This window comes from Microbulbifer sp. 2205BS26-8, assembly GCF_030731025.1.
In the GTDB taxonomy this organism is placed as follows: Bacteria; Pseudomonadota; Gammaproteobacteria; order Pseudomonadales; family Cellvibrionaceae; genus Microbulbifer; species Microbulbifer spongiae.
In genome coordinates this window covers 1-57,671 of the sequence record NZ_JAVAMR010000018.1, presented here as the reverse complement: position 1 = coordinate 57,671, position 57,671 = coordinate 1, and the positions used below count along the sequence as shown (strand labels likewise).

At 54.5% G+C, this 57,671-nt stretch carries 44 protein-coding genes (1 of these 44 running past the window's edge); 28 read left to right on the top strand and 16 right to left on the bottom strand.

Annotated features, from left to right (window positions below; genetic code table 11):
* Positions 1 to 1,279, top strand: partial view of an amidohydrolase family protein gene (locus tag Q5Y71_RS08430; protein WP_306041599.1) — the 3' portion only. The gene continues 86 nt to the left of window position 1, outside the view; 1,279 of the gene's 1,365 nt are visible here — the last part of the coding sequence; the start codon falls outside the window, past its left edge; the stop codon is at positions 1,277 to 1,279.
* Between the two features lie 116 nt (positions 1,280 to 1,395).
* Here the strand turns inward: Q5Y71_RS08430 and Q5Y71_RS08425 are convergent, their stop codons facing one another.
* Complete coding sequence (locus tag Q5Y71_RS08425) at positions 1,396 to 2,112, bottom strand: SIMPL domain-containing protein (protein WP_306041597.1); 717 nt, start codon at positions 2,110 to 2,112, stop codon at positions 1,396 to 1,398.
* Positions 2,113 to 2,304: 192 nt separating this feature from the next.
* The gene (locus Q5Y71_RS08420) at positions 2,305 to 3,405 is read right to left on the bottom strand and encodes a hypothetical protein (protein ID WP_306041596.1); all 1,101 of its coding nucleotides are present in this window, start codon (positions 3,403 to 3,405) and stop codon (positions 2,305 to 2,307) included.
* A 140-nt stretch (positions 3,406 to 3,545) separates the two neighbouring features.
* Between Q5Y71_RS08420 and gloA the strand changes: the two genes are divergently transcribed.
* The 8 genes from gloA to Q5Y71_RS08380 all read left to right on the top strand — a co-directional run bounded on the left by gloA (position 3,546) and on the right by Q5Y71_RS08380 (position 12,820).
* Positions 3,546 to 3,986, top strand: a complete 441-nt coding sequence (gene gloA / locus Q5Y71_RS08415) for a lactoylglutathione lyase (protein WP_306041594.1) — start codon at positions 3,546 to 3,548, stop codon at positions 3,984 to 3,986.
* A 67-nt stretch (positions 3,987 to 4,053) separates the two neighbouring features.
* Positions 4,054 to 5,160 (top strand): hypothetical protein, encoded by a 1,107-nt coding sequence (locus tag Q5Y71_RS08410; protein WP_306041593.1) that lies wholly within the window; start codon positions 4,054 to 4,056, stop codon positions 5,158 to 5,160.
* A 2-nt stretch (positions 5,161 to 5,162) separates the two neighbouring features.
* Positions 5,163 to 5,828, top strand: a complete 666-nt coding sequence (locus tag Q5Y71_RS08405) for a GntR family transcriptional regulator (RefSeq protein ID WP_306041592.1) — start codon at positions 5,163 to 5,165, stop codon at positions 5,826 to 5,828.
* Between the two features lie 363 nt (positions 5,829 to 6,191).
* Complete coding sequence (locus Q5Y71_RS08400) at positions 6,192 to 7,541, top strand: aspartate aminotransferase family protein (RefSeq protein ID WP_306041590.1); 1,350 nt, start codon at positions 6,192 to 6,194, stop codon at positions 7,539 to 7,541.
* A gap of 103 nt (positions 7,542 to 7,644) precedes the next feature.
* The gene (locus Q5Y71_RS08395) at positions 7,645 to 9,030 is read left to right on the top strand and encodes a glutamine synthetase family protein (RefSeq protein ID WP_306041588.1); all 1,386 of its coding nucleotides are present in this window, start codon (positions 7,645 to 7,647) and stop codon (positions 9,028 to 9,030) included.
* 588 nt (positions 9,031 to 9,618) lie between these two features.
* Positions 9,619 to 10,962 (top strand): glycosyltransferase family 4 protein, encoded by a 1,344-nt coding sequence (locus Q5Y71_RS08390; RefSeq protein WP_306041587.1) that lies wholly within the window; start codon positions 9,619 to 9,621, stop codon positions 10,960 to 10,962.
* Positions 10,962 to 11,708 carry a class I SAM-dependent methyltransferase gene (locus Q5Y71_RS08385; RefSeq protein WP_306041586.1) on the top strand — a complete coding sequence of 249 codons (747 nt, stop codon included), beginning with the start codon at positions 10,962 to 10,964 and terminating at the stop codon, positions 11,706 to 11,708. Before Q5Y71_RS08390 ends, Q5Y71_RS08385 begins: the two co-directional genes overlap by 1 nt.
* On the top strand, positions 11,705 to 12,820 hold the full coding sequence (locus Q5Y71_RS08380; protein ID WP_306041585.1) for a prenyltransferase/squalene oxidase repeat-containing protein: 1,116 nt from the start codon (positions 11,705 to 11,707) through the stop codon (positions 12,818 to 12,820). The genes Q5Y71_RS08385 and Q5Y71_RS08380 overlap by 4 nt, the downstream gene beginning before the upstream one ends.
* Here Q5Y71_RS08380 and Q5Y71_RS08375 read toward each other — a convergent pair.
* Positions 12,749 to 13,366 carry a class I SAM-dependent methyltransferase gene (locus Q5Y71_RS08375; RefSeq protein ID WP_301418813.1) on the bottom strand — a complete coding sequence of 206 codons (618 nt, stop codon included), beginning with the start codon at positions 13,364 to 13,366 and terminating at the stop codon, positions 12,749 to 12,751. The genes Q5Y71_RS08380 and Q5Y71_RS08375 overlap by 72 nt on opposite strands.
* Positions 13,367 to 13,482: 116 nt before the next feature.
* On the opposite strand from Q5Y71_RS08375, the gene Q5Y71_RS08370 reads away from it, so the two are divergent.
* On the top strand, positions 13,483 to 14,205 hold the full coding sequence (locus Q5Y71_RS08370; protein ID WP_306041584.1) for a DapH/DapD/GlmU-related protein: 723 nt from the start codon (positions 13,483 to 13,485) through the stop codon (positions 14,203 to 14,205).
* A gap of 26 nt (positions 14,206 to 14,231) precedes the next feature.
* The gene (locus Q5Y71_RS08365; RefSeq protein ID WP_306041583.1) at positions 14,232 to 14,747 is read left to right on the top strand and encodes a shikimate kinase; all 516 of its coding nucleotides are present in this window, start codon (positions 14,232 to 14,234) and stop codon (positions 14,745 to 14,747) included.
* Positions 14,748 to 14,842: 95 nt separating this feature from the next.
* Here the strand turns inward: Q5Y71_RS08365 and Q5Y71_RS08360 are convergent, their stop codons facing one another.
* Positions 14,843 to 15,313, bottom strand: coding sequence for an Lrp/AsnC family transcriptional regulator (locus Q5Y71_RS08360; RefSeq protein ID WP_306041582.1), 471 nt, complete (start codon positions 15,311 to 15,313; stop codon positions 14,843 to 14,845).
* A gap of 276 nt (positions 15,314 to 15,589) precedes the next feature.
* Here Q5Y71_RS08360 and Q5Y71_RS08355 point away from each other — a divergent pair, with 276 nt between their 5' ends.
* Positions 15,590 to 19,150 (top strand): indolepyruvate ferredoxin oxidoreductase family protein, encoded by a 3,561-nt coding sequence (locus Q5Y71_RS08355; RefSeq protein ID WP_306041581.1) that lies wholly within the window; start codon positions 15,590 to 15,592, stop codon positions 19,148 to 19,150.
* 197 nt (positions 19,151 to 19,347) lie between these two features.
* Here Q5Y71_RS08355 and Q5Y71_RS08350 read toward each other — a convergent pair whose 3' ends face one another.
* Positions 19,348 to 20,238 carry a TraB/GumN family protein gene (locus tag Q5Y71_RS08350; RefSeq protein WP_306041580.1) on the bottom strand — a complete coding sequence of 297 codons (891 nt, stop codon included), beginning with the start codon at positions 20,236 to 20,238 and terminating at the stop codon, positions 19,348 to 19,350.
* A gap of 223 nt (positions 20,239 to 20,461) precedes the next feature.
* Complete coding sequence (locus tag Q5Y71_RS08345; RefSeq protein WP_306041579.1) at positions 20,462 to 20,812, bottom strand: hypothetical protein; 351 nt, start codon at positions 20,810 to 20,812, stop codon at positions 20,462 to 20,464.
* A 645-nt stretch (positions 20,813 to 21,457) separates the two neighbouring features.
* Here Q5Y71_RS08345 and Q5Y71_RS08340 point away from each other — a divergent pair.
* Both Q5Y71_RS08340 and Q5Y71_RS08335 read left to right on the top strand, forming a co-directional pair.
* The gene (locus tag Q5Y71_RS08340; RefSeq protein ID WP_306041578.1) at positions 21,458 to 30,481 is read left to right on the top strand and encodes an RHS repeat-associated core domain-containing protein; all 9,024 of its coding nucleotides are present in this window, start codon (positions 21,458 to 21,460) and stop codon (positions 30,479 to 30,481) included.
* A 71-nt stretch (positions 30,482 to 30,552) separates the two neighbouring features.
* The gene (locus tag Q5Y71_RS08335; RefSeq protein ID WP_306041577.1) at positions 30,553 to 30,936 is read left to right on the top strand and encodes a hypothetical protein; all 384 of its coding nucleotides are present in this window, start codon (positions 30,553 to 30,555) and stop codon (positions 30,934 to 30,936) included.
* Positions 30,937 to 31,020: 84 nt separating this feature from the next.
* On the opposite strand, the gene Q5Y71_RS08330 is transcribed toward Q5Y71_RS08335, so the two are convergent.
* The 4 genes from Q5Y71_RS08330 to Q5Y71_RS08315 form a co-directional block, all read right to left on the bottom strand.
* Positions 31,021 to 31,266 carry a SymE family type I addiction module toxin gene (locus tag Q5Y71_RS08330; protein ID WP_306041576.1) on the bottom strand — a complete coding sequence of 82 codons (246 nt, stop codon included), beginning with the start codon at positions 31,264 to 31,266 and terminating at the stop codon, positions 31,021 to 31,023.
* Between the two features lie 77 nt (positions 31,267 to 31,343).
* Positions 31,344 to 31,610 (bottom strand): helix-turn-helix domain-containing protein, encoded by a 267-nt coding sequence (locus tag Q5Y71_RS08325; protein ID WP_306041574.1) that lies wholly within the window; start codon positions 31,608 to 31,610, stop codon positions 31,344 to 31,346.
* 332 nt (positions 31,611 to 31,942) lie between these two features.
* The gene (locus Q5Y71_RS08320; RefSeq protein ID WP_306041571.1) at positions 31,943 to 33,085 is read right to left on the bottom strand and encodes an RNA polymerase sigma factor RpoD/SigA; all 1,143 of its coding nucleotides are present in this window, start codon (positions 33,083 to 33,085) and stop codon (positions 31,943 to 31,945) included.
* A 427-nt stretch (positions 33,086 to 33,512) separates the two neighbouring features.
* Complete coding sequence (locus tag Q5Y71_RS08315) at positions 33,513 to 33,728, bottom strand: hypothetical protein (RefSeq protein WP_306041570.1); 216 nt, start codon at positions 33,726 to 33,728, stop codon at positions 33,513 to 33,515.
* Between the two features lie 246 nt (positions 33,729 to 33,974).
* Here Q5Y71_RS08315 and Q5Y71_RS08310 point away from each other — a divergent pair, with 246 nt between their 5' ends.
* On the top strand, positions 33,975 to 34,307 hold the full coding sequence (locus Q5Y71_RS08310) for a hypothetical protein (protein WP_306041568.1): 333 nt from the start codon (positions 33,975 to 33,977) through the stop codon (positions 34,305 to 34,307).
* 58 nt (positions 34,308 to 34,365) lie between these two features.
* Here the strand turns inward: Q5Y71_RS08310 and Q5Y71_RS08305 are convergent, their stop codons facing one another.
* The 4 genes from Q5Y71_RS08305 to Q5Y71_RS08290 all read right to left on the bottom strand — a co-directional run bounded on the left by Q5Y71_RS08305 (position 34,366) and on the right by Q5Y71_RS08290 (position 37,950).
* Complete coding sequence (locus Q5Y71_RS08305; RefSeq protein WP_306041566.1) at positions 34,366 to 35,124, bottom strand: YciK family oxidoreductase; 759 nt, start codon at positions 35,122 to 35,124, stop codon at positions 34,366 to 34,368.
* A gap of 47 nt (positions 35,125 to 35,171) precedes the next feature.
* Positions 35,172 to 35,837, bottom strand: coding sequence for an HAD family hydrolase (locus Q5Y71_RS08300; protein ID WP_306041564.1), 666 nt, complete (start codon positions 35,835 to 35,837; stop codon positions 35,172 to 35,174).
* Positions 35,838 to 35,850: 13 nt separating this feature from the next.
* A complete protein-coding gene (gene ubiG / locus Q5Y71_RS08295; protein ID WP_306041563.1) occupies positions 35,851 to 36,552 on the bottom strand; it encodes a bifunctional 2-polyprenyl-6-hydroxyphenol methylase/3-demethylubiquinol 3-O-methyltransferase UbiG in 702 nt (233 codons plus the stop codon).
* A gap of 72 nt (positions 36,553 to 36,624) precedes the next feature.
* On the bottom strand, positions 36,625 to 37,950 hold the full coding sequence (locus tag Q5Y71_RS08290) for a TRZ/ATZ family hydrolase (protein WP_306041561.1): 1,326 nt from the start codon (positions 37,948 to 37,950) through the stop codon (positions 36,625 to 36,627).
* Positions 37,951 to 38,134: 184 nt separating this feature from the next.
* On the opposite strand from Q5Y71_RS08290, the gene gyrA reads away from it, so the two are divergent.
* The 11 genes from gyrA to Q5Y71_RS08235 all read left to right on the top strand — a co-directional run bounded on the left by gyrA (position 38,135) and on the right by Q5Y71_RS08235 (position 51,350).
* A complete protein-coding gene (gene gyrA / locus Q5Y71_RS08285) occupies positions 38,135 to 40,699 on the top strand; it encodes a DNA gyrase subunit A (protein ID WP_306041558.1) in 2,565 nt (854 codons plus the stop codon).
* Between the two features lie 168 nt (positions 40,700 to 40,867).
* Positions 40,868 to 41,947 carry a 3-phosphoserine/phosphohydroxythreonine transaminase gene (gene serC, locus Q5Y71_RS08280; RefSeq protein ID WP_306041556.1) on the top strand — a complete coding sequence of 360 codons (1,080 nt, stop codon included), beginning with the start codon at positions 40,868 to 40,870 and terminating at the stop codon, positions 41,945 to 41,947.
* A gap of 141 nt (positions 41,948 to 42,088) precedes the next feature.
* Positions 42,089 to 43,192, top strand: coding sequence for a prephenate dehydratase (pheA, locus tag Q5Y71_RS08275; RefSeq protein WP_306041554.1), 1,104 nt, complete (start codon positions 42,089 to 42,091; stop codon positions 43,190 to 43,192).
* Positions 43,192 to 45,423: a bifunctional prephenate dehydrogenase/3-phosphoshikimate 1-carboxyvinyltransferase gene (locus tag Q5Y71_RS08270; RefSeq protein WP_306041553.1), complete on the top strand. Its 2,232-nt coding sequence runs from the start codon at positions 43,192 to 43,194 to the stop codon at positions 45,421 to 45,423. Before pheA ends, Q5Y71_RS08270 begins: the two co-directional genes overlap by 1 nt.
* Positions 45,424 to 45,500: 77 nt before the next feature.
* Positions 45,501 to 46,199 (top strand): (d)CMP kinase, encoded by a 699-nt coding sequence (gene cmk, locus Q5Y71_RS08265; protein ID WP_306041551.1) that lies wholly within the window; start codon positions 45,501 to 45,503, stop codon positions 46,197 to 46,199.
* Positions 46,200 to 46,374: 175 nt separating this feature from the next.
* On the top strand, positions 46,375 to 48,054 hold the full coding sequence (gene rpsA / locus Q5Y71_RS08260) for a 30S ribosomal protein S1 (RefSeq protein WP_306041549.1): 1,680 nt from the start codon (positions 46,375 to 46,377) through the stop codon (positions 48,052 to 48,054).
* Between the two features lie 146 nt (positions 48,055 to 48,200).
* Positions 48,201 to 48,509, top strand: coding sequence for an integration host factor subunit beta (ihfB, locus tag Q5Y71_RS08255; RefSeq protein WP_306041548.1), 309 nt, complete (start codon positions 48,201 to 48,203; stop codon positions 48,507 to 48,509).
* 111 nt (positions 48,510 to 48,620) lie between these two features.
* The gene (locus tag Q5Y71_RS08250; RefSeq protein WP_301418854.1) at positions 48,621 to 48,929 is read left to right on the top strand and encodes a lipopolysaccharide assembly protein LapA domain-containing protein; all 309 of its coding nucleotides are present in this window, start codon (positions 48,621 to 48,623) and stop codon (positions 48,927 to 48,929) included.
* A 1-nt stretch (position 48,930) separates the two neighbouring features.
* Complete coding sequence (gene lapB / locus Q5Y71_RS08245; protein ID WP_301418856.1) at positions 48,931 to 50,121, top strand: lipopolysaccharide assembly protein LapB; 1,191 nt, start codon at positions 48,931 to 48,933, stop codon at positions 50,119 to 50,121.
* 70 nt (positions 50,122 to 50,191) lie between these two features.
* On the top strand, positions 50,192 to 50,902 hold the full coding sequence (gene pyrF / locus Q5Y71_RS08240) for an orotidine-5'-phosphate decarboxylase (protein WP_306041545.1): 711 nt from the start codon (positions 50,192 to 50,194) through the stop codon (positions 50,900 to 50,902).
* A gap of 139 nt (positions 50,903 to 51,041) precedes the next feature.
* On the top strand, positions 51,042 to 51,350 hold the full coding sequence (locus Q5Y71_RS08235) for a helix-hairpin-helix domain-containing protein (RefSeq protein WP_306041543.1): 309 nt from the start codon (positions 51,042 to 51,044) through the stop codon (positions 51,348 to 51,350).
* A gap of 260 nt (positions 51,351 to 51,610) precedes the next feature.
* Here the strand turns inward: Q5Y71_RS08235 and Q5Y71_RS08230 are convergent, their stop codons facing one another.
* Positions 51,611 to 52,036 carry a PaaI family thioesterase gene (locus Q5Y71_RS08230; protein ID WP_306041542.1) on the bottom strand — a complete coding sequence of 142 codons (426 nt, stop codon included), beginning with the start codon at positions 52,034 to 52,036 and terminating at the stop codon, positions 51,611 to 51,613.
* A gap of 611 nt (positions 52,037 to 52,647) precedes the next feature.
* On the opposite strand from Q5Y71_RS08230, the gene ggt reads away from it, so the two are divergent.
* The gene (ggt, locus tag Q5Y71_RS08225) at positions 52,648 to 54,363 is read left to right on the top strand and encodes a gamma-glutamyltransferase (protein ID WP_306041541.1); all 1,716 of its coding nucleotides are present in this window, start codon (positions 52,648 to 52,650) and stop codon (positions 54,361 to 54,363) included.
* 198 nt (positions 54,364 to 54,561) lie between these two features.
* Here ggt and Q5Y71_RS08220 read toward each other — a convergent pair whose 3' ends face one another.
* Positions 54,562 to 57,045 (bottom strand): TonB-dependent receptor, encoded by a 2,484-nt coding sequence (locus tag Q5Y71_RS08220; protein WP_306041539.1) that lies wholly within the window; start codon positions 57,043 to 57,045, stop codon positions 54,562 to 54,564.
* A gap of 496 nt (positions 57,046 to 57,541) precedes the next feature.
* On the opposite strand from Q5Y71_RS08220, the gene Q5Y71_RS08215 reads away from it, so the two are divergent.
* Positions 57,542 to 57,671, top strand: a 130-nt coding sequence (locus tag Q5Y71_RS08215; RefSeq protein WP_306041607.1) for a helix-turn-helix domain-containing protein, incomplete at its 3' end; no start/stop codon positions are given.

Below are 57,671 nucleotides of genomic sequence, written 5' to 3'. Positions count from 1 at the left end.
GGCGCAGGCGCAGGGCACGGCTATTTACGCGGGTAAGCTGTTTGACAGCAGTAGCGGAAAACTCTTGGAAAACCGCACTGTGCACATCGTGGATGGCCGGGTCGAGTCAGTGCAAAAAGGGTTTGCCAAACGGGACCGGGAAATCCTGGTGGACCTGCGCGATTTTACGGTATTGCCCGGCCTCATGGATATGCACAGCCATCTCACCTATGAGTTTGGCCCGCAAGCCTATATGGAGTCCTATACATGGAATCCCGCGGATTTCACTTTGCGCGGGGTGGATGCCGCCAGGCGTACGCTGCTTGCGGGCTTTACCACCGTGCGCAATCTCGGGGACCAGGATAATGTCACTGTGAGTCTGCGCAAGGCCATAGACGCAGGTATCGTCGAGGGACCGCGAATTTATACTGCGGGCAAATCCATCGCGACCACCGGTGGCCATGCCGATCCCACCAATGGCCGCCGCTGGGATCTGATGGGTAATCCCGGCCCGGTAGAGGGTGTGATCAACGGGCCGGCCAGTGCGCGAGAGGCTGTTCGCCAGCGCTACAAGGAGGGTGTCGACCTGATTAAGATTACTGCCACCGGTGGCGTGTTGAGTGTGGCAAAAAGTGGGCAGAATCCTCAGTTCATGATGGATGAGCTGGAGGCGATTGTCGCCACCGCCCGGGATTACGGCTTGACTGTGGCGGTCCATGCCCATGGCAAAGAGGGTATGATCCGCGCAATTCGCGCCGGCGTAGATTCCATCGAACATGGCACCTATATGGACGATGAGGTGATTAATCTGATGCGCCGTAACAATACCTGGTTTGTGCCGACACTGATGGCCGGGGAGTGGGTAACGGAAAAATCCGCCATTGAGGGATTTTTACCGGATATTGTGCGCCCAAAAGCGGCCACTATCGGCCCGTTGATGCTGGGAACGTTTTCCAGAGCGTACAAGCGTGGCGTCAAAATTGCTTTTGGGACCGACACCGGGGTGACCCGCCACGGGGACAATGCGCGGGAATTTGTCCTGATGGTGCAAGGGGGTATGGCCCCTGCCGATGCCATTCGCTCGGCCACCTGGCATGCCGCGCAGCTACTGCAGGTGCAGGATGAACTGGGCAGTATCAGCGAGGGCAAGATGGCAGATATTATTGCGGTGGCGGGAAACCCTCTTGAGGATATTTCCGAATTGCAGCGGGTGCAGTTTGTGATGAAAGGCGGAAAGATCTACAAAGAGCCCATCCAGCCAGCCGCGGATATTTTTGTAGAGCCGGGAGAGCCAGGTTGATGGGGCTGCAATGAAACCGCAGCTGTGCCGGCGGTAGCCCAATGGCGCGTGCCGGTATAACCGGGGAAAAGGTCAACTCCCGAATTCTGCGTTGGAGGATGCAGGGCCCAAAGAGATCAGTCCTGCAACTCAAATACCAGGTCCAGGTTCACCGTCACCGTTATTTCCCCGGGGGCAACAGGCGTCGTTGCACGGTCTTTCTCGGCGGTCATCTGGTTGCGGCTGAGCATCACCGGATGGGGCAGATCGCCGGTGCCTTTTTCAGAAATACTCACGATCCGGCGCACCTTCATGCCGAGGGCTTTTGCATAGATGGTTGCCCGTTCCTGTGCATCCAGAAGAGCTTTTTCACGGGCCTTGGCCTGTACCGGTGCCGGCTCGCCGATCTCGAAGCTGGGGCCGTTCACCTGGTTGGCACCGGCGTCCGCCAGGTCGTCCAGCAGGTCTCCCAATTCGTCCAGCTTGCGCACCTTGATGCTGACCGTATTGCGCGCAGTATAGCCAACGAGTTGCGGTTTTCGATTCTGTTGATACTGGTAACGGGGCCATAGGCTGATGCCGCTGGTCTGGATGTCTTTTTTGGCAATACCGGCTTTTTTGATGGCCGCCATCAAGGCTTCCATTTGTTCGGCGTTATCGCCCATGGCTTTTTTACTGTCCCCGGCCTCGGTGACGACACCCACAGAGATGCTCGCTATGTCGGGTGCCTGGCTGACCTCACCGTGTGCGGCAATTGTGACCAGAGTACCCCGCTCGGCAGGTGCGCTACCGCTGCCGCAAGCGGTGACAAGCAGGGCAAGTAGTGTGATTGTGGAGAGTGGTATTAACTTCATGATTTTTCCTTGTCCATCGCAATGGGTTATGGGAAACCCCGGAGTATTGGCGGGATCTTAGCAGCGTTATGCTTAACGGCAGCTGAGCGTGCTCTGCAGCATAACCTATTCACTGCCAGCCCTGTAGATATCATTGGCGGTGATTGGTCTGGGAAAATCCGTCCGACGGCAAGCGCTACTGGATGGATAACCTCAACCACTGAAAACCTGTTGATATGTCTCATTCTCGTCGTGGTAGATGGCAAACCCCAGCCGCAGCAGTTGCTGGCGCCGGTCGCACAGCACGGCGCGGGCTCTGAGTGCTTTATGCAGTCGCTGCGCATTCTCCACACTGCGGCAGTCAAAGGTAAAGAAGTGTCCATGGCCTTGCTCAAGGTCGTGATAAATCAGATTCTCCCGGTTGAGCAGGGGGTGTCCTGCGCTGTCCATGCTGTGCAGAAAGCGACCCTGGGCAGCCAGGACATAGCGGTGAATTTTCCCGACTGTAATACCTTCACGCCGTAACAGGTCGAAAATGGCCAGTCCTTTGTACAGGCAGGAGTAATCCATGGTCGCCCCGGCAAAACGCAGCCAGTTGTTCCCAAAGTTGACGCCCTCTGAGCGGTTTTGTAATTCAGCCATGTCTGCAAACCAGCCGGTGTTGAGCGGGCGCAGGGTACAGTGTGCGGGGATACTCATAAAGCAGAGGCCTTCACCGGCGCCGAGGTATTTATAGGAGCCGGCGAGGAAGAAGACCTTGTCGGCGACATCGCGCAAATTGACCGGGCGCGCGAAGAAGGCGTGATAGCCGTCGATAACAAACTGGGTACCGGCTGGCTTGTCCCCGGCGATGCGCAATAATTCGGGGAACATCACACCCGAATCGAAAAAGACCAGACTGGCATAGGCAAGCTGGTAGTCTGCGGTCTGCAACGCCCGCTCGAAACGTTCGGCCAGTGTGTCGTAGGGTACTTTTGGAATCCTGCTGACTTCGATGTTGGGCAGCTCTTCCAATCGCGCCAATTGGCGTGCAAAACTGTAGAATTCGCCGTCGGTGGTCAGTATACGCAGGGGCTGGTGTTGATCGAAGGCACTGATCAGGCGGTAAACCAGTTCATGGGTATTGGGGGCAATGGCAATTTGGTCGGCGTCGGGTAGTTGCAGGGTGTGTGCAACGGCGTTTTGCCAGGCGGGTATTTTTTCTCCGAAGATAGTGTCCCACTTGTCATCGGCCAAGCGCGCCGCGTCGCGCCAGTATTCCTGTACCGCCTCGAGGGTAATATCCGGCCAGTAGTGATGGGAGTGACAGGCCATATGTAACACCGAGGGTGCGCAAAGGTCGGATGCCTGTAAAAATTTGCGATAGAATTTTTTATACATTTGCATTTGACGTTGTGAAGTTGAATCATCTCTTATATCGCGATTGTAGATCTGAGTAAAAAAAGGAGTAGCGGGTGAACTACCTACATACGATGGTGCGTGTGTCCGATCTGGATGTGTCTTTGAAATTTTACTGTGAAATACTGGGTTTGCAGGTGGTGAACCGCACGGATTATGATCAGGGCCGCTTTACGCTGGTGTTTTTGGCCGCGCCGGGGGATCTGGAGACTGCCCGTGAGAAGAGGGCGCCGGTACTTGAGTTGACTTATAACTGGGACCCGGAGTCCTATCCCGGAGGGCGCAATTTTGGTCATCTGGCTTATGGCGTGGATGACATCTACGGGGTTTGTCAGCGTCTGATGGAAGCGGGTGTGACCATTAACCGGCCTCCCCGCGATGGGTATATGGCATTTGTTCGGTCACCGGACGGTATCTCCATTGAACTTCTGCAAAACGGTGAACCACTCACTCCCCGGGAGCCCTGGCAGTCGATGGAAAATACCGGCGAATGGTAGCCTGGTCTGGCGTTTTATTGAAAACCCGGTGAAGTACGGATCTTAGGAAAAATACAAGAGAAGTGTTGTGAAGCGTACCCGTTGCATTTTGCTCGCCGGCGCTACTGCGGCCCGCCGCATTCGCCAGGAAGGCTTGCACCAGAATCAGTTCTCTACTCTGGTCGGAGCCTCCGGTGGTCCCAAATGGTTGGCGATCAGCCAGTTGGATCGGGTGTTGATGGGAGAATTTTTCAAGGGGCGGCGTGAATCGATAGTGACTCTTGGGTCCTCGATCGGCAGTTTTCGCAACCTATGCTATGCAATGCGGGACCCATTGGCGGCATTGGAGCGGCTGGAACACGCGTATATCCACCAAAACTACACTTCCTCAAAGCCGGCCCCTAGGGAAATTACCGCCACAGGAGAATGGGTTCTGCAGAGTGTATTGGGCGAGCGGGGCGCCTGTGAGGTGGCGGGGAATCCGCTGTGGCACAGCCATTTTGTCACGGTGCGAGGCCGGGGGCCTCTCGGGAGTGAAAAACGCGCTCTCCTGGCCCCGGCTCTGATTGCTTCGGCTTTGGCCAATGCAGTGTCCAGATACAGCCTGAGCGCCTTTTGGGAGCGGGTGATATTCCATTCCGGTACCAGCGCCGCAGTGGAATTTGACAGCCTGAGCACAGTAAATACGGCCTTGTCCGCCCGCAATGTCTGTACCGCAGTGCTCGCCAGCGGTGCTATTCCCCTGGTGATGCAGGGTGTACAAAACCCCGATGGAGCGCCTTTGGGCAATTACCGAGATGGCGGCATCACCGATTACCACTTCGATCTGCGCTTTCGCCATCCGCACGGGTTGGTCCTCTATCCACATTTTTTCCCCTATATGGTGCCGGGCTGGTTTGACAAGGGGCTCTTCTGGCGGCGCGTGCGCGGTGATGCCATGGCATCCACGCTGCTGATTGCGCCATCTCCCGCATTTGTGACCGCACTGCCCGGAGGGAAGATTCCAGATCGCAGCGACTTTTACAAGCTGAACCCCAGAGAGCGCATCCGATACTGGAACCGGGTGGTAGACCTGAGCCGGGGGGTTGCCGATGACTTTTACACTATCTGGCAGAGTGGTCGGGCGGCGGATTACCTGATTGAGGTCGGTTGTGATGAGACGCCCCATAAGTTGCCGCAGCTTGGGGCTGCGTGACTATGACGCGGGCATTTCACCCCACGCAAGAAGCCTTCCGCACCACACAGGAGCGGGTTTATTTTCAGGTGCGCGACGCAATTCTGCGTGGCAAATTTCTGCCCGGTCACGCAATCACGATTCGCGGATTGGCGGCGCAACTGAATTGCAGCCCCATGCCTGTGCGGGAAGCGCTGAGACGCCTCACTTCCGAGCGGGCGCTGGAGGTATCGGATACCCGCCGCGTGACCGTTCCCACTATGACCCCGGAAAAGCTCGCAGAGATCTGTGCGGCCAGGGTAACGTTGGAGTGCCAGGCTGCCGAGCAGGCCCTGCCTTTTGTGGGGGAGGAGGCGCTGGAGTCTCTGTGTGAGCTGGACACCCGGGTCAACGTTGCGCTGGAGGAAAAAGATATAGAGCAGTATGTGACTGCCAATCTCGATTTCCACTTTACCCTCTACCGTTTGGGGCGCCCTCATATCATCCTTTCTTTGATCGAAAGTCTGTGGCTGCAAACAGCCCCTCTGCAACACCTGGTGTTCCAGCGCTTTGGCGTGCAGGAATTACCGGACCGTCACAAGGATCTGCTGGTGGCGCTTGCCAAGGGGGATGCGGATCAGGTGCGCAGGGCCATCCGCCAGGATATTGAGGAGGGACTCGGCTCTATCCCTGCGGAGGAATTGCTCTAGCGGGCCCCACCCAGCCCCGGCGCTTAAGGCGCCTTCTGGCGTATCTTGCCCCTAAGGATTTATCGCCGGCTATTATCTGGATTGTGACTAATTGGTCATGCCCTATTCAACCTTTTCAAAGCCCCAGGTGAGTTCCGGCAATTTTGCGGCACCACTGATATTTCGATAGATCTTGCGCTTTTGTGATGCTCGCCACTAAAATGTGATCACAAAATTTGAGCGCAACCAGACACCCTGTTGCGGCCTGTTTACCTGGGTCATACAGGGTGGATGGCAGGCTACGGGATTACTCTTTATCCAGTGGTGCGGGTCCCTGACCCCGCGAGGTGGGGTGAATTCCGGTGTAAAAGACAGGAGAGCATTATGAATAAGACCGAGCTGCAACAACAGGATCGCAGGCATCTGTTGCACCCTTTCACCGACTTCCATGATCTGGGCCAGCAGGGCACCCGGGTGATTACCCGTGCCGAAGGCGCTTATATTATCGATATCGATGGTCACCGCATGCTGGATGGCATGTCCGGCCTCTGGTGCTGCAACCTGGGCTACAGCCGCAGGGAAATCAGTGATGCTATTTACCAGCAGCTGAACACCTTGCCGTTTTACAACAGCTTTTTCCAGTGTACCACTGTGCCCTCTATCGAACTGGCCAATGTCCTGGCGGAAGTGACCCCGGCGACTATAAACAACGTGTTCTTTACCGGTTCGGGCTCCGAGGCGAATGACACCAATCTGCGTATTATCCGCCGCTTCTGGGACCTGCAGGACCGGCCGGAGAAACGCATCGTGATCTCCCGCAAGAATGGCTATCACGGCTCCACTATCGCTGGCGCCAGTCTCGGTGGTATGAGTGGGATGCGCAAGCAGTTCCAGCCGCTGGATTACATCGAGCATGTGCAGCAACCTTACTGGTTCGCCGAGGGCGGGGATATGTCACCCGAGGAGTTTGGCATTTACGCCGCCCGCTCCCTGGATGAAAAAATCCAGGAACTGGGCCCGGAGAATGTTGCGGCCTTTATTGCCGAACCGATCCAGGGAGCCGGCGGCGTGGTCATCCCGCCGGAAACCTATTGGCCGGAGGTGAGGAAGGTGCTGGGCCAGTACGATATCCTGCTGGTGATGGACGAGGTAATTTTTGGCTTTGGCCGCACCGGAGCCTGGTTCGGAGCCGATTACTACGGCATGAAACCGGACCTGATGACGTTTGCCAAGGCGGTGACCAATGGTTACTTTCCCCTGGGCGGTACCCTGGTGAGTGACCGGGTCGCTGAAGTGATCAAAAGCAAAGGGGGGGAATTTACCCATGGCTACACCTACTCCGCGCACCCCGCAGCCTGTATGGCGGGCCTGGCGACAATCAATATCCTGCGCAATGAGAAGATTATTGACACGGTGCGCGACGTGACCGGTCCCTACCTGGCCAAACGCTGGGCAGAGCTGGCGGATCATCCGATTGTGGGCGAGACCCGCAGCCTGGGTATGGTTGGCGCCCTGGAGCTGGTGAAGGACAAACCCAGCCGCGCCCGTTTCGATGAGGATTGCACCGCCGGCGGTGTGTGTCGCGACCTGAGCATTAAAAATGGCCTGGTGATGCGCGCCACCGGCGATACCATGATTATCGCGCCGCCGTTGATCATCACCACCGAGCAGGTGGATGAGTTGGTGGAAAAGGCTCGGCGCACTCTGAACGACACTGCCGCGGCACTGGCGTAAACTCGCCGCAGTGTCTCTCTATGGCTGCCCTCCTGCCCGCTGCTAGCGGCAGGGGAGGCTCTGGGCCGTTACTGCGGTTTGAATGGATTATCTCAGGCAATATATGTCTCAAGAAAAGAAACTCGCTGGCCGATCGGATTTGCTGGCGCAATCACACAGGTTCCTGGCTGAGCATACGGATTTAAAGTGGATTGAAGGCTTTATATTCGATATCAATGGTGTGCCCCGCGGTAAGTGGCTGCCCGCCGAGTCAGCGCAGAAGCTATTCAAGGGGGGCCTGCAGATGCCCCGCAGCGCCGTCAGTCTGGATATCTGGGGACGGGATATCGAGAATAGCCCGCTGGTGTTTGCCAGTGGCGACAGCGATGGTGTCTGTCTCCCGGTATCCCCGGTCAGCCTGGCACCCTGGCACAGGGAGCCGACCGCCCAGCTGCATATGCAATTGCACGAAGCGGATGGTTCCGCACTCTACGCCGATCCGCGCACCCAGTTGCAACGGGTAGTGGACAGGTTAAAAGGACTCGGATACAGCGCGGTTTGTGCCACTGAACTGGAATTCTATCTGTTGCATGACGAACCGGACCATCTGGCGCATCCGCGCCCGGTCAGCGATAACGACGCGGAGCTGGTGCCATCCACAGACGTATACGATCTGTCGGAACTGAACGCCCAGCGGCATTTCTTCGCCGATGTCCGCGCAGCCTGTGAAGAGCAGGGTATTCCGGCGGATTCCGTACTATCGGAATGCGCTCCCGGTCAATTTGAAATTGACCTCAGGCACAGTGCCGACCCCCTTGCTGTTGCGGACCAGACCCTGCTGTTCAAGCGTCTGTTAAAAGGCGTGGCCTCTAGCCACGGCCTTCGTGTCAGCACCATGGCGAAGCCGTTTGGCAACCGGGCCGGGAACGGTATGCATGTGCATCTGAGCCTGATTGACAGTGCTGGAAGGAATGTTTTCAACAACGGCAGCGAACAGGGTTCGGCCCTGTTGCACCAGGCAGTTGCAGGCATGCTGGCGAGCGCAAATGATGCGATGGCATTCTTTGCCCCGCACAGCAATTCCTATCGCCGTTTCCAGGAGAGTTCCCATGCACCACTGAACCTGTGCTGGGGTTATGATAACCGCACCACCACCCTGCGCATTCCAGCCAGTCAACCGGAGGCCCGCCGCATTGAGCACCGTATCGCCGGCGCCGATGTGAATCCCTATCTGGTTCTGGCGGCGATTCTCACCGGTGTATGTCACGGGCTGGAAAACCAGTTGGAACCACCGGCTCCGGTTACGGGGGATGCCTACCAGGTTGAGAGTGAGCAGCTGATCAATACCTGGGGTGGCGCCTTGCAGCGTTTTGGGCAGAGTGACCTGTGGCGTGAGTATCTCGACCCGCGCTTTGCTGCACTGTTTGTGCTGCTAAAGCGGCAGGAGCAGGCTGAGATAGGCACACGGGTTACCGATGTGGAATACCAGAGCTACTTGTATCGCGTATAAGTCAAGGCGAAATTGCTGGGGGTTGCAGGGGGGATGCATAGCCTCTCGATCCAATGGCTTTTGCGACATAGGCACGGCGGGATGGAATCCTCTACTATACCTAAATTTAAGTGCGTAATGCGCTTGTAACTCTCCTCCTGAAAGTGTGTTCGAAATATCTGGCCCGCTATTTGGCGGGCATTTTTTATTCTGCCTGCGGGTAAAATCCCACTTGTGTATGCCGGTGCCAGTTGCCGGTTTGCGCGCTGGTGAAGTGGTCAGGGAAGAGATTATGAAAGTTATACATGAGATTAAAAGCTGTCTGTAACTATATGTATTTATTGGTTTTATAGAACTATGAATTGTTGGTTTTGCAAAGGGGCAATGACTGACTTGTACGCGTTATTATCTGTCTCGGGATAATGCTTTCTGGACAGCATGGCCATTAGCGTGGACTGTTTCAGCCTAGCGGTCATTTCCGCGTCAGTGTATTCTTTCGGTTTCACTGCGCGGACCCGACTCAACCAGCGTGCATTGATGTGCTGCGTGTAAAGACAGTGTTTACCGGTCGCTGCGTGTGGGTCTCCGAACAATGCGAATAGGGAATTTATGACCGCCTTGGGTAAGTGTACAGACGGTCCTCTGGCCGGCGGGGCCCGGCCACTCAACATATGTCTCCTGGGTTATCGCAGTCATCCACACAGTGGTGGCCAGGGCATTTATCTCCGTTACCTGAGTAAGGCACTGGTGGATGCCGGACATGTTGTGGATGTTATTTCGGGTCAGCCCTATCCGCAGCTGGATGAAAGGGTAAAGCTGATTGAAATGCCCGGGCTCAACCTGTATGAAGCTGAGAACCCTATCCGCGCTCTCAGGGCAAAGCACTTGTTGTCCTGGACGGATTTCTTCGAGTGGTTGAGCAAGCTCACCGGTGGATTCGCCGAGCCCTATACCTTTGGCCGCCGGGTGGCCAAGTACCTGCGCAGGCACGGCCGCCACTACGACATAGTGCACGATAACCAGTCGCTCAGTTATGGGCTGCTGGAAATTGAAAAAAGCGGCCTGCCTGTCGTAGCCACCATTCACCACCCCATTGCACGCGACCGACAGCTGGCGCTGGATGCGGCGCCGGACTGGCGTTTCAGGTTATTAGTACACCGCTGGCATCACTTTCTGAATATGCAGACCAAAGTTGCACGCAAATTGCATCATATTGTGACCGTATCGCGCCAGTCACAACGGGATATTGTCGAGCTGTTTGGTGTGGCACCCGAGCAGGTACAGCTGGTTTACAATGGCATCGATACGGAGATATTCAAACCCGACCTGCAGGTGCAGCGCCTGCCGTTGCGTATTATGACGACGGCGTCGGCAGATCAGCCGCTCAAGGGGCTGCGGGTGTTATTGCAGGCCCTGGCCGCGCTGCGCAAACAGTTCGCCGATGTGGAACTGCTGGTGGTGGGTGCAATGCAGGCGGGCGGTGCCACCGAGCAGCTGCTGCAACGTCTGCAATTGCGCGATTCGGTACAATTTGTTTCCGGCATTTCCAGTGAGGAACTGGTGAATTATTACCGCAGTGCCGCGGTTGTGGCCTGCCCGTCCCTCTATGAAGGGTTTGGGCTACCTGCGGGAGAGGCGATGGCCTGTGGCACACCGGTGGTTTCGAGTGATGGGGGTGCGCTTCCGGAGGTGGTTGGCGATGCCGGACTCCTGGTGCCGGCCGGCGACAGCCAAGCGTTGGCGGAGGCGCTTGACAGGGTGCTGTCCAGTGAAACGCTGCGGGCTGAACTGGGCGCGCGGGGCCGGGCCCGCATTGAGAACAGCTTCTCCTGGGACCTGGCTGCAGCGAACCTGGTGACCTATTACCGCAAAATACTGGGTGAACCCCCCGTGTCGCAGAGCAGTGGGTGCGATTTGGCCTCAAATACTATCCGCGGTGTGGAGGCTGCCTGATGATCACAGTGGCTCCGCAACACTTGAACCTCCATCCCGGTCAGAAGGTGCTGGATCTCGGTTGTGGAGAAGGGCGCCACTGCATTCACCTGATGATCACCGATGCGGTGGATGTCTATGGCATCGACCTCTGCTTTGACGATGTGCGCACTGCCAGCGCGCGCGCTAGACCGTTTAGTAGCCCCGAGTACGCAAACGGGCGCCTGCTGTTCGGTGTTGCCAACGGTCTGCAATTGCCTTTTGCGAACGCTTGCTTTGATGTGGTGATCTGTTCTGAGGTGTTGGAGCATATCGGGGAATACCGGGCGCTTCTGGCGGAAATCGATCGGGTGCTGAAGCCCTCGGGAATTTTCGCCGCCACTGTACCGGCTTATTTTCCCGAATGGCTCTGCTGGCAGCTCAGCGATGCTTACCACCAGGTGGAAGGGGGTCATATCCGCATTTTCCGCGAGCGTGAACTGCGCGAGAGTATCGAGGCCCTGGGGCACTGTTATTTTGCTCGCCACAAAGCCCATGCCCTGCACGTCCCTTATTGGTGGCTGAAGTGCCTGTTCTGGAACAAGCCGGATTCCCGCCTGGTGGCCACTTACCACCGACTGCTGGTGTGGGATTTAATGAAACAGCCGATGCTCACCCGTGTTGTGGAAAAACTGTTGAACCCGGTGCTTGGCAAAAGCCTCGCGCTCTATTTTGTCAAAGCCCACCGGGCGGTACAGCAGTTGCCGGCGGGAGAAAAGAGCCCGTGAGTGAGCTGGAGGCTTTACCGCTTGAGACTGCAGGGCTATTCCCGAACGGCTTTGTAAGGGACAGTGCAGCCTATATCCGCTCTCAGCAGCAGCCCGACGGTGCTATTCCCTGGTTTCAGGGCGGTCACGCCGACCCCTGGGACCATGTGGAGGCGGCCATGGGACTGGCGATTGCCGGTGAGCTGGCGGCTGCAGAGAAAGCTTACCAGTGGCTGGTGGATACGCAGTTGGAGGACGGCAGCTGGTGGGCGGCCTACAAGGATGGCGCAGTAGAGAATCGCGAGCGCCGCGAGAGCAATTTTGTTGCCTATGTTGCCACTGGTATCTGGCATTACTATTTGATCAGTGGTGATAGCCAGTGCCTGTCCCGTTTTTGGCCGATGGTGGAGCGTGCCATTGAGTTTGTACTGGGCCTGCAAACCAAACACGGTGAAATTCACTGGGCGGTGGATGCTGAGGGCAGACCCAAAGAGGATGCCCTCATCACCGGCTGCTCTTCCATCTACAAGAGCCTTGAGTGCGCGATCAATATCGCCCGCCGACTGGGGGTTTCACGCCCTCATTGGGAGTCGGGTCGTTTCGCCCTGAGCAAGGCCCTGCGTACCAGACCTGAGCGATTCGACCGCACCTGGGCTTCCAAGGCGCGCTTTTCCATGGATTGGTTTTACCCGGTATTGTGCGGTGCTGTCTCCGGCGACGCGGCTCGCGTGCGCCTGCAGCAGCGCTGGGATGAGTTTGTGGTGGCCGGGCTGGGTTGCCGCTGCGTCAATGACGAGCCATGGGTGACAGTGGCTGAATCCTGCGAATTGGCCATGGCGCTACTGGCCACCGGCCAGCGCGCCCGTGCCGAAGCAGTATTTCGCGGGCTGCACCGCTGGCAGGACAGTGACGGCGGTTACTGGACAGGCTATGTCTATCCCGATGATGCAGTCTGGCCGGAGGAGAAGACCACCTGGACGGTGGGGGCGATGTTATTGGCTGCGGATGCACTTGCCGATCTGACACCGGCGAGCGGGCTCTTTACCGCAGTGCGCCTGTTGTCAGAGTCGGCGCAGAATACCCAGGGTGTCCACTGTCTCGACCAGTTCGAATTGAGCGGAAGCCAGGGCTAGTTTATAGATATCGTAGGGCGCCTGGCCCCCATAGGCTGGATCGGGGAAAATATCGTGAATGGCGAGGTAACCACCCGGGACTATATGGCGGGGCCAGCTGCGGTAGTCGGCCATGGCCGCTTCCAGAGAGTGACTGCCGTCGATAAAGACGAGGCCCAGAGGAGTATTCCAGCAGCGCGCCGCAACCGACGAAGATGCCACAATAGGCACCACCCAGTCGTCCAGTGCAGCGGCACGGATATTTGCCCGGAAGTTGCCAAAGCTGTCCATCATTTGAATTTGGTCGTCAAACAATTCCGGATCATGGTATTCCTCCCCGCGCTGGTGTTCCTCAGAGCCGCGGTGGTGATCCACGGCAAACAATACGCTGTTGGTCAGTTTGCAGGCTGCGGCCAGGTATATGGTGGATTTACCGCAATAGCTCCCCACTTCGAGGCAGGGTCCAAGGCCACTGGCCTCTGCGGCGAGATGGTAGAGTGCTTCCCCTTCCTGGGCTGCGAGGAATCCCTTAATGGCTCGGGTATCAATGGGTAGTCTAATGGTCATGGAAAAAGGCTTTCTACTTGTTGTGATCCGAACACTAAACGCCGGCACCCGCAAAAGCAATTGCGATTTGCAGTGTGGGTGCCTATCTCAATTGAATGAGTGAAACCTGGTAAACGATGCGCAAAGATCACAGGCCCTATTGGCTCAAGAGTTTGCAGTTGCGCTGGCGCCGGTGGCGTACCGAGCGCTACCTGCTGCCGCAGTTTGATGCCGTGGGGGTTGAGCCGGAGGTCATGGACCCCACCTCGGTACATGTATTTGGTGCGAATATTCGCCTGGGTAACTATCCCCATTTAATTTCCAACACAGAAAAATGCATACGCTTTACTACCTTTGGGCACAAGGGGGGTGAGGCGTTCATTACCATTGGGCACTATGTACTGATTTCTCCCGGGGTGCGGATTTCCGCGGCGCACTCCATAGAAATTGGCGATGCCTGTATGCTTGCTGCCAATGTGTATATTACCGATTCCGACTGGCACGGCGTTTACAACCGCACCCGGCCTTTTCGCTGCACTGCACCGGTACGGCTGGGTAATAATGTCTGGATTGGTGATAGTGCCACCATTTGCAAAGGGGTTTCTATCGGCGATCATTCTGTGGTGGGTGCCGGTAGTATTGTCACCCGGGATGTGCCGACAAATGTGGTGGTCGCCGGCAACCCGGCGAAGCTGGTGAAAACCATAGATCCCAAACGGCGGATGATTACCCGCGAAGCCCTGTTTACCGACGCTTACCGCCAAACCCATAACCTGAAGGAATTGGATAAAATGCTGTTGCAGGGCAATAGCCTGCGCGGTTGGTTGCGTGCGTTGTTGTTCCCCCGGCGCGGTGATTGAATCATTTTACTTCAAGATGTGAACGGATGAAGAGAAGAAACAGCATTGTGCTGATAGGGATGCCCGGTGCGGGGAAAAGCACTCTGGGCGTTTTGCTGGCCAAAGAGATGGCCCTGGACTTTGTGGACACCGATGTTTTGATACAGGCCCGCAAAGGCAAAACCCTGCAACAGATTATTGCGGAGCGTGGCTATCTGAACCTGCGAAGCATAGAGGGGGAGATTATTGCCAGTGCCCATTTGCCCAGGCATGTGATCGCAACCGGTGGCAGTGTCGTGTACAGCGAAACGGGCATGGCAAACCTGCGCAGCTTCGGTACGGTTGTGTTTCTGGAGTGCTCGGCAGAAGAGTTGCGCCGCCGCATTCACAACTACGAGAGCCGTGGTATCGCCAAGGCACCGGGGCAGACCTTTGAAGCGTTATTCACAGAGCGCCAGGCACTTTACAGGCAGTATGCGGATATGACAGTACGCTGTGACGGTTTGACCTTACAGGAAGTACTGGAGCAGCTGGTCGAGGCACTGGAGAAGAAACGGAGTTAAAATACGCGGAATACTCCCGGCCAATTGCGGTGTCAGTTATTGGCGCACAGCGCTGAAAGCCCCGGGCGGCAGCGGGGCCCTCTGAAACCCTTTGTCTATAGGGGCAGTTGCGTGGTGTATTTCACCTGTTTCAGAGCAAAAGTGGAATTCACCGAAGCCACATTGGGCAGGTGGACCAGCGAGCGCTTTAAGAGCTGTTCATAATGTTCTACGCTGTCGACGACTACACGCAGCACGTAGTCCTTGTCTCCACTGGTCGAATAGCATTCAACCACTTCCTGAACGCTCAGTACTGCCGATTCAAAACTGTTCAGGGATTCTTCATCGTGGTTGTGAATCGTGATATAACAGTATACTGTGACCCCAAGGTCTAGCTTCTGAGGGTCCAGCAGAGTGACACGGCCGCGGATAATACCTTCCGCCTCGAGCCTCTTAATGCGTCGCCAGCAGGGGGTGTGGGAGAGACCGACTTTGTCGCCGAGTTCCGCCATGGAATAATCGGCGTTTTCCTGCAGTGCGCGCAGTATCTTGCGGTCGAAGTCATCCATATCTGTCAAACGCTTCATAAAGACTCCTATCCTATAAATATTTTTATAATCGAAATTTTCATCACAAATTTACGCACATTTGCGTAAATAAAGCAATGCTCTGTTGCGCTTAACGAACTAGTATGGCCCGACCAGCCCGTCTCGGCGCAGGTGCTGCCGCTGGTTGCCCGCCCGCCCACTCTGGTGCAGGGTGTAATGGCGATATCTGGTTGCTTACGCAAGGCAATTCTGAAGAATAATGATTCATAGCCCAGAGCGGGTTTCAAATAGAGTGAACGAGCGGAAATTAGGCGTATGACTGACATAGAGACCCGTTCCCAGTGCGCGGAGCGTACCCCGGCAAACAAACAGATCTCTCTGGAAGACCGCTACACCCTCCGCAAGGGTCGTGTACTGCTCTCCGGGATACAGGCGCTGGTTCGTCTGCCGATTGATCAGATGCGTATGGATCAATCCCGCGGCCTCAACACTGCCACCTTTATTTCCGGTTATCGCGGTTCTCCACTGGGGGGCTACGATTTGCAGCTGTCGCGGGCCAAAGGACTGCTGGAGCAGCACAATATCCGCTTCCAGCCGGGAGTCAATGAGGAACTGGCGGCGACCGCTGTGTGGGGGTCACAGCAGGTGGGCCTTTTTGAGGGCGCCGAGGTGGATGGTGTTTGCGGCATCTGGTACGGCAAGACACCGGGGGTGGACCGCTCTTGCGATGCCTTCCGCCACGCCAATGCAGCGGGTTCCTCTCCCAAGGGGGGCGCTCTGATCGTGTCCGGTGATGACCACGGCTGTAAGTCCTCATCCTATCCCGGTCAGTCTGAATTCGCTTTTGTGGATATGCATATCCCGGTACTAAATCCCGCCACCGTACAAGAAGTGCTGGACTATGGCCACTACGGCCTGGAGTTGTCCCGCTTCAGCGGCTGTTGGGTGGCGATGATTACCCTGGCGGAAAATATGGACAGCGCCGCCACAGTAGAAGTGGACCCACAACGGGTAGCGTTCATCTACCCGGAGATCGAGCGCCCCGACGGCGGCCTGAATATCCGTAAGCAGGATAGCCCCCTGGCGCAGGAGGAGCGCCTGTGGTGTTACAAGCGGCCGGCAGCCCTTGCATTTGCCCGGGCTAACCACTTAAACCGGGTGGTGTTAGAAAATCCCGGGGCCACGTTGGGTATTGTTACCACCGGCAAGGCCCACCTGGATCTGATGCAGGCCTTTGAGGACATGGGCATCGATGAGGAGAGAGTCCGGCAGATAGGCATCCGGATTCTCAAGGTGGGCATGACCTACCCCCTGGATGTACCCGGTATCCGGGCGTTTGCCCGCGGCCTGGATACGCTGTTGGTGCTGGAGGAGAAGCGCAGCCTGATGGAAGTGCAGCTGAAGGAGGAGCTGTACAACGTGCATCAGAAAGATCCCCACTTTCCACGTATTTTGGGTAAGGTGGACGAACATGATCGACCGCTGATGCCCGCTTACGGGGAGCTGTCGCCGGCTATTATTGCCCAGGTGCTGGGTACTGTGCTGGGTGATGACCGGTTGGGTGAAGACGGCAAACATCGCTTGATGCGCCTCGATGCCCTGGCCCGGCGTATCTCCCGGCAGATGAGTTCCAGTGTTTCGCGCCTGCCCATGTTCTGTGCCGGCTGCCCCCATAACCGTTCCACCAAAGTGCCGGAGGGCAGCCGTGCGCTCGCCGGTATTGGTTGTCACTATATGGCCCAGTGGCTGGATCGCGAGACCTACACCTTTACCCAGATGGGGGCCGAGGGCGTCAACTGGGTGGGACAGGCGCCGTTCACCCGAGAAAAACACGTGTTTGTGAATCTGGGTGATGGTACCTATTTCCATTCTGGTATTCTGGCGATTCGCGCTGCTGTCGCCGCCGGGGTCAATATCACCTACAAAATTCTGTTTAACGATGCTGTAGCGATGACCGGTGGTCAGCCTCACGACGGTGAGCTGTCACCGGACATGATCTGCCGGCAGGTGCTGGCGGAGGGGGTGCGGAAGGTCGTACTGGTGATGGACAACCCCCATAAATATCGTGGCATTCTGTCTTTTCCCGACGGTGTCGAGATGCGCCACCGAGATCACCTGCCTGCGGTAATGGAGACGCTGCGGGAACTCGAGGGCTGTACTGTCATCATTTATGATCAGACCTGTGCCACCGAACTGCGACGCAAGCGCAAGCGCGGCCTGCTGCCCCAGGCCGAGGGCCGCCCATTGATCAACGAACTGGTCTGTGAAGGTTGCGGTGACTGTGTGCAGCAGTCCAGCTGTATTGCCGTGGAGAAAGTCTCCACGGCACTGGGGGACAAGCGCCGGGTCAATCAGACCGGTTGTAACCAGGACCTGTCCTGTATCAATGGGTTTTGTCCGTCGTTTGTCACAGTGAAAGGAGGGCGCCTGGCCAAGAAGGCCGGGGTTGGGGATCGGCTATGCACTGAAGCGGAGAAACTCCCTGCGCCACAGAGACCTGCACTGGAGGCTCCCTACAATTTCTTGGTGACAGGTGTGGGTGGTACCGGAGTAGTGACGATCGGTGCACTGCTAGCAATGGCGGCCCATATCGAAGGGACGGCCTGCAGCACGCTGGACCAGACCGGTTTAGCACAAAAGGGTGGTGCGGTTTACTCCCATATTCGCTTTGCGGCACAGCCGCAAGTGCTACAGGCAGTACGTATCTCCGATGGCCGCGCCGATGCCTTGATGGCCTGCGACCTGATAGCTGCCGGAAACCTGGCTGCTTGTCTGACCAAACTGGACGAAACCCGCAGCCGCGCTGTTGTGAACACCCATTTGAGCCCGACGGCTGCGAGCGTATTGGGGCGGGAGGAGGTGCATTCGCCCCAGGCAATTCTGGATACCTTGAACAGTGCGGTCAGTACTCTGGATTCCGTCGAAGCGCACCGACTCACCAAATCTGCACTTGGCGATACACTTGCCAGCAATATCTTTATGTTGGGTTTTGCTTGGCAAAAAGGGTTGCTACCGCTCTCCTGTGCTGCGCTGCAGCAGGCTATCGAGTTAAATGGTGTTGCGGTGGAGGGCAACCTGCAAGGCTTTGCAGCAGGTCGGCTTGCCGCTGCAGATCCCCGGACTCTGGAAGGACTTCTCGCCAGTGCAGAAGTGCCAGCGGCATTCCCACAGGGGTTGCAAGAACTGGTGACCCATCGGGTTGAACACCTCACCGGCTACCAGAATTTGAAGCTGGCACAACGCTACCAGCAGCTGGTGGAGCGGGTGAGAGCTGCAGAAGCCCTCATTGAGCCCAAAAGCCAGGAGGCACTGGCGGAAGTGGTTGCTCGCAACTACGCCAAGTTGCTGGCCTATAAAGACGAGTATGAGGTTGCCCGATTGTATACCGACGGCCGTTTTGTCCAGTCACTGCGGAAGAATTTTAGCGGGGACTTTCGTCTGGAATTCAACCTGGCCCCGCCATTTTTGGCCCGCTTTGACAAAGTGCTGGGGCGGCCTCGCAAGATGAAATTTGGCGGTTGGATATTAAAAGCCTTCGCGGTTTTGGCCAAACTGAAATCCCTGCGCGGCACAAGCCTGGATGTGTTCGGATATACTGCTGAGCGCAGGATGGAGCGGGCCCTGATCACTGAATACGAGCAACTGGTTAACAAGGTCGTGCGTGAGCTGAGCAACCAGAACCACAGTGCAGCGATTGAATTGCTGGGCTACCCGGATGTGATCCGCGGTTATGGCCCGGTGAAAGAGGCCGCTGTGCAGGATGCGCTGCGGCAGCGCGCCCTGGCACTCAACCGGTTTGAAAACCCCAAGGGCGATCACCGCCCGGTGGCCGAGGTGGCGGTAATTGATCCCGCCGAAGTGCAGCGCGCGGGCTAGGCCGCTTGCACCAGGGGTTTGACACTGGCGTTAGTCTGTCGTGCTAGTATGCCGGTGTTACCCCAGCTGCAGCCGGTTTAACCTGCAGCCGGTCGAGAAGAGGGTTGATCGGCGATGGAGTGATGCGCTCTCATGAGTGTTTCGACACAGCGCCTTCAGGCACAGAGTCCGGCGAGTCACAAGCTATTCAATGACTGTCAAAGTTGTTCCAGCTTGTATCCGGCCTGCTCAAGCAAATGGATCACGCTCTTTTCACCCACCATGTGGCCGGCCCCCAGGATCACAAATAGAGATGGGTAGTTTGGCGCATGAGCTGCGATCCAGGCTGCCATATTTTCATTGCGCTGGAAAAACAAGGCGTCGTACAACGGCTTGTAGTCGGGGTTTTTTTTAAGCCCCTGCAGAATAATCAGGCGGTTGAGGGCATCGATGTCGCCGGCTTTCCAGGCGCGGGTGATTTTCGGCAGAAAGGAGGAGATATCCTCCAATTGGTCCAAGGTTTGCTGAAGTAGCAGTGCTGGATTTTCCAGGCTGTTGAGCAACTGGATTTGTTGCAATACTCCCTCGACTTCCAATACCGGTTTGCCGTCCCGATTGGCTTTTTTGAGAAAGTGCCTGTCTATGCCCAGTTCGGGGTTCAGGCCCTGAGCCTGCATTTCAATCATACTCATGGAGACCATGGCAATGGCCGGACGCTGACGAATAAACAGGGCCTCTGGCATGTTGTGCTTGCGCATCCAGTCTTGCAGTTGTTGGTACAGTTTCGGGGGCAGCTCATCGCGCAGGCTCCGGTCACCCTGGTAAACCGACGCCATCATGATTTTCTGCTGCAGCAGCACATCGTCCTCAGCGGCGGTGATATCGGCCTCAACGGCAATGGCATCGCTGTTTGAGTAGGCTTCTTCTATCTGAGCGCGCAGGGGGTAGAAATCCTCAGTTGCCAGATGAATGGAGCCAAGCAGATAGACAGTTTTGTGGTCTCTGGTAGCTTTCCAGAAGACACCTCTGTCTGTTTCTGCTGCCGACCCCAGCCCGGCAAACAGGAGGAGAATGGCAGTAATTGAAAAGGCTAAATAGCGATGAAACATGTCATTTTCCTGATCTTATTTGGGTCAGCGCATGTTAGCACTCTGTATTTACACTTTATACTGCAGTTGAAGGAAGAATGGCGCTACTGGCGTCTTGCATGGCAGATTGCAAAGGGTACTTACGGGAGCGACCAGACAGCTCAATTTGTGCGTACGGTATGCTGTTTTTTTCTTATCATTGTCACAAGCCTGGTCTTTTCGTGGGATCATCTAGGGGATGGGCCTAAAAGCAACGGTGTACGGCGCGGGCCTGCCTGAACAGCTGCGTCATCATTTGTATCAGGATCTCCAGCCGGTACTCGGAGCTCAAGGCATCGGAGTAGGTTGAACGCGCCACGGGCATTTGTGCGGCCTCCGTCAAATGGAACAACAGCTGTATTTGTTCGCGCAAAGTCTGGATGCCCTGCAGGTGGCGCAGGCAGCCAAATGCGCAGAAGTCTTCCATCGGAAGTGACTTGAAGCGGCCCGCAGCATAGCGCACCCTGTTAAGCGCGTTGGATGCCGGAGAGAAGAATTCGGAAAAAACGGTTTCGCTCATCAGTTCGTTGTGTAATTTTTCGCAGCGATGGGACATGGAAATTCCTGTATATCGATCAATACGCATACAGGGATCGCGTCGCGCACCTGGATGGCCATGTCAAGTACTTTTTCGTGTTTTTTATGTATTTTCTGTCCTGCTGTATCGCAGCGAAACGGGAGCCCTGGACGGTACCGCGCGCCGACTGAAAAAAGTTCAAATATCTTTTGCACGCGCACCTATGAGGCCAAATATACGTGTCAGTGCTGGAATTTTATCGCGTTAAACTCTTTTTCAGCCGGACACCGTTGCCTTTGTTGATCAACCTTTATGCAGTTTCTTACTTTGTCGCCTGTTGAAGAAAGTTGAAATGCAATTCCGCCAGGTGAGGGGAGAAGTCCTCGCGGTTTTGAGCGTGTGTGTGGCCCCCAAAGCCAATTCTGTACACATGTACCGAAGCGGGGAAATCCACTCTGACGGCATGTCATAGCGTGTAATTTCACTTTCCCCTCAGTTCAGATAGAATCCGCGCCTGCTAGGTATCCAATTTATTTTTGCTGGAGTTTCAGCCTCCTCCATAGAGGGGCTGTCGCAGATCAAGATGAATCATGCGACACTCTGGTAGTGTCGCAATAACAACGACAGATAACGATAAGCCCGGGAACGGGTATCCGCTCTTTGCTCATGGAAAGAATACATAACATGGCTTTATCGCTGGTTGCTTTTTGTTCGTATTTCAGGGGTGCAAAACAAGCAGGGCCCGAAAGACTGTGCGATTGCCAAATTTACGACGAGAGGATTGCCTGGGGGCTGTTCGTAATTAAGGCTTGTGGTGTGCTTTTCGGTATCCTGATGTCTTTTCAGGCGTTGGCTTCGGTATCAGGCCCCAGTACCAATGCCACAGGAAAATTTACGGTCAATTATAGCGCAGCGCCGTATCGTCATGATGAGGCAGAGTTACAGCTAACACGAAATGGTGCTCTGGAAATGGTTTTTACCATCGGCACTTCGAGTGGCAGCAAAACAATTACTGTAAGCGCACCGGGAACTTATACGGTCACGCACAGGACAAGGAAAACGCCTGGCTGTTTACAGCAGGGGCCTTTAGGGTGTACAGAGCCTGAGCCTGGAATCCCATGGGGAGACAGAGGAAGCCTCTCTGTTGCGGTGGCTATTCCAAAACCTGGGAACATTTCTCTTCCAACAAAAAACACAACGGGCAGTTACACCCTCACCTGGGGGGCAGCTTCCGGCTCCCCAAGTAAGTATCAGCTACAACAGCGTAAAAACAACGGAAACTGGGCCACTATTTACGATGGTTCCGCTCGTAGTAAATCCGTTTCCGCTCTGACTACAGGCGTGTATGGTTATCGCGTTAGAGCCTGTTACACCGCTTGCGGTTATTACACAGCCGAGAAGGCTATCACTCTTGTCCGTACTCCGGGTTCTATTACGGCCCAAAGCACTTCTACAAATGGCAGTATATCCATTTCTTGGGGAGATGTTTCCGGCGCTGATAAATACCAGCTTCAAGAACAGAAAAATGGTGGAAATTGGAATAATGTCTACAGCGGAACGAATAAAAGTAAGACCATTACAGGTAGAGGTACTGGAACCTACAAGTACCGTGTAGCTGCAATAAAGAATAGTATTGCAGGAAGCTATCGAACCTCTGGTGACGTCATTGTGTCCCGAGCGCCATCCGCACCAACAGGGTTGGCTGTGTCCGCCAATTCAGCGAATGGTGTTTATACTGTCAGATGGAATGCTACCCCAGATGCTGAGCATTATATCCTGGAAGAGAGCGGCGCCTCATCAAACAGTTGGTCTCTGAGCGCCACCAATAAAGAGCTGATAAAGATTACTGATGGTAGTTATTCTTATCGAATACGGTCATGTAATATCTACGGTGGTGTAACCTCATGTAGTTCATGGACGAGTAAAAAGACCGTCCAGGTTAATTTACCCTCCTTTTTTGCTCAGTCTGTTGATGGCGGTAATATTAAGCTCGTTTGGGATAACTGGCTTGTCGACAGGGTGACCTTGAGGCGCGAAAGCGAGACTATTTATGACTCTGGATGGGGCTATTCAGGGCAATCCCGCACCTTTTCTGATCGTGTAAGCGAGAGTGGTAGTTACACTTACACGCTGGCGGGGTGGAAGTGCATTGATGAAGGAAATAACGGTTCTTGTGTAAAAAACCCAATGGGAAGTAGAGGGCCTATCTCGGTTAATGTCGTAATTAAGCCCAGTGTTCCTACATTAACCATTGATACGGGTACTGCTGTTAATGTTTCTTATAGTGGTGCATTAAAGGTTATATCTAATAGCACTGGACCCATTGATAGAGTTCAATGGCAAATCAGGGCAGCTGGGGCTAATTGGCCGACAACAAGCCAGTATGCCACCAGCTCTACTTTTACTGTGTCAAATTTGGAAGATGGTAATTACCAAATACGCACTAAAAACTGTAATTCCAGCGGGTGTAGTGATAACTGGAGTTCAAGTATTCCTTTTGAAGTGTGGAACTTAGCTTCACCCTCCCGGCCAGTTATCTCCGCTATAGCTAACAGTGTTAACGGTATAGTTAATATTGAATGGCAGGATTTAACCGATGAATCCGTACATAAATATGAAATTTATGAGAATGGAGGAGGTTCCCCCAAATTCACCCTGTCGAGTACTTCTGGAAATAAAAAAGCGCCCAATACGCCCCATAGTTATACGCCAAATAAACTGCCTGATGGTAACTACAGTTATACAGTTAGAGCCTGTAATCCTGCAGGCTGCTCCTCTCCAAGTGTTCCTCAGTCATTTATTGTTGCACATAGCCCTGCCAAACTCGGGGCACCATCTCACTCAGAAACCAGTAATGGGACGGTATATGTAACATGGAATTCAGTGCCTGGCGCTCATATTTATTATGAATTAAGGCAGCGCAAGGCCAGCGGCCAATGGTCTGATGCAGACATTGACAGCATTCAGAATAATGAAGCCACCGTTAGGGGGCTTACACAAGGTGATTGGCAATTCTCAGTTCGGGCCTGTAATAAATTCGCATGGGCTTGTAGCGATTATAGCGATGGCTCTGCAGCAGTAACGGTAACGCCTACACCGAACTGGGCGAGTACGGATTATGTACATACAGAGGATAGCTTTGGTACTGCCGGGCCCCTTGCGATACATGATAGAACTATTGGGGCATTGACCGCCGGTGGCGAAGTAGTTGGGGGGGAGGCCAGCTATCAAGTAGCCATTAATATCCCACCTGGCAGGAATGGCCTACAACCGAGCATTGGCTTCAAGTACTCAAGCCAAGGTGGGAATGGGGTGCTTGGAATGGGGTGGTCTATTTCTGCTGCACCCTCTATTAGTCGCTGTGGAAAAACTCTAGAGCATGACGGAATTACTAAATCGGTTGAATATAGCGCCAGTGAAGATCGACTTTGTTTGAGTGGTCAGCGTCTACTCTTGATTAGCGGCAGCTATGGAAGTTCCGGAGCAGTATACCGCCTCGAACTTGATGACTTTACGCGTATCACCTCTTTTGGTGGGATCAACTCTAATACATCCTACTTTAAAGCTGAGTTAAAAAATGGCCGGGTTCGTTTTTATGGAAGCACTTCTGACAGTCGTCATACGCCAGAGGGTGCCCCGGCGCCGCTTAACTGGGCACTCAGTCGAGAGCAGGATCGCACTACTAACAAAAACTCTATTGCTTATTACTACAAAAAATATAGTGCTGGAGAGTATTTGTTAAGTGATATCTATTATACAGGTAATGAGGCTGAACTAGGGAATCGGAGAATTAGCTTACAATATGAGCCCAGACCTGACATTTCCTCTAGGTATTTAGCTGGTGGTTTAACGCGACAAACCAAACGTCTGGCTAAATTGGTAACCTATGTTGGATCATCCAAAGTACTTGAATACCGTGCAGGGTATAAATCGAGTATGGCATCTAATCGCAGCCTTTTAACAAAATTGCAGGAATGTGGTTATGAAAGTTTTTCAATTGAATGTGTTGAGCCGGTTAATTTCACCTGGGAAGATAGTGTACCGAAATTTACATTGGAACCCGTAGGATACTTGAATTCTTCCGGAAGCATGGTCAAGCAGCTTCAAGACAAGCGTAAAATTGAAGACGTTGTACCAAAGGGCGATGCCAATGGTGATGGTGTCGTCGATTGGCGAACCTGGCAGAGCGATGCCGAAGGAAGATTCGTTTCTTCTAAAACAGATGACCTGCAAACCTGTGGTTTCAACTTTATTACCCATGAAAATCAATGTGCTTCAGGAGACTTTAATCAAGACGGGAAAACAGACAGCTGGCGCTCAAACGCTGGTATATTAGAGCTTTCTTACGCGCCAAATAACTGGATTTCCACCGAGGTTAAATTTGCTGGTGGCACAGGGGAGTTTGTTTCCAACATATCTGACTTTAATGGGGATGGTTGGCCGGATTTGCTGATAGAGCGCGGGGATTATGAGGAGGCCGCCATATACTTGTATTTGCATACCGGAAATAGCGCCACTCCATTTGTAGAGAATGGAGATAAGATATTCACCTACGAATATGATGGTGACCACCGCAAAGTGTCTATGCAGGTTATGGGAGACATGGATGGGAATGGGTTACCGGATTTCATGGCGTTTAGTCACTTTTTACAGCCAACTGGCCTAAACGTTTCACAGCAGCCACTACCAATACTTCTATTTTTGGCGAGCAGTAGTTCTAAGAACTCTGTCACATTTTCTACGGTCAACCTGAATCCATATACTAATGACTTTCTCAAGTTTCATTACTTTATGGATGTAAATGGGGATGGCTTACAAGACTGGATTGCTTATAGCGATACTGGTGTATTGTCTCTAAGACTAAACATGGGATCCGGACAGTTTTCCAGTTGGACTGAATTAGAAAATAGTGGAGGATTGATTGAAAATAGAGTTATCAGGTACTGGGACGACAACATGTCGGAATGGGTGCCAGCAGTATACGCAAAGTATGGCGGGAGTTTTAGGCAGGTCGATATAGATGCAGATGGTCGGGCGGAAATACTGGTACCCGGCACCAGGATTGTCAGCTCTTGCCAAAAACTAAGAAGCTATGAGGGGGGGCCAACCCTTAGATGGATCACAGTTTGCGGTAATGACCTTTATACCAAAATGCTCGACTATTCGCCGAATGGTGTACAAAGAACGCAGCCTATTGATGTTAACGAGCTGGATGATAGTGTTTATAAATACAATGTCATTAAGTTTATAGAGAAAAGTGATGGCACTTTTAGGGTCGAACTGGTTCCTACGGAAATTGTTGGATCTGCGACTCAGACAGCAGTTTTTGATGGTTTCGGCAATGGCTTAGAGGATTTGGTTTTTACCTATGGGTGCCGCAACGAGTTGTGCTCAATATCTGATAGCAGTGGTGCTATGGGAGGTAAGCCATTCGGTGTTTATGTAAACCGAAACCGCGGCTCTGCAACAGGTGATGAGCGTTACGCACCCACCGACATACTCATTGCCGCAGAAAATGGCTTCGGTGTGCGTGACGAATGGCACTATCGCCCGCTGTCTTCCCGTGACGACCGCTACCATAGCAGCGCAAAACCCTTCTATGAGCGCGGCGGCTATCTGGATAGCCTGCCAACCTCGGTGCAGGACGATCACTTCGAATTCACCTCCAGCATGTATGTAGTGGCCGAGCACCGCCAGTCCAATGGGGTGGGTGGCCTGAATACAAAACAGTACCGCTACAAAGGGGCCGTATTCAATAACAAGGGCCGTGGCTTCCAGGGCTTCCATACTATTATCGAAGAAGACCTCGCCGCGGATATTGAGACCCGCTCCGACTTCCACCAGGTATTCCCGCTGGCAGGCAAGCTGCACAAACAGCGCAAATGGGCGCTGGGGGACCGATCGTCGGATACCAGCGGCGTTGCGGCCTTTGATGAAACCGATTTCCAGTGGCAGTTCTGGCCCAGGGGACGTCATACGTCCCCAGTCATTGTCGATGCCTTAACAGATCAGTGGAGTGTCTCTGCCAATGATCCCTATTTTGTCGGCCGTAAAAAGCAGAGCGCGATTCAGCGCACCCTGAAACGATCCGGAAGCAGCCGTACCCATGTGTACACCCGGAGCCAGAGCAGCAGCTTTGACCAATGGGGCAATACCCTGCGTGAGGAAAACAGTTACGAGGAGGCCAACAGCGCGCATATTGTTCTCTCTACCACGGATACCCAATATGTGGCCGCAGACCAGACCAACTGGTGGATCAACAAACCCCTGCGGCAAACGGTCAGGAAAGCCCCTGTCCAAAACCGCAACGGCGTTTCCATTGCCGCCAATACTGATGCACAACAGTCTGTGGTAGTGGATTTCCTGCAATGGGACAATAATGTCCGCCAGCCCACACGGGTGAAAACCACGCCCGGCAGTGGCAAATGGACCCAGATAGACACGATCTACACCAGTTACGGCCTGCCGAAAAAAGTGACCACCACCGCCCAGGGGGAAGCGCAGCCCCGGGTGGTGGAGACCATCGCCTTCAGTAGCGATGGCTACTTCCCCAGAACGGTAAGAAACGCCCTTGGCCATGCGGTGACAACCGAAACTAATGCCGGGTTCGGCAAACCGGACTCGGTCACCGATGCCAATGGCCTTACCATCCGCTACAGCTACGATGCCTTTGGCCGGGCTATGACTGTTACCGCCCCGGAGGCTTCCGGGCTCAAGGCGGCTCCCGATGCCCATACCGCTCTGCAATGGTGTAACGGCGGCTGCAGCCGCGCGCCGGATGCGGTGTTCAAAACCATCCAGCAGCAGGCTGGCACACCGGAGCAGATTACCTATCACGACCAGCTCGGTCGCGTGATTCGCACCGAAGTGCAGGCCTTTGATGGCAGCGACTGGATTGCGCGCACGGTAACCTATAACGCCCTTGGCCAGACCACCTTCGAATCGGTACCGCACTACGCCAGCAGCGGCACCAGTTACGGCACCCGCTACCTGAATTACGACACCTTCGGTCGCGCTCTGCGCAAGACGGTAAACCAGACCAGCGGCCAGCAACTGGATGTGACCTACACCCACGAACAGGGCAGTGGCTTTACCACCCGTATCCAGGTCAATGGCCGCACCATGAGTCGCACCTATAACGGCCTGCAGCAGCTTACCGAAACCGTCGATGCCCTCGGTGGCAGTACCCGCTATGCCTACGATGGTGCCGGTAACCCCATTGTGCTGCAGGATGCCAACGGCAACCGTATCACCGCCAGGTACAACGCCCTCGGCCAGAAAGACTGGGTGGACGATCCCAATATGGGTTCCAAGTCCTTTACCTATACCGGCTTTGGCGAAGTGGAAACCGAGGTCGACGGCAACCTGGATGTTATCAGCTTTACCTATGACCGCCTCGGGCGTATGGATAGCCGCAGTGTGAATGGCACAGAGGAAGCCAGCTGGACTTACGACAGCGCCGCCAACGGCAAGGGCCTGCCCGCACGGGAGAGCCGCAGCGATGCCAGCTATGCGCGCAGCTACAGCTATGATGCCCTCAGCCGCCCCGACAGAGTCACCACCGCCATTGACGGTGAAGACTTTGTTACACTGAACCACTATGACCGCCACTATGGTCGCCTCAAGGGGCTCAGCTATCCCACCGGGCTGACTCTGCAATACAGTTACAACCCCACCGGCTATCAGTTTCGCACCAGCAATGCCGCCAGCGGCTACACCTACCGGGAAATCACCCAGATGGATGCCTGGGGCGAATGGGAATTTGCCAGTGTTGGTGCCAGCAACTACACCATCGGTCGGGACTTTCACAGAGAAACCGGCCAGATGGCCGGCACCACCTTCGATAGCCAGGTGCAGAACCACCAGAGCATTGCCTACAGCTACGACAGCTTCGGGAACCTTGCCCAGCAGGTAGTGCAACTGCCCTCGGAAAGCCCCGCCCTGAATGTGGAGAGTCACACCTACGACGCCCTCAACCGCCTCGACTACAGCACCCGTACTGACGGTCCCGGTATCGATTACGATTATGATGCTATCGGCAACCTGCTCAAGAAAGATGACTTCGCCAGCAGCTACCGCTACACCGGCGGCAGCACTGGCGGCCCCAGTGCCGTCAAGAGCGTCAGCCTGATAGGCGGCGGCAGCAGGACCTACGGCTATGACGGCAACGGCAATCGCACTCATGAAAACGGTGCGCAGCAAGTGTGGTACAACGCCTTCAACAAACCCACCCGCATCAATCGCAACGGCGCCAACCTGCACTTCTACTACGGCGCCGACCAGATGCGCTACAAGCAGGTAAACCAGGCCAGTGGCAAGACCACCCTGTATATCGACAAGCTGTTTGAGAAGATCACTACTGGTACGGAAACGAAATATCGATACTTTATCGACGATATTGCCGTAGTTACCACCACGGAAAGTGCCGATGACACCGCGCACACCATCGGCTTTGCCCACCGTGATCGGCTCGGCTCTGCTGCGGCTATCGGTGACAGCGAGGGCAATCTGAAAGAAAGCCACAGCTTTGATCCTTTTGGCAAGCCGCGTCTTGGCAATGTCCTTGACAAGGATGAAGCCATCCTGGAGAGTGCCTACACCACCCGTGGATTCACCGACCACGAGCATCTGGATGATGTAGAACTGATCCATATGAACGGGCGGGCCTATGACTACAACCTGGGGCGGTTCCTGTCGGTGGATCCGATCATCCAGGCGCCGGGGAACTCGCAGTCCTTGAATCCCTACAGCTATATCATGAATAATCCGCTGGCGGGGACTGATCCGAGTGGGTATTGCGCGGCGTCGCGTCTTGAAGGTGTTTGTGGAAGTCTTCCTAGCCATTGGGGTGGTAATGGAGGAGGGAGAGCTAAAAAGCGCAGTGATGGATTTAATCACGCGAAGTTTGAAAATCCTTTAAATGGCGCAGTCAGTGCAGTTTTGGAGGGTGTTGGTCTACAGTCGACCGATATTGGGAGTCAGGCTAGTCGGGAGAATTTGGAGGGGGATCAGGGTGCTACCGATTCTGACCAGAGTGGTGAAGGAGCAACAAATCAAGCAGGTATTGGCGGGATCGCTTCTGTTGGTTTAGCACTAACTGCAACTGGTAGTGAAGCGGGTGCAGCAGCTGGGGGAATTTTAGGGCGCATCGGCCAACTACTTTTTGGAACTCCTGTTGGTGCGGGTGTGGTCTCAGCAATATTCCCGATACAAACGGCAGGCCCTGAGGATACGCAGCTGAATAGTCAGATCTATCCAGGGTTTGATATAAAAGAGTTCGAAAGAATCCAAGCAGCCGCTCTTTCTCAAGCTAGAACGGCAGATGGTGGCATAGCTCTTTATCATGGTACTAACTACAAATCGGCTATTGCACTTTTAAGCGGCGCTCCACTAGAAGTTGGTAAGGCACTTGAATTTCAGCACGAAAGCAGAGCAGATTTAGGTTTTTATCTTGCGACAAGTCCTTTCACTGCGGAGCACTTTGCTTCAGTACAAGGTGGCCTAAAAGGTGATGGCGGAGTGGTTCTATCATATATGTTAACGAACCAAGCACTATCTGGGCTTTCTGCGAGCGGAGCCTACTTCCGTAATATCCAAGGTAATAATAGCTATACACCTGGCTATGAATATTACATACCACCAAATGCTTTTGAGACATTTAATGCTTTGAGGGCGTCTAATCAAATCCAAGTGTTCCCAACGGAGTAGTGATTGTCATGAGGAAGGTGAAGCTTGTAAGCGATCCTGTTGAAACTATACGCAATAATCCGGAGAGGTATTTGGGAAGTAAAAAAATCTCTGGGAATATACTATTGAGCCTAATAGAGCAAGATGCAAATTTGTTAGGCTGTGGTGAGGTTGGAGCGCATATTATTGATGGGTGGTATATTGTTTCTTCGAGCAGTGATTGGATAAAGAAAAATTCTCAAAATATAGATTCTTGGTTGGAGGTTTTTAAGAAGCTAATACCTATGTCAGAAGCCGGAGTGAATGCAATTAGGCATGAAATATTTTTAATGGCTTTTGCTGAAAGCGTCTTTATATTAGAAAAAGGGAATGTTGTTTTGCTAAAAGGAGACTTCCCAAGTGATAGTGTTTTGGAGTGTATTGAAAGGGAAGGTTTAGAGGAAAAGTTTTCCGTCGGATTTTGTATGAAGCAATAGGTGAAATCGATGGGGTCGGACTCGATCGATTTAACCATCAAGGCCCCGACAGAGCGATCTGTCGGGGCTTTCTGTTTAGCAGGCTTATTCAACAGTCAGCACCAAACACCCCGCCATCACCCTGACCTTGACCGGCGTATTGATCTCAAACCCCGCTTGGCGCAGCCAGTGGCCTTTCATCTGAATCCACGGCACTGAGCGGTTGCCGGAGTAGGGGGACTGCGCCTTGAGGCGGTATTCATAGTAGGTCTCGCTCACCTTGATGTAGCGCTCTTCGCAGGGTTTGCTTTTACGCAGGCGTACGCCTGTTTTACCATTGCCGGTAGCCATGACTCACTCCAATCCAGTGGGTTGTGGTTAGCCTGTCTGGTGGGGGGCAACCCACCAGACAGGTGCCTTGATACCTTTTATGCGGTGCCGGTCCAGCGCCTCGCTTCATATTTAACGATCATGCCTTCAAGCAGTTCCCGGATAACCTTTTGCTCCTCCTCGTCCAGTCGCTCGACGGCTTCAAAGAGTAGCCTCATCTTGTCGCCAGGCCCGCGCTCATCCTTCTCGAAGACCAGTTCATCCAGGCTGACATGTAAAGCCTTCGCCAGCTTGATCAACCCTTCTAGGGTAGGTTGAGCCGACCCTGACTCATAGCGTCGAATCTGGTTGATATGCAACTTCATCCAAACTTGTAGCGCCCCACTTTAAGATCGCACATTTTCCCAAATTACCGTTATAAGGGGGCGTCGGCATTACGATGTAAAAATGGTTGAAAAGCAGGGGATCGTTAGGTAGTAGTTTGGGAATTCACACTGTATAATTGGCGCTTGCGGTAATGGATTTACACATAACCTCAGGTGGGTAACTCACTGCTAAAAGCTGTCTTTAAGACTAGTAGGAATGCTGTTGGTGGCAAGCGCATTGAGCCTGTCGGAGTGGCCCCCCAGCGCACCGGATACATGAACTACAGAGGAGAGAAACCGATGTCAGCAGCATGTCGGTTGCGGGCAATGTGCTATCGCCACTGTCGTTTCAGTTGGCGAAGGGCATCCGAGTGGAGTTGACGAGCACGCTCCTGACTGAGGCCGAGCTGTTCGCCGATAACACGAAAAGAGCAGTCCTTGTCAGAGACTAGGCCGTAACGCAGATTTAATACGGTACGCTGTCGCGCCGGCAGGCGTTCCACCGCTTCGCGCAACCGCTCTGCCAGTTCCTGATTGGTGACCAGCTCATCGGTGTTGTACAACTCGTCGGCAGGGGCATAGTCGAGTCGGGTGCTGCTCTGGTCATCCGCGACAGGGTCGTCAAGGGAGCCGGTGGGACCGGGCAACTTCAGCAGGCTCTGGATGCGTTCCAGGTCCAATCCAGTGTGTCCTGCAAGATTCTCATCTGAGGCCGGCAACCCCTGTGCGCGCACTTCGCCAATCGCCCGGTATATGGCCCGAAGGTCGTCCTGGACATTGGCAGGCTGGCGCACCAGGTCCTCATTGCGGCGCAGAGCCAGCTGGATTTCCTGCTGTATCCACCAGTAGGCATAGGTTGAGAAGCGATAGCCCATCTGGGGTTTAAAGCGCTCTATGGCTTTCATTAATCCCACATTGCCCTCCTGAATCAGATCGATAAAGGGCACTGCCGGATTGCGAAACCGCTTGGCAATGGCAATGACCAGGCGCAGGTTGCATTGGATCAGTTTTTTGCGTTGTTTTTGGAAGCGCTGTAGCAAGCTGGTCAGCCGACTGCGGTCTCGCGGTAAAAGATCCCCCTGTGCCAGAAGCTCCTGTGCATGGCTGATGATCAGGCCGTGGTCATAGGCCCCGGTACTGCCTCTTTGCTCAACACCCTCGCTGCGCAACTGCACAGTCTGTTTGCCGTAGTGTTGCAACAGGGCGATTAATCGGTCCTCCAAATCCCGTAGCAGGCAGGTGGTACTGTGTTCTTCTTCGGGAGTGAGTAAGTCGAGCCGGTACAGGTGCTTGAGATAGCTTTGCATTGGGGTGCTGCCGCTCTCAGTGAGCGGCTCCCCTGCAGTGGGGATCTCTCCGATATCTGTTCCAGGCTCCGGTGTATGGTCGCAGGCATCTGCGCCGGAACCGGAGAGGGTTTCATCTGTATCCTTCAGCCAGTCTTCATCCCTTGAGTAAAACGGTTCTCGGGACAAATGCCTAAACTCTCTGTACGCTGTAAATTGTTAGGTCTTGGCACAGTTTGGCGCCAAATTCACTTTAAATATAGTTGAATGTTGAAATAAGCGCCTATTTCAAAGCAGACTCTTGAGTCTCATCTCATTGTGAAGTGGGCGTAAGGCTCAACCTGAGCAATACCTATGGATAGGCAGAGGCGGGGGCTGTACTTGGCTCTGTCCTCAGTAGGGTGTTATATGGCTATCTTAAGCGTTTGACGCGGATCCTGCTCCTGTCTTCTGCAGGCTTCATAAAGAAAGAGCCCAGGAGTCCACGCTCTACAACTACTGGGTCGCCGGCTTTCCAGTGTACTCGGCTGCCATCGCTCTGTCCCCAAATCTGGCCGTTATCCAATGTGATTATCCGCTTATTGTGAGCGGCTGCCCGGATATGGGTGATTATGGCCTAAATAGATTGCGGGGCTTGTGAGATTTGTTTCTGCTCGCGGCCAAAATTCTGTTCGGCGCTTTGTTCGAGGGCGGCGTTAAGCTTGTCATAGCATATCAAGCGGCTGGAGTCGGGCATGATGCGGGAGCATTGCTGGAGCTGCTCGTTCAGAGTATTGGCAGATACACCGGGAGCCAGCAGGGCTAACAGGGAGAGCGGGAGTAGTACTTTCATCACTGATATTGTCTTGCTATTTATTGCCTATATTTTGCCCGAGTCACTGGAAGTGAACAAATAAAATTGTGCAGCCTTTCACACCAATGATTGGGCCCGCATGAAAAATAGCTGTCAGTGGAGTTTGAGGATTGGCGACAGTCCGGTTCCCGAATTTCAGTAGGGCGGCCACTACCGCTCTACACGGGATTGCTGTTTTGTCCAACAATTAAAAAAACAACATTTTAGATTACCCGGGGGCGAAAAATGAAAAGCTTGATTACTTCTACTGTCGTTTGTACTGCTGTTGCGGGCTACTTCATTTTTGAGTCAATACAGCTTTCGTTTTCAGAGGGCGCCTATGCCGGGGCAGGTGGCAGAGGGTCAGCCCAGCTCCAGACGGGCCAGGAAGCACAGTTTACTGAGCCGGGCAAGAAGGTGCAGGGAGTCAAAGACGACGTCCTGCTTGATGGCAGTGAGATGATGGAGTTCGAAGGGGATATTTTTGCCGATGTCCCCGAACATATGGGGACAGAAGACGGCGATGGCGGGTCAAGCCAGAGACCGACTGGTGATGACAACCAAGCGGGCGCAAAATAGACAGTGATGCGCATCTTAAACCGGCCTCAGTCCGGTTTTTATGGACTGGCAGTTGGGTTTAGCGCTTTTGTGCCCTGAAGTGCTTGCCATTCTGGCCCCGGCTGTCGTCCCCCATCAGGTATAAATAAGTGGGCATGATTCGCTCGGCGGGCACTACCGACTGCGGGTTTTCAGCCGGGTAGGCGCTCGCACGCATTGCCGTGCGGGTGGCCCCTGGATTGAGGCTGTTTACACGAATATTCGATACGCCCTCCAGTTCATCTGCCAATACCTGCATCAACCCCTCAGTGGCAAATTTTGATACGGCATAGGCGCCCCAATAGGCCCTACCTTTCAGGCCAACGCTTGAACTTGTGAAGATGACTGATCCCGCCTCGGACTTTTCCAGCAGGGGCAGCAGCGTTTTTGTAAGCCCAAATGCTGCGTTGACATTCACCTGCATTACCTGCTGCCAGGTGGAGAAATGGTAATTGGCGATTGGGGTGCGCTGCCCTAAAAGGCTGGCATTGTGCAGGAGGCCGTCCAGGCGGCCAAACTCCCGCTCAACTGCTTCGGCGAGATTGTCAAAATCCTCTATACGGGCCCCGTTCAGATCCATGGGAAAGATAGCCGGCTGAGGCCCCCCGGAGGATTCGATCTCGTCATAGACCATCTCGAGTTTTGCTGTGGTTCGACCCAAGAGAATGATGCTTGCCCCATGGGCCGCGAAGGTTTTGGCCGCAGTTTTGCCGATACCGTCTCCGGCACCGGTGACGAGTATGATTTTGCCTTTGAGGAGGTCGGTGGGCGCTACATAGTTGCCGAAAAATTCTGACATAGAAAATCCTGGTACTGTCTCGATACTATTGGGACCGGGTGTTATTGCTAGGGTTTAAAATACTGCTCCCTCAGCAGTGGCCAGATCTCAGCTGCCGATTGGATCAGGTGATCCGCCCCCCAACTGGCAGGGTTTTCCGTGACGTCGATGTAGCCATAGTTACAGGCGATGGTGGGCATGCCTGCGCGCTGGCCGGCGACAATATCCCGCTTGTGATCGCCAATATAAACGGCTTCTGAGGGATCACAGCCGATTTTTGTGCAGGCAAGAAAGATTGCCTCAGGGTCCGGCTTGGGTTGGTTGACGTGGTCGGGACAGATAACTGCGGCCGGAGGCGGGAGGTAATTGAAGGCCTGCATCAGTGGCACGGTAAAGGCTTCCGGTTTATTGGTCACAATACCCCAGGAAATATTGTTTGCCAGAAGCGTGTTCAGCAGGGCCTCTATACCGGGAAAAGGAATGGTTTTCTCGGCAAGGTGTGCAAGGTAGAGATCCAGCAGGCGCTGCAGCAGGCTGTTGAAGCCGGGGTCGCCCGCTTTTTTGCCAAATCCCAGGGTTACCAATGCCCGGGAACCGTTGGAGACCGTACTTCGAATGATTTCGTCGGGCAGGGCTGACAGTTGCTCCTGTTGCCGCAGCTGGTTGAGTACAACAATAAAATCCGGCGCCGTATCCAGAAGTGTGCCGTCAAGATCAAATAACACCGCTTTCATTCGCTTGGCTTGCTCACTCAGGTTTACTGGCATACATCAGATAGTTCACGTCAACGTCGCGGGCGTTGAGCTTATAGGTGCGGGTTATTGGGTTGTAAGTCATGCCGGTCATATCCCGAAGTTCCAGATCCGCCTCGCGCAGCCACCTGCCCAATTCGGAAGGTCGGATAAACTTGCTGTATTCATGGGTACCCTTGGGAAGTAATCGCAGGAGATATTCTGCCCCCACAACAGCGAACAGCCAGCCTTTGGCTGTGCGGTTGATAGTGGAAAAGAAGAGATGACCGCCAGGTTTGACCAGTTTTGCGCAGGCGTAAACGACTGATGCGGGGTCGGGGACATGTTCCAGCATTTCCAGGCAGGTAACGATATCAAAGTGCCCGGGCATTTCTTCCGCCAGTGTCTCAGCGGCTACCTGGCGGTAATCCACCTCGATGCCGCTTTCGAGGGCATGCAATCTGGCGACATTGAGGGGGGCTTCGCCCATATCAATTGCAGTGACTTCTGCACCCCGATGGACCATGGCTTCCGCCAGAATGCCGCCACCACAGCCAACGTCCAGCAATTTTCTGCCGGCAACTGGGGCCTGCCCGTCAATATAATTGGCGCGCAGGGGGTTGATTTCGTGTAGCGGTTTAAATTCGCCCTCTCTGTCCCACCAGCGGCTGGCGAGTTGCTCAAACTTGGCGATTTCCGCGGGATCTACGTTGCTCATGAACTTTTCTGCAAACTCCGTCGCTAGTAACCGAACCTGTCCGGCTATTGGGCACGGGCGGTGCGTTTGCACCTAGCGCGCCTGGCCCGCGATTCTATCACGCCAGAGGTGCGCCCGCTGGATTAGCTCGGCCTCGTTCAAGGTTTGTAGTCGGCGCTCCTTTAATAGCTGCTTGCCCGCAACCCAGACGTCCGTAACATTGTGCCCCCCACCGGCATAAATCAGCTGGGACAGGGGGCTGTGTACCGGTTGCTGTTCCACTCCACCCAGATCGATAGCCGCGATATCGGCACTTTTTTCTATTTCGAGGCTGCCTGTGATGGTTTCGATACCGAGCGCACGGGCACCGTTAATCGTGGCCATCGCGAGGGCCTGGTGTGCGGGCAGGGCTGTGGCACTGCCACTGACGGCTTTTGCCAGTAGTGCGGCGGTGTTGGCCTCTGCAAACAAGTCCTGGCGATTATTACTGGCGGCACCATCGGTTCCAAGGGCAACGTTAATGCCCGCCTTGAGCATCTCGCTGGCGGGGCAGAACCCCGATGCCAATTTAAGATTGGAGGAGGGGCAGTGTGCGACATGGGCGCCACTCATTTTTAGCAGCTCCATATCCTGCTCATTGGTTGCCACCATGTGCACACAGAGAGTCTGGGGTCCCATCAGGCCCAGGCGTAACAGCCGCTCCGTCGGGCGCTCCCCAGAGTGTGTCAGAGCATTGTCCACTTCCCGGGAGGTCTCGTGCAGGTGTATTTGTACTGGGATCTGGGCTTCCGCAGCATAGACGGCGATTTTTTCCAGGGTTCGGTCCCCCACGGTGTAGGGCGCATGGGGTGCAAAAACCACCTCGATACGCTCGTGTGCCCGATAGTCATCGCGCAGGGCCAACCCCTTGTGTAGTGCCTCTTCGCTGTGGCGGCTCCAGGGGGTCGGGTTGTCCAGCACCGGGAAGGCGATATGGGCGCGGATGCCGCTCTCGCGGGCGGCTACCGCTACGGCTTCGGGGAAAAAGTACTGGTCGGAGAAGGTGGTAGTGCCTGATCGCAGCATTTCGGCGATCGCTTGGCGGCTGCCGTCTGCCACAAACTCCGGGCTCACCCAGCGCTGCTCCACTGGCCAGATGTGCTGTTCCAACCACTCCCTGAGCGGGCGGTCATCGGCAAAACCGCGCAAGAGTGCCATGGGGGCATGGTTGTGGGTATTGATTAGCCCCGGAATCAGGGCGTGCTGGTTAAGTGTGATCTCGTGTTTTGCCGCGAAGCGGAGCTTGGCTTCGACGGACGGCAGCAGTGCTGTGATACGTCCCCGAACAATGGCCAGAGAGCAGTGTTCATACACTGTTTGTTCGGGTATGACCGGGATAATCCAGCGCGCGTGAATCAGGGTGTCTACAGATTGGTGCATTGGGTCACAGGGCGGTAGCTGAGGTGGGGTGTCACTTTAGCGGTAGAGCAGGACCGCAGCAACCGGGCAGGTTTGCCGTGTGGTTTCGGGGCCATCCCGCCAGCGTCGTCAAACTATGCTAGAATTGCCCGCTTATCCGGGCTCGGTACTTATGCCCGCGCTATAACAAGGAACGCCGTAAGTCATGGGCGAATTAGCCAAAGAAATCTCCCCAATTAATATCGAGGAAGAACTCAAGCAGTCTTATCTCGACTATGCCATGAGTGTGATAGTCGGGCGGGCACTGCCGGATGTACGCGATGGTCTCAAGCCGGTCCACCGCCGTGTGCTCTTTGCAATGAGTGAGCTCAAAAACGACTGGAATAAACCCTATAAGAAGTCAGCACGTGTCGTTGGCGATGTGATTGGTAAGTACCATCCCCATGGGGATACTGCAGTATACGACACGATTGTGCGTATGGCCCAACCCTTCTCCTTGCGTTACACACTGGTAGACGGCCAGGGAAACTTCGGCTCCATTGACGGCGATAGTCCGGCCGCTATGCGTTATACCGAAATCCGAATGGACAAGCTGGCCCACGAGCTGCTGTCGGATCTCGACAAGGAAACCGTCAACTTCGTTGAAAATTACGATGGCTCCGAGCAGATGCCGGAGGTGTTGCCCTCTCGGGTACCCAACCTGCTGGTCAACGGTTCATCCGGTATCGCTGTGGGGATGGCGACGAATATCCCCCCCCACAACCTGAGTGAAGTGATCAAGGCCTGCCTGGCCCTGATTGACAACCCGGCGCTTACGGTCGATGACCTGATGGCGTATGTCCCCGGACCGGATTTTCCCACCGGTGCCATTATCAATGGACGCGCCGGTATCCTGATGGCCTACCGCACCGGGCGTGGCCGTATCTACGTGCGCGCCAAAGCGGATGTGATCCGCGATGATAAGAGCAATCGCGAAACCATTGTTATTACAGAAATTCCCTACCAGTTGAACAAGGCGCGCCTGATCGAGCGTATCGCCGAGTTGGTGAAAGAAAAGAAGATCGAGGGCATCTCCGAGCTGCGCGATGAGTCCGATAAAGACGGTCTGCGTGTCGTGATTGAACTGAAACGTGGCGAACTGGGCGATGTGATTCTGAACAACCTCTACTCACAAACCCAGTTGGAGAGTGTGTTTGGCATCAATATGGTTGCCCTGGTAGACGGTCAGCCCAAGGTCCTGAACCTGAAAGAGCTGCTGGAGCACTTTGTGCGCCACCGCCGGGAGGTGGTCACACGCCGTACAGTCTACCTGTTGCGCAAGGCTCGTGAGCGCGGTCATATCCTAGAGGGGCTGGCGATTGCCATCGCCAATATCGATCCCGTGATCGAGTTGATCAAGTCCTCCGCAACCCCGGCCGATGCCCGCGAGGCGCTGTTGGCCAAGGGCTGGGCGGTAGGCAATGTACAGCAGTTTCTGGCGCGAGCCGGCGCCAATGCCTGTCGCCCGGACGACCTGCCAAGGGCGTTCGGTTTACGCGAGGATGGCACCTACTATCTGTCCCCTGCACAAACACAGGCCATTCTCGAACTGCGTCTGCATCGCCTGACCGGAATGGAGCACGATAAGCTGTTGACCGAGTACCAGGAGCGGCTGAAACAAATCGCCGAATATCAGCATATCCTCTCTAGCTTTGAGCGCCTGATGGCGGTGATCCGCGAGGAACTGGCACAGCTCGATACGAATTTTGGGGATGAGCGTCGCACCGATATCGTGGCTTCCCGCCAGGACCTGACTGTAGAAGACCTGATCACCCCGGAAGACAAGGTGGTGACCATCTCTCACGGCGGTTATGCCAAAAGCCAGCCGTTGACTGATTACCAGGCCCAGCGCCGTGGCGGTATGGGCAAGTCGGCAACCCAGGTAAAAAATGAGGATTTTGTCGAGCACCTGCTGATAGCCAATTCCCACGATACCATCCTGTGTTTTTCCAACAGGGGCAAGGTCTACTGGCTAAAAGTCTATGAAGTGCCGACGGCCGGCCGCGCCTCCCGAGGGCGCCCCATGGTCAATATGCTGCCACTGGAAGAGGGCGAGCGCATTAGCAGCATGATGCCGGTGTCTGAATATGACGAAAACCACTTCATTTTCTTCACCACTGCTAGCGGTACTGTGAAGAAAACACCGCTCACTGCTTTTGCGCGCCCGCGCAGTGTCGGTTTGCGCGCTATCGAGCTGGAAGAGGGAGACCGCCTGGTAGCCACGGCGATTACCGATGGCCAGCGCGATGTGGTGCTGTTTACCAGTGCCGGTAAGGCCGCCCGTTTTTCCGAGCGCAATGTTCGCTCCATGGGGCGTGTTTCCCGGGGTGTGCGCGGTATTCGAATGCAGGGGGGACAGCAGGTGATCGCTATGGTGATTCCACAGGAGGGTGGCTCGGTGATGATGGCCACCGAGAAGGGATTCGGCAAGCGTACAGCGATTGGGGACTTCCCCACCAAGGGACGCGGCACCCAGGGTGTGATTGCCATTGCCGAGAGTGAGCGCAACGGCGCCCTGATCGGGGCCTGTCAAGTGCATCCAGGTGAAGAGATGATGTTGATCTCCGATCAGGGTACCCTGGTACGCACCCGGGTAGACGAGGTTTCTGTCCTTGGGCGCAATACACAGGGGGTACGGGTCATACGCCTGAAGACTGGCGAGAAACTCGTGGGACTCGGGCGTATTGAAGAGACGGAAGGGGTCAGCGAAGATCGCGGAGGGCCGGCGTGATCCGCGCCTCTGGCATCTCGGTGAAAGGCTGCGTTTATCGCGGCCTTTCTTGCCTCAGGCACCTTAAAAAATGCGCCAAGACGAAAGGTCCATCTCCCAGAATCACGGTTCGTGCGTGGATGCATCTAGTTGTATTTGAAACCATGTTTGGTTTTCTGGAGTCATGCGATGAGGAAATTTAATTTTTCCGCCGGTCCCGCAGCATTGCCGGAGCCGGTGCTGTATCAGGCCCAGCAGGAGCTGCTAGACTGGCACGGGCTGGGCTGTTCGGTGATGGAGATCAGTCACCGCACAGCGGAATTTATTGCGGTTGCCGAGCGCGCAGAGCAGGATTTGCGCGACCTGCTCTCTATTCCGGAAAGCTACAAAGTGCTGTTCCTGCAGGGCGGTGCCACAGCGCAGTTTGCTGCCGTACCCTGGAATCTCTTCGGTTCGGGTGCCAAAAAAGCCGACTACATTCACTCTGGGCACTGGGCGGCAAAAGCCATCAAGGAAGCCAGGCGTTACGGCGAAGTGACGGTGGTTGCTTCCAGTGAAGACCGCAATTTCCGCTACGCTCCCGCAAAAGACTGCTGGCAACAGAGTGCAGAAGCGGCTTATCTCCACTATACCCCGAATGAAACCATCGGCGGGGTCGAGTTTGATTATGTGCCAGAGGTGGATTGCCCTTTGGTGGCCGATATGTCTTCCAGTATTCTGTCGCGCCCGATTCCAGTGGATAAGTTTGGCGTGATCTATGCTGGCGCCCAGAAAAATATGGGTCCCTCGGGTATTGCCGTTGCCATTGTCCGCGAGGACCTGCTCCACAGGGCAATGGCGGGTATTCCGCGCAGCTTGAGCTGGAAGGTGGCGGCGGACGCGGGCTCCATGGATAACACCCCTCCGACCTTTGCCTGGTATCTGTCGGGTCTGGTATTTCAGTGGCTCAAGGCTCAGGGTGGGGTTGAGGCGATGGCGCGACTCGCCGATAAAAAATCCGCGTTGTTGTACGAATTTCTTGATCGCAGTGAGTTTTTCTCCAGCCCTGTGGAGAAGGAAAGCCGCTCCAGGATGAATGTCCCTTTTGTGCTGGCCGATGAACGTCTCCACAAGCCGTTTCTCGAGGCGGCCGGTGAGGCCGGGCTGCTGGGCTTGAAAGGGCATCGCTCAGTTGGTGGTATGCGTGCGTCATTATACAACGCTGTCCCTCTTGAGGCGGTGGTGGCATTAGTGGCATTTTTGTCAGATTTCGAAGCGCGTTGGGGTTAGTGTCTGGTCTAAAACAACAGGTTTTCGCGCTACAGTATTTTTGATGGCTTCGAGCGGTGATTGGGTTGCAGCCGATATTGCATGCCAGTCCCGGGCGAATAACTCAGTAGTTGATAGGTGAGCTGGAACGTAAAAAGGCGGATGACCGAGGAAACTGTAAGTGGTGACCAGCGCTTGCTGGAGCTGCGCAATCGTATTGACAGCATTGATGGCGATATCGCCCGGCTGATCAGTGAAAGAGCCAACTGTGCACTGGCAGTTGCCGCGGTGAAAAAGGCAACCGGTGGGGATGCCCTGTATTACCGGCCCGAGCGCGAAGCTCAGGTACTGCGCCGGGCGATGGAACGCAATAGCGGCCCTTTAACCGATGAGGAAATGGCGCGTCTGTTCCGGGAAATTATGTCTGCCTGTCTGGCTCTCGAAGAGCCGGTTAAGGTGGCCTACCTGGGGCCGGAGGGGACCTTTACCCAGCAGGCTGCGTTAAAACATTTTGGTAACTCCGCACAGAGTCGCCCCCTGGCGGTTATTGATGAGGTGTTTCGCGAGGTGGAGGCAGGTGCGGTGAACTACGGGGTTGTGCCCGTAGAGAACTCCACAGAGGGGGTCATTAACCATACCCTGGACAATTTTATGACCTCCAATTTATACATCTGTGGAGAGGTGGAGCTGCGTATTCACCACCACCTGATGATTTCGGATGTCACTCGGGCAGACGCAATCACGCGCATTTATTCCCACGCGCAGAGTCTGGCACAGTGTCGCAAGTGGCTCGATGCACACTATCCCAACGTAGAGCGGGTAGCGGTAGCCAGCAATGCCGATGCGGCTGTGCGTGTCAAGGGGGAGTGGAATGCCGCAGCCATCGCTGGCGATATGGCGGCTGAGTTGTACGGCCTGAAGATCTTATCAGGAAAAATTGAAGACCGCCCGGATAATTCCACGCGTTTTTTGATTATCGGTACTCAGGAAGTACCGGCGAGCGGTGACGACAAGACCTCTTTGATGGTATCAATGCGAAATGAGCCCGGCGCCTTGCACAATCTGCTGGAACCATTCCGTCGCTTTGGCGTTGATCTCACCCGTGTGGAGACGCGCCCGTCCCAGTCCGGCAACTGGAATTATGTCTTTTTTATCGACTTTGTGGGACATCGAGACACAAAAAATATTGCCTCGGCCCTGCGGGAAGTGGGTGTTTGTGCCTCGGACGTGAAAGTGCTCGGTTCTTACCCGCGCGGTGTGCTGTGATGGATCAAGTGCAAGTTGGCCGGCTCGTAGTCATTGGAGTCGGCCTGATAGGTGGTAGTTTTGCACTCGCATTAAAAACTGCAGGGGCATGTCGCGAGGTGATTGGGGTTGCGCCCCCGGGGAAAACCTGCGAACAGGCAAAATCGCTCGGGATAGTTGACAGTGCCAGCAGCAGTCTTGCCGAGGTTCTGCCCCAGTTGGAAGCCAGTGATCTGGTTTTTATCGCTGTGCCAACCCTGGCTGTGGAATCGGTGTTTGCCCAAATTAGAGCCTACATGCCTGAGGGCGTTACAGTGACAGATGGTGCCAGTGTCAAAGGCAGTGTGGTGCGCGCGGCGAAAACAGTGTGGGGTAGGGTGCCCAGTTTTTTGGTACCGGGTCACCCCATCGCGGGCTCTGAGCACAGTGGCGCAGCCGCTGCGCGCGATGACCTTTATTACAATCACCGGGTTATCCTAACCCCCCTGCCCGAGACCGGTACAGGCCATTTGCAGCGGGTGGTGCAATTGTGGCAGGTAGCGGGTGCGTCAGTGTTAAAGATGTCTGTGGAAGAGCACGATGCTGTACTCGCAGCTACCAGCCATCTTCCTCACGTGATTGCCTTTAGTCTCGTGGATACGCTGGCGCACGACGCGGAAAATGAAAATATATTCCGCTATGCCGCGGGGGGATTTCGCGATTTTACCCGTATCGCTTCCAGTGATCCGGTAATGTGGCGAGACATCATGCTGGCCAACCGTTACGCCATTCTAAAGGCAATCGACCTCTATAGCCTCAACCTGTCGGCCTTGCGCGAAGCCATCGCCTCCGGTGACAGCACCAGTCTGATGGGTGTATTTACCCGTGCCAAAACAGCGCGGGATCAGGTAACCAAAGTGTTGACAAAACAAGCGTGTTCAGAATTTATGCCGACAAAAGCAATGACTTTTACCGCTCAGCCAGGGGGGTGTGTCATCGGCAGGCTGCGTGTGCCCGGCGACAAGTCCATGTCACACCGCGCAATCATGCTGGGCTCTCTGGCAGAGGGTGTGACAGAGGTAGCGGGCTTTCTTGAGGGAGAGGATGCACTGGCGACCCTGCAGGCCTTTCGCGATATGGGGGTGGTTATCGAGGGGCCGGTCAATGGGCGGGTCACCATCCACGGTGTAGGTTTGCGTGGCCTGAAGACGCCGCCGGGACCACTCTATCTGGGTAACTCCGGCACCTCAATGCGCCTGCTGGCGGGCCTCCTTGCCGGGTTGGGTTTCGATATCACCCTGACCGGTGATGCATCTCTGTCCAAGCGCCCTATGGATCGGGTTGCCGGTCCCCTGCGGGAGATGGGGGCGATCATTGAAACGGGCTCTGGAGGACGGCCACCTCTGCGCATCAAAGGGGGGCGCCGGCTGTACGGGATCGATTATCGCTTGCCAATGGCCAGTGCCCAGGTGAAATCCGCAGTCTTGCTGGCTGGCCTCTATGCCAGCGGCGAAACCTCGACTGTGGAGCCTGCGCCGACACGCGATCACACTGAACGCATGTTGCAGGGATTTGGCTATCCGGTGCATCGCGATGGTGCCAAGTCCACGCTCTGTGGCGGGGGCAATCTCAAGGCCTGCCATATCGATGTGCCAGCGGATATCTCCTCCGCGGCCTTCTTTATGGTGGCTGCGGCAATCTCGCCCGGTTCAGATATTGTGCTGGAACATGTCGGTGTCAATCCGACCCGCCATGGCGTGATCAATATTCTGGGTTTGATGGGGGCTGACATTCAACAGTTCAACAAGCGCGAGATCAGCGGCGAGCCTGTGGCGGATATCAGGGTGCGTTACTCACCTCTAAAAGGCATCCGAATTCCTGAGACGCAGGTGCCGCTCGCCATTGATGAATTCCCGGCATTGTTTATTGCCGCAGCCTGTGCGGATGGAGAGACAGTGCTGACGGGTGCTGCCGAACTGCGTGTCAAGGAGAGTGACAGGATCCAGGCGATGGCGGATGGCCTCGCGGTTCTGGGCGTGGAAGCGAAGCCGACTCCGGATGGCATTGTGATACCGGGTGGGCGGGAGCGGACGGTATTTAGTGGGGGAACTGTCGATAGCCTGGGGGATCACCGCATTGCCATGGCCTTTGCTGTGGCATCTTTGCGCGCAAAGGATACAATCCGCATCCTGCACTGCGCCAACGTGGCGACCTCCTTTCCGAATTTTGCCGACCTGGCTGTCAGCGTGGGTCTGCGGTTGCAATTGGCTTAATCGTCAGGCTCGCAGTGCAGGGGTTTTGGACCCGGCTTGTGCCGTTCATAACGATGTCGAGTTGTGCAAAAAACTATATGAGTGATACAAACAAGCTGCCGCCGGTCATCGCGATTGATGGACCCAGCGGATCGGGCAAGGGCACTATTGCCAAGTTGCTGGCGGAGCGGTTGAATTTCTCCCTGTTGGATTCGGGCGCCCTGTACCGGACAGCGGCGCTGGCGGCCCTGGACAGGAGGGTGGACCTGACCGATGAGGTCGCATTGGCGCAGGTGGCAAAGGAACTCGATGTTCGCTTTGCTGTGCACGATAGCCAGCTGCAGGTTTACCTGGAGGGACGTGAGGTCACCAGTGACATTCGCATGGAGCGGGTGAGTATGGCTGCTTCCAGGGTGGCTGCGATTCCGGCGGTGCGTGCAGCCCTGCTGCAACGACAGCGGGATTTTCGGCGGCTGCCGGGCCTTGTGGCCGACGGTCGGGATATGGGCACCACGGTTTTCCCCGACGCCCAAGTCAAAATCTACTTGACCGCGGGTGCCGAGGAGCGCGCCAGAAGGCGGGCGGCGCAGTTGCGGGGGGAGGGGGTTTCTGTTAGCCTCCGCGACCTGCTGGAGGACATCCGTGCCCGTGACGCACTGGATATGAACCGAGAAGCCTCTCCCCTGGCTGCCGCTGAGGATGCGGTTGAACTCGACAGTACCGGGGTCGATATTGAGGCAGTCCTGCAGCGGGTACTGACGCTGGTACTCGACCGGATCCAGCCCGGGGTTCCCTAAGCCCGCTTAACCAGTACCAACCCGTTTTTCTAACGACAGCGGCCGGGTCTTGCCAGAATTGCCCGGCCGTTGTTGTAATCCGACCCGCGTGCTGGCAGCGCGGCTGGGGTCGCGGCTGGCGGTTGACTACACTCAACAGTTACCAACGGCTGAACCCTTCACTATAGGTAATGTAATGAGCGAGAGCTTTGCTGAATTATTTGAAGAGAGCCTGAAAAGCGTCGAAATGGCACCGGGTGCTATTGTTACCGGTGTTGTCATTGATGTAGATAAAGACTGGGTAACTGTACACGCGGGCCTGAAGTCAGAGGGCGTTATTCCCGCTGCCCAGTTCATCAACGACAGAGGCGAAATCGAACTGCAGGTGGGTGACGAAGTGCAGGTTGCCCTGGAGGCGGTTGAAGACGGATTTGGGGAAACCCGTTTGTCCCGCGAGAAAGCCAAGCGCGCTGAAGCCTGGAAAATCCTCGACGCGGCCCACGCAGCTGACGAGGTGGTCAAAGGGGTTATCAGTGGCAAAGTTAAGGGTGGCTTTACAGTGGATGTTGCCAATATCCGCGCGTTTCTGCCCGGCTCTCTGGTCGATGTTCGCCCGGTGCGCGACACCGCGCATCTGGAGGGTAAGGAGCTTGAATTCAAGGTTATCAAGCTGGATGCCAAGCGCAACAACGTTGTGGTTTCCCGTCGTGCGGTGATGGAGGCTGCCACTTCCGAAGAGCGCGAGGCCCTGCTGGCGAGCTTGCAGGAAGGTATGAGCATCAAGGGAATTGTAAAGAACCTGACCGACTACGGTGCGTTTGTAGATCTGGGTGGTATCGACGGTCTGCTGCACATCACCGATATGGCCTGGAAACGCATTAAGCATCCGAGCGAGATTGTGAATGTTGGCGACGAGATCCAGGTAAAAGTCTTGAAGTTCGACCGCGATCGCAGCCGTGTCTCTTTGGGATTGAAGCAGCTGGGCGAAGACCCCTGGGTATCTATCAAGCAGCGCTACCCGGAAAACAGCCGCGTCAAAGCAGTTGTTACCAACCTGACCGACTACGGCTGTTTTGCCGAACTGGAAGAGGGGGTTGAGGGCCTGGTGCACGTTTCCGAAATGGATTGGACCAACAAGAATATTCACCCGTCCAAAGTTGTCCAGGTGGGCGACGAGGTAGAGGTGATGATTCTCGATATCGATGAGGAGCGTCGACGCATTTCCCTGGGTATCAAGCAGTGCCAGGAAAATCCATGGGATGCTTTTGCACGTAAATTTGCCAAGGGCGATAAAATTTCCGGCAAGATCAAGTCCATCACCGATTTTGGTATCTTTATCGGTCTCGATGGCAGCATTGACGGCCTGGTTCATTTATCCGATATCTCCTGGAATGAAGCGGGAGAGGAAGCGGTTCGCAAATTCAAGAAGGGCGACGAGATCGAGACTGTGATTCTGGGTATCGATTCCGAACGCGAGCGTATCTCCCTGGGCATCAAGCAGTTGGAATCGGATCCGTTCTCCGACTTTGTTGCGACCAGCGACCGTGGGAGTTTTGTTACCGGCACGATTAAAGAGGTGGATGCCAAGCAGGCCGTTGTTTCCCTGGCGGATGAGGTTGAAGGTATTCTGCGGGCCTCCGAAATCAGCCGCGACAAGGTTGAGGATGCACGCAATGTCCTGAAAGAAGGCGAGAAAATTACGGCTAAAATCACCAGTGTGGATCGCAAGAACCGTGTGATCAGCCTGTCTATCAAAGCCAAGGATCAGGATGAAGAAAAACAGGCCATTAAGGATCACAGCAAAAAGCAGTCCGAACAAGTGCAGCCGGCCACGATCGGTGACTTGATCAAGGCACAGATGAGCAACAAGGACTAGTATTTTCTTGACTGTTCAGTCAGTACGCCAAAGAGTTTATTTGGCGTGTTCCGAGAGCCGGACTGGGGTTGCCCAGTCCGGCTTTGTATTAGATGATTACCGGGCTACGCTAGAATAATCAATAACTTGCAGAGGTTATCGAGCGCATGACCAAATCTGAATTGATCGAAAGGATTGCGTTGAGATTGGATCAGCTGCCAGTGAAAGATGTAGAATTGGCGGTGAGGGTACTGCTGGATACCATGTCCGACGCACTTTCCCAGGGAGAGCGCATCGAAATTCGGGGTTTTGGTAGTTTTTCCCTGCACTACCGGGGGCCCCGTACCGGGAGGAACCCCAAGACTGGAGATGCGGTAGCACTATCCGGCAAATATGTGCCCCACTTTAAACCAGGAAAAGAACTGCGTGACAGAGTTAATCGCAGTATGAACGGAGAGACGGGGTTCGAAGTATGATTACACTGCACGGCTGGGTTGATAGTCGGCTTTCGCTGGTGACCCTATCATCCGCCCCGAAAGCCTAAGGCCCAGGTTGGTAAACCCTCTTGGCGGAACTCGGAGGTTCCCTTGTCATTTTTGCACTGGTTGGTGCATATTGCCTATGGCTTGTTGGCCCTGGTGTGTGTGGCCTTCGGCATTTATTTTGCTGTGGAAAACCCCCAGGTTATTGCGCCGGTGATTGCAGGTAATACCCTGTATTCAGGCAGTGTGGGGGTGTGGCTCATCAGCACTTTGCTGCTGGGGGTTCTGTTGGGCTTCCTGGCCAGTTTACTCCCTATGTATTCCCAGCGCCGCCGTGTACGCGGACTGAACAAGCAGCTCAAGAAGCTGGAGCGTGAGCTGCACGCTGCGCATCAAAAGGTTTCCGGAGATTGAATTGCCTGATTTTACCTACTTCTTTTTCCTGCTGGCAGCGATTGCTATCGGCTGGGTATTAGGGCGAGGTAGCTCCAGGAAGAAACCTGACTGTAGCGAACAGGAGGAGTCCCTGGCCCGCTCCTATGCCCAGGGGCTCAATTATCTCCTGAGCGAGCGCCACGACGACACCATCGAGAAGTTTATCGATTCCCTCGAAGTCAGTCCCACAACCTTTGAAACCCACTTGGCACTGGGCAGCCTGCTGCGCCGGCGCGGGGAGTACGATCAGGCAATACGGGTACACCAGAATCTTCTCTCACGCCCCAGCCTGGCCCGGCAGAGTCAGCATAAAGCGCAGTTTGAACTGGCCTGCGATTACATTGCGGCGGGTTGGCTCGATCGGGCTGAGCGCCTGTTGCAAGAACTGGTGGAGACCGCCCAGGAACTGCGCACCACCAGCCTTGAACACTTGGTGGAAGTGTATCGGGATGAACGCGAATGGGCCAAGGCTATTCACGCTGTCAATTTGCTCCATGGCCGCCGTTTCAAACGTTTGTCTGCCGACTGGGCATCAATACAGGCCCACTTTTGTTGTGAGCTGGCGGAAGAGGCGATCACCGGCAAGGATTATCTCAGTGCACGCAAACATATCGACGCAGCCCTGAGCTATGATCGCGGATCTGTAAGGGCCTGTCTGCTGTGGGCGCGCCTGGAATATTTACTAGGAAAACCGCGGGATGCCATTAAGGTGCTACAGCGAATCCCCAAGCAAAACCCCGATTATATTCCAGAGATACTGGAGCTTCTGATTACCTGCTACATAGAATTAGGAGACGGAAAGGGGCTGGATCGCTACCTGGAGTCCCTTCTCAATGAGCATCCCTCAAACAGTGTGCTCATTGCGTTGACAGAGCGCATCCAACAGCAGGATAGTGAAGCAGCCGCCGCTGCTTTTATGGGTGAGCAATTGGCACTGCGTCCATCCCTGCGAGGCCTGGGACGTTTTCTCGATCTGTACATCGGAACAGCACAGGGCAGGGCCCGTGAAAATCTGTCCTTACTCAAGACACTGGTGGATCAATTGATTGCCAGCCGTCCCCACTATCGCTGCAGCAACTGTGGTTTTTCCGGCAATCAGTTGCACTGGCTCTGCCCCAGCTGTAAACACTGGGATTCTGTTCGCTCCGTCAAGGGAATTGAAGGTGAGTAGTGGAACCGACAGGGAAAGCGCTCAGGCCCAGCTTGTCGCTGGGTAGAGACAATTTTAATGAGGTATTTCTTTGCAGGCTCAGGTTTCTTCCCCGATTATTGTTGCACTGGATTACGATCATGCCGACAGGGCTCTGGAACTGGCCGACCAGTTGGACCCCGCTCTTTGTCGGGTGAAAGTTGGCAAGGAATTGTTTACTGCAGCGGGCCCCGATCTGGTTCGTACCCTGGTTAGGCGTGGCTTTGAGGTTTTTCTGGACCTGAAGTTTCACGATATTCCCAATACTGTTGCCGCGGCAGTAAAGGCAGCTGCACGTCTTGGTGTCTGGATGGTAAACGTACATACCAGCGGTGGTGAGCGGATGATGCGTGCAGCTGTGCAGGCTCTGAGAGAGTTTGGTGAAAAAAAACCATTGCTTACCGGGGTAACCGTATTGACCAGCACCACTGCGGAGGAGCTGGCGGCAGTGGGGATTTTCAGACCTCTGAAAACGCAGGTGCTGTCTCTCGCCTCCAGCGCAAAAAACTGTGGTCTGGATGGTGTGGTGTGCTCGGCCCGCGAGGCCCGGGTTCTGCGCGAGACCTGTGGGCCAGAATTTGTGCTGGTGAGTCCCGGTATTCGCCCGGCCTGGAGTGATAGGGGCGACCAGCGGCGCACACTCACGCCTTCTGAGGCCAGGGTCCAGGGTGCCGACTTTCTGGTTGTTGGGCGGCCGATCACAGCAGCTAGTGATCCTTTGCAGTCGCTGCGGGATATCTTGGCTGAGATTGCGGATCACTAAGGACTGTCGGCCCTGACCCGTGTGATGCAGTGTAATGGATGGTAAGCGGATTTTGCTCAGCATGTTGGTATTATGCTGTGGCTTGGGGTAGTAAGCAGTCCCAATGTGAAAATAAGAAGACTTTCACTGGGAGCCTATCATGAAAAATATCCGCGTAATAATCCCTTCCCTGCTTGTTCTCGTTTTCTCGCTTTACCTGTCACCTACAATCACTGCAAATGATGCGAGGCCTGAAGCCGTCAAACAGGTGGTCACTAAGATCAACGTCAACAGTGCTTCTGTTGCTGAACTGGCAGAGAAGTTGGAAGGTGTGGGGACAGAGAAAGCGCAATTGATCGTTGAGCACCGGGAAAAGCACGGTCCATTTACGTCGGTGGAACAGCTGCTGGACGTCAAAGGGATTGGTGCAGCAACGCTTAAGAAGAATCGCGACAAGATTCAACTTTGAGTTTGGTGCTGAATGTCTTTCACGATGCCCGGCATGATTGTACATACACTCTCTGGGCAGTACGGTCATAGTTTGTCGCAACCGCTGTAAAGCAAACTGTCCTTTTGGTCAATATTCACTGGCAAAGCCTGTGGATATTGACTTGAGTACTCTTCAAGGCACAGTGGCTTTCGTCCAGAAACTACTGACCGAAGCTGTAGATCGGTAGAGTGATAGCGTGCATGTTGGTGATAGAGCGGCAGAGTTTAAACGCGGGGGGATTACAATCGCACCGCATTTGCTAGCGCACAGGCAATCAATTGGCCCTTTGCCGTGCGGATACTGCCGCTAGTGGCGAACAGGCGTTTTCCGCAATGATCTACCTGTGCCTCAATAACCAATGGTTCTTCATCACGCACCGCGCCAATAAATTTAATCGTCAGGTCGATCATACTGTGATTTTCACCCGGGCCCAGTTTGGTCATCACAGAGGCGCCCATAGCACTATCCAAAAGCGCTGCGAGAATACCTCCGTGCAATGAGCCAATCAGATTTTGGTGCCGTTGCTTAGGAGTGTAGTGATAAACTACCCTGCCTTCGATAACAGATTCAATCTGGTAATCCAGGTTGCCCGCCATACCCGTGCGTGGTTGTGTTTTTGCGAAATGCGCCATACGCGCCATACCGCTTGTGCTGGCATCGATCATAGCGTGAGCCTTATATTGGATATTTGTTACCAATAAACAAACTTCTGACACATGCCATCGCGCTCAGCGGGGATATACCAGAGCCTGCACCTCTCTGCGCACCACCTTGCCCACCGGGCTGCGAGGCAGTGCGGGTAGAATATGGATAGCCTTGGGAGTTTTTACCGGGCCCAGCAACGGCTTTGCCAATGCGCGTATGGTATCGCCCTACAGGGTTGTACCGGGAGCCAGGCTAACGGCGGCCTCTAGGCGCTGGCCCCAGTAGTCATCTGCCACACCGAAGTCGACTGCCTCGTCAATACCGGCTAGGCCGACCAGGGCGTTTTCTACTCCAGATTGTTGGGCCTGGGCAGGTGGACACTAAAAATCACGGCTTTTTATTCCGCAAGCCTGCTCGTACTCGCTCATGACATCGAGCATTTCAAAGAATATACTTATAAAGTCGTTATCTTGTATTTTATCCATTACAATATTCAAAAGCACAAATGTGAAGATTTAGACGAAAAACCAAGACCTCTCGAATACAGATTTTTATCGATCAACTGGAAGTGGGGCTGGTATAAATACCCAGCTTCTGTTACATCGGTATAAAAATAAGAGGAATCTCTGCTATGAGACGTATATTTCACAAAGTACTCATCGCGCTGTATTTAAGCCCAATACTAGGGGGTTTACCGGCTTCTGTTGCCTTCGACCGCGTAAACGGGGAGGGCTTCGCCAGTCGCTCGCCGGTATTAGCCAATCGTGGGATGGCGGCCACCAGTCAACCCCTAGCGACACAGATAGCACTTGACATCCTCAAACGCAGTGGCAGCGCGGTGGACGCAGCGATTGCCGCCAATGCAGCTCAGGGCCTGATGGAGCCCACAGGGTGTGGTATCGGGGGCGATCTGTTCGCACTGGTGTGGAGTGCAAAAGATAAGAAACTCTACGGGCTCAATGCCAGCGGTCGTTCGCCACTATCTCTCCCATTCGAATATTTTGCCAATAATGGTCACAATAAGATTCCCTCTTATGGGCCTTTGCCGGTCTCGGTCCCTGGGGCCGTCTCGGGTTGGTTCCAGCTCCATCAACGGTTTGGGCAATTGCCGATGGATGAAATTCTGGCACCTGCAATCGACTACGCAGAACAAGGGTTTCCCGTAACTCAGCTGGTGTCTTACTATTGGAACAGGTCAGTACCGCGACTGCAGTCTTACCCCGGTTTTCGCGAGACATTTATGCCCAATGGCAGAGCGCCACAAGAAGGTGAGGTGTTTCGCAATCCCCGCCTTGCAAAGACCTACCGTCGTATTGCAAAAGGAGGTCGGGATGCTTTCTACAGAGGCGATATTGCTCGCGAAATTGCCGCCTATGTGAAAAATCAAGGTGGCTTCCTCAGTTACGAAGACATGACAGCTCATCGTTCAGAGTGGGTTGAGCCGGTCTCTACCAACTATCGGGGTTACGATTTATGGGAGTTGCCGCCCAATGGTCAGGGCATAGCGGCATTGCAGATTTTGAATATCCTGGAAGGGTATGATTTGGCTGCCATGGGCAGAAACAGCGCTGGCTATCTGCACTTATTTGCGGAGGCCAAGAAGCTGGCGTTCGAGGATAGAGCTAACTATTACGCAGACCCTGCATTCAATCGCCTGCCGGTACAGCAGCTGATCTCCAAGGAGTATGCCACCGAGCGGCGCAAGCTCATCAATCTTGAGAGCGCTTCCAAACGCTACGATGCCGGCAATCTTGCCCTGAGGCACGGCGATACCATCTATCTTACTGTCGCTGATGAAGATGGCAATATGGTGTCGTTAATTCAGAGTAATTATCGCGGTATGGGTTCTGGTATGACCCCAGGGGAGTTGGGATTTATTCTTCAGGATCGCGGCGAGATGTTCAGTCTCAAGGAGGGACACTACAATCAGTATCAGCCCGGCAAACGTCCTTTTCACACAATCATCCCGGCGTTTGTAACCAAAGACGGTAAACCACTGATGAGCTTTGGTGTGATGGGTGGGCCTACCCAGCCGCAGATGCATGCCCAGATCATGATCAATATGATTGACTTTGGCCTCAATGTACAGGAAGCAGGGGATACACCCCGTATCCTCCACAGTGGCTCCAGCCAGCCTACAGATGAGAGGATGCTCGATGGAGGCTACCTGAGTCTCGAAGATGGATTCCCTCTGGAAACGCGCCGCAAGCTGGTACAGATGGGACATCAGCTGCGCTTTGAAAGCGGCCCTTATGGCGGCTACCAGGCCATTCTGCGCGATGAAGAGCAGGGCGTTTATTGGGGGGCCTCTGAGAGTCGCAAGGACGGCCAGGTTGCAGGATATTGAGAGTCCGCCCTGCGTACACACCCAGAGCAGGGAAGGGCCAGCGAGTATTTGGTGAGAGCTAGCACAATTCCTCGCCTTTAATAATTCACAATCAGTTGTGGGCGACAAATAATGCGCTATTCACAACACAGGATCTGCAAAAAGGCCGAGGGTAGGGGTTTGCCGCACGGGAACCGTAGGGCTCCCGCTTTGCAAAATTCAGAAGTTGTAGCGCATCTCAGCGCCATAAGTGCGTGGTTCGAAAACACTCGTATAGGGTGTGCCAAACACATCCAGTGTGCGGCCGCTGGGAATAGCTGCGCGTTCGTTGTTGAACAGGTTTCGAACCCATAATGCCAGCATGTAGCTGCCGCTGTCGCTCTGCCATGACAGTCGGCCGTTAAGGCGCTGATCATCCTCGCCGACACCCTCGATAGTATTGAAACTGGCCAGATAGCCTGGCGCCAGCTCGTCGCTGTTCTCTGCGTAGATGTAATCCATATGGAATTGCATTGATCCCACGGGTACCGTCGGTGCCCAGTCCATGCTCAGGGTATAGGCGGTGTTGGCGGTGGACTTGTCTCGATCCTGTTGCAGTTCGCCCTCGGCATCGTAGAAGGGGTTCCACTGGGATACCTGGTCGCGGATCGTTGTCACCAGGCCCAGGCGCAGTGTGTCAATGGGCAGCCAGTCAACGGTGATTTCGAAGCCGTTAAATTGCTGGTCACCGTTGATCACCCGCGGCAGGGCGTTGGCGGAGCCTGGCGGTTTGCTCTCGACACTGCGCTGACGGTTGTCGATAGCCATATCGAAATAGCTGAGCTGTACGCGCAGGCTGTCGAGCAGATCGCCTTTCACACCCAGTTCAATATTGTCCACTTCCTCCGGTTCGATCGGCGTATCGGCGGTGAGCAGGTTGAGTGAATCGAAACCGCCGGACTTATAGCCGTTTGAGTAGGACAAAAATGCCATCGCCCGCTCATTAAAGTGAAATTGTCCCACCAGGCGGCCGGTGGTTGCATGCCACTCGTTGCTGGCTTCGCGCAGGCCCTCTCCCACGTTATAGTTATCCGCAATGGAGAAAATCACTTGCTCCACTCCTGGGCGCAAATCGCGAAAACTGGTGCCGGGTGTCAACCAGGTAAAGGATTTCTCATCGGTACTGTAGCGCAGGCCGGCGAGTAGATTGATTGTATCGGTGACAGCGTAATCCAGATCGAAATAGACGCCGTGATTGGTAAAGTTTCCTGTATTGTCCACCCGTTCTACCCAGTCCCGGCCAGTATAGTCTGGGTCAAACAGCATACCGGTGCCGAGTAGGTTATAGGCGATCATATCGTACATTTCGCTGGTCTGGGGTAGGGTGGATCCGGTGACCAGCGTAGTGAAGGTGGCCCAGTCGCCCGGTTCCCACAAATGATCAATGCTGTCAAGCGCTGCCAGTGCTTGGGCTGCGGCTATATCACCAATACCATCATCGCCCGAGTATCCGCCCACCGATAGTGCAGCGCCACTGGCGATCTGTCCGCGTAAAGTCGGATCATTGACGACATCAGTGGTCACCAGTCGTGTCACCGAACTGGCAGTGGCAGTGACGATGGTGCTCTGAAAAATATCCTCGCGAGAATAATTGGCTCCCATGACTGCAACCAAGTGCTCTCCGGTAAAGTTCACCTGTAGCTCGTGATAGGTGATATTGGAATCGAAAATATTGTTGGTATCCAGGTAACGACTGGGATCGGCGGTGCCATCCTCCTCTTCGCGATTATAGGTTTCCCACTGGCGATAACTGGATACCCATTTGAGACTCCAGTATTCGTCGAAATTGTGCTCCAACTTGGCGTTGACCGCGAACATGGAGCGGGTCTCGCCGCCGTCCATCACATCATTTTCCACCTTGCCGGCAAAGGGATCGGTGCCGTAGCCATATGGGCTGACGCCGATGGCCTGGCGCGGGGCATTGTCCACTTCGTCCCAGTCATAGGCGAGCTGTGCGGTGGTGCTATTACTCATTTCCCAGCGGGCTGCCAAGCGCCCGGTGACAATGTTCTCCGCCCCTGAATTAATACCGCCGGGATAAACGTTACTCACAAAGCCGTCTCGCTGATAACTCATCAAATTGCCACGTACGAATAGCTTGTCGGTCACCGGCGTGTTGATCATACTCTCCAGCTGCTGCAGGCCGTAGTTGCCAAAGTGTGCTGATAAAAAAGCATCGAAATCATCTTGTGGTGGGGTCGGCACCATATTGACCATGCCGGCAGCCGCATTGCGACCGAACAATGTGCCCTGCGGTCCTTTCAGGATTTCCACCCGCTGCATATCAGCAAAAACCATAGACGTGGCCGGGCTTGGCACATAGGCGTCGTCGTAGAAAACGGCTACAGATGGGTCGCCGCCAGCACTGATGCTCGGGCTGCTAACACCGCGGATACTCAGTGCCGATTGGGTGATGCCGGAGCCGGCCTCAAAACCGGGAATGTAATCGGCCATATCACTCAACGTGAGTGCAATGGTGTTGTCTATGTCTTTGCTGGAAAAGGTGTCCACGGTAACCGGAACTTCCAACGTATTTTGCTCGCGCTTCTGGGCGCTGACGGTAACCTCTTCTAGGGCCAGCTCTTCACCCAGGGCATATGGCCCACTGGCGATGGCAAAAGCTATCGCCAGTGGGCTACATCCGAACGGATAAGGTTTGCTCATTGATCTCTCCAGTGATTTGTTGTTATAACGGCTCATGGCCATAGGTGGAGAACCTCAAATGAATAATGCTTGCCGATGTCAATCTGATACATATCTCAAGTATCAACAGCGGTTCACTAATATTTTCTCCGCATTATATCCTTAGCGCTTTGGCTTGAAGTTGTCATGATCGTCTAAAAGGCCTTTCTTTGTCCAGCAATTCCTAGGTGTAACTCAGAATCACTACGCATCGCAATAAGTTGGGGAGCATTGATTGTCTGTATAGTAATGAATGTTATGCTTTCTTATTGTAGATTGGCTTAATCGATGAAAGTGATTGCAATCTGCTCTTTCTGAGTACAGATCACTACGGATTATATGGGTATTGTGCTGGAAATTTTTATCTTTAAATTTCTATTTTCTTTATTTTATGGTTTCGGATAATAAGTGCAACTGGATAAGGAGAGGAGCCAGTTGGTAGACTCCGCGCTTCTCCCGACCAAGAGAGGAAGCATTGATGAGTTACCACCAGCTGAACGAAGAAGAGAGATACCAGATTTACGTATTATTGAAAGCAGAACATAACCAGAAGGAGGTTGCGGCTTTGTTGGGGCGCTCACCTTCAACGATTAGCCGGGAATTGAAGC

Coding starts and splice junctions, on each gene's coding strand:
- Q5Y71_RS08425 (WP_306041597.1), bottom strand. CDS start 2,112: ATGAAGTTAATACCACTCTCCACAATCACACTACTTGCCCTGCTTGTC.
- Q5Y71_RS08420 (WP_306041596.1), bottom strand. CDS start 3,405: ATGGCCTGTCACTCCCATCACTACTGGCCGGATATTACCCTCGAGGCG.
- Q5Y71_RS08405 (WP_306041592.1), top strand. CDS start 5,163: ATGACGCGGGCATTTCACCCCACGCAAGAAGCCTTCCGCACCACACAG.
- Q5Y71_RS08400 (WP_306041590.1), top strand. CDS start 6,192: ATGAATAAGACCGAGCTGCAACAACAGGATCGCAGGCATCTGTTGCAC.
- Q5Y71_RS08395 (WP_306041588.1), top strand. CDS start 7,645: ATGTCTCAAGAAAAGAAACTCGCTGGCCGATCGGATTTGCTGGCGCAA.
- Q5Y71_RS08390 (WP_306041587.1), top strand. CDS start 9,619: ATGACCGCCTTGGGTAAGTGTACAGACGGTCCTCTGGCCGGCGGGGCC.
- Q5Y71_RS08385 (WP_306041586.1), top strand. CDS start 10,962: ATGATCACAGTGGCTCCGCAACACTTGAACCTCCATCCCGGTCAGAAG.
- Q5Y71_RS08375 (WP_301418813.1), bottom strand. CDS start 13,366: ATGACCATTAGACTACCCATTGATACCCGAGCCATTAAGGGATTCCTC.
- Q5Y71_RS08370 (WP_306041584.1), top strand. CDS start 13,483: ATGCGCAAAGATCACAGGCCCTATTGGCTCAAGAGTTTGCAGTTGCGC.
- Q5Y71_RS08365 (WP_306041583.1), top strand. CDS start 14,232: ATGAAGAGAAGAAACAGCATTGTGCTGATAGGGATGCCCGGTGCGGGG.
- Q5Y71_RS08360 (WP_306041582.1), bottom strand. CDS start 15,313: ATGAAGCGTTTGACAGATATGGATGACTTCGACCGCAAGATACTGCGC.
- Q5Y71_RS08355 (WP_306041581.1), top strand. CDS start 15,590: ATGACTGACATAGAGACCCGTTCCCAGTGCGCGGAGCGTACCCCGGCA.
- Q5Y71_RS08350 (WP_306041580.1), bottom strand. CDS start 20,238: ATGTTTCATCGCTATTTAGCCTTTTCAATTACTGCCATTCTCCTCCTG.
- Q5Y71_RS08345 (WP_306041579.1), bottom strand. CDS start 20,812: ATGTCCCATCGCTGCGAAAAATTACACAACGAACTGATGAGCGAAACC.
- Q5Y71_RS08340 (WP_306041578.1), top strand. CDS start 21,458: ATGGCTTTATCGCTGGTTGCTTTTTGTTCGTATTTCAGGGGTGCAAAA.
- Q5Y71_RS08330 (WP_306041576.1), bottom strand. CDS start 31,266: ATGGCTACCGGCAATGGTAAAACAGGCGTACGCCTGCGTAAAAGCAAA.
- Q5Y71_RS08325 (WP_306041574.1), bottom strand. CDS start 31,610: ATGAAGTTGCATATCAACCAGATTCGACGCTATGAGTCAGGGTCGGCT.
- Q5Y71_RS08315 (WP_306041570.1), bottom strand. CDS start 33,728: ATGAAAGTACTACTCCCGCTCTCCCTGTTAGCCCTGCTGGCTCCCGGT.
- Q5Y71_RS08310 (WP_306041568.1), top strand. CDS start 33,975: ATGAAAAGCTTGATTACTTCTACTGTCGTTTGTACTGCTGTTGCGGGC.
- Q5Y71_RS08305 (WP_306041566.1), bottom strand. CDS start 35,124: ATGTCAGAATTTTTCGGCAACTATGTAGCGCCCACCGACCTCCTCAAA.
- Q5Y71_RS08300 (WP_306041564.1), bottom strand. CDS start 35,837: ATGAAAGCGGTGTTATTTGATCTTGACGGCACACTTCTGGATACGGCG.
- ubiG (WP_306041563.1), bottom strand. CDS start 36,552: ATGAGCAACGTAGATCCCGCGGAAATCGCCAAGTTTGAGCAACTCGCC.
- Q5Y71_RS08290 (WP_306041561.1), bottom strand. CDS start 37,950: ATGCACCAATCTGTAGACACCCTGATTCACGCGCGCTGGATTATCCCG.
- gyrA (WP_306041558.1), top strand. CDS start 38,135: ATGGGCGAATTAGCCAAAGAAATCTCCCCAATTAATATCGAGGAAGAA.
- serC (WP_306041556.1), top strand. CDS start 40,868: ATGAGGAAATTTAATTTTTCCGCCGGTCCCGCAGCATTGCCGGAGCCG.
- pheA (WP_306041554.1), top strand. CDS start 42,089: ATGACCGAGGAAACTGTAAGTGGTGACCAGCGCTTGCTGGAGCTGCGC.
- Q5Y71_RS08270 (WP_306041553.1), top strand. CDS start 43,192: ATGGATCAAGTGCAAGTTGGCCGGCTCGTAGTCATTGGAGTCGGCCTG.
- cmk (WP_306041551.1), top strand. CDS start 45,501: ATGAGTGATACAAACAAGCTGCCGCCGGTCATCGCGATTGATGGACCC.
- rpsA (WP_306041549.1), top strand. CDS start 46,375: ATGAGCGAGAGCTTTGCTGAATTATTTGAAGAGAGCCTGAAAAGCGTC.
- ihfB (WP_306041548.1), top strand. CDS start 48,201: ATGACCAAATCTGAATTGATCGAAAGGATTGCGTTGAGATTGGATCAG.
- Q5Y71_RS08235 (WP_306041543.1), top strand. CDS start 51,042: ATGAAAAATATCCGCGTAATAATCCCTTCCCTGCTTGTTCTCGTTTTC.
- Q5Y71_RS08230 (WP_306041542.1), bottom strand. CDS start 52,036: ATGATCGATGCCAGCACAAGCGGTATGGCGCGTATGGCGCATTTCGCA.
- ggt (WP_306041541.1), top strand. CDS start 52,648: ATGAGACGTATATTTCACAAAGTACTCATCGCGCTGTATTTAAGCCCA.
- Q5Y71_RS08220 (WP_306041539.1), bottom strand. CDS start 57,045: ATGAGCAAACCTTATCCGTTCGGATGTAGCCCACTGGCGATAGCTTTT.